We start from the raw sequence: 56376 nt of genomic DNA, 5'->3' as shown, positions 1-56376 counted from the left end.
TCATCACCCGCATCATCCCCATGTCGGCCGATCTCTCCGAGGACGATCTCGAGGGACAGATCCAGGTCGAGGCGAACCAGTACATCCCCTACCCGATCGAGGAAGTGAGCCTCGATTTCGAGGTGCTGGGGCCGGTCCGCGACAATCCCGAGATGAACAATGTGCTCCTGGCCGCCTCGCGCACGGAGAACGTGGACATGCGCATCGCCGCGCTGGACCTGGGCGGCCTCACCGCGCGGGTGATCGACGTCGAGGCGTTTGCCATGGAGAACGCCTTCAGCATGGTCGCCGACCAGCTGGCGGTGTCGCGCGATGCACTGGTGGCCGTGGTGGACATCGGCGCGACCATGACCACCCTGGCGGTGCTCAAGAACCAGCGCACGATCTACTCCCGCGAACAGGTGTTCGGCGGCAAGCAGCTGACCGACGAGATCATGCGCCGCTACGGCCTTTCCTATGAAGAAGCCGGCCGGGCGAAGCGCAAGGGCGGCCTGCCGGAGTCGTACGAGACCGAGGCGCTGGAGCCATTCAAGGAGTCGCTGGTGCAGCAGGTGAGCCGTCTGCTCCAGTTCTTCTTCGCCGGCAGCGAGTACAGCCGCGTCGACCAGGTGGTGCTGGCCGGCGGCTGCGCCGCCATCGACGGCATCACCGAGCTGCTCGAACAGCAGCTGGGCGTGCCCTGCGTGGTAGCCAACCCGCTGGCGCGCATGGCCTTGTCCAGCCGCGTCCAGGCCCAGACCCTGGCCCAGGACGCGCCCGCCATGATGATCGCCGTCGGCCTGGCCATGAGGAGCTTCGACTGATGGCACGCATTAACCTGCTCCCCTGGCGCGCCGAACGCCGCAAGCAACGTGAAAGGGAGTTCTACATCCAGCTGGGCCTGGCCTTCGGTGCCGCCCTCGTGGTGCTCATCGCCTGGTCGTTCTGGATGGATGCCCGCATCAGCAACCAGGGCGACCGGAACAGCTACCTGCAGGCCGAGATCAAGCAGCTCGACGACCGCATCGCCAAGATCAAGGACCTGGAAAAGGTTCGCGCGGACCTGCTCCAGCGCAAGCAGATCATCGAGCAGCTGCAGGCGAACCGCTCGCAGATGGTCCATCTGTTCGACGAACTGGTGAAGACGATTCCCGCCAGCGCCCGCCTTGCCGGCATGAAGCAGTCCGCCGAGTCCATGTCGCTCGATGGCGTGTCGCAGTCCAACTCCAGCGTGGCCGAGTACATGCGCAATATCGAGGCATCGCCCTGGATGGGGCATGTCGACCTGCGCAAGACGGAAAACACGCATGACGGGTCGCGCATGCCGTACACCTTCGGCCTCGACGTGAAGCTGAGCACCCCGGCCGAAACGCCGCCTGGCGGGGTTCCCGCGGGATCCGCCACCGCGCCGGCACCTGCGACGCCGGTCGCAACGGCCACCGCCGCCACCGGTGGCCCGGCGACCGCCGCCCCCGGCAAGGCGGCTACGCCATCCCCGATGCCGACGACCACCCCGGCCGCGCCGGCCCCGGCAGGAGCCAAGCCATGAAGTTCCTGGACGATCTGCGCAATCTCGATCGCCACAACGTCGGCGGCTGGCCCAACTCGATCAAGCTCTTCTTCACCGGCCTGACGTTTGCCGTGGTCCTGCTCGCGGGCTGGTATTTCCAGATCAGCAGCCAGCAGGACGACCTCGCCAACGCCGAGCAGCAGGAAGAGCGCCTGAAGTCCGAGTTTTCGCAGAAGCAGGCGAAGTCGGCCAATCTCGAGGCGCTCGAACAGCAGCTGGCCGACATGCAGGACATGCTGCGCACCCTGCTGCGCCAGCTGCCCAGCAAGACGGAAATGCCCGAACTGCTGATCGATATCTCGCAGACCGCGCTCGCGGCCGGCATCGAGAACGAGCTGTTCCAGCCGGGCCCGGAAACGCCGAAGGATTTCTACGCCGAGAAGCCGATCACCCTGCGCATGATCGGCACCTATCACCAGTTCGGCACCTTCATCAGCGGCGTGGCCTCGCTGCCGCGCGTCGTCATCCTGACCTTGCACGACGTCTCGCTCCGTCCGAAGGAAAAGGACGGCAAGGCCGGCACATCCGGCTTGCTCGTTCTCCAGGGCACGGTCAAGACCTATCGCTACCTCGATGACGACGAAACGCAGAAGCCTGCGAAGCCGGCAAAGGGGAAGAAGTGATGACACGCCACCATTCCCTGATCCGGCCCCTCGCGCTCGCGCTGTTCGGAATGCTCGCGCTCGGCGGCTGCACGCGTGGCACCTCCGACCTGCGTGAATGGGTCGACGCCGAGAAACACAAGAAGGGCGAGCCCATCCCGCCGCTGCCCGTCATCCGCACCTTCGAAACCTTTGCCTACCAGGACCAGGGCGCCCGCGATCCGTTCAGCCCGAGCACGGCCGAAATGGATACCGGGGCGACCAGTGGCCCGCGCCCGGACGAGAACCGTCCCAAGGAACCGCTGGAAATGTTTTCACTGGATAGCCTGAAGATGGTTGGCACGGTCGGTGCTGGCCGTAGCCTGGAGGCGCTCGTGAAGGACCCCGGAGGGGTGATCCATCGGGTCCACCGCAATGAATACATGGGGCAGGCGTACGGACGGATCACCGCCGTGGGCGAGGACCGGATCGATCTGGTCGAGCTGGTGCCTAACGGCTCCGGCGGTTGGATGGAGCGTCCGGCAAGCATCGCGGTCGGTGAGAAATAAGAACTCGGGGATGACGCACATGACGACCAAACTCAATCATCTGCCGGGTAGCGCGCGCCATCGGTCGCGCCGCTGGATCCTCGGCGTCACGCTGGCCTTCGCCGGTGCCTTCACCGGCACCGCCGTGGCGGCCAACGCGCTCCAGAACGTCAGCTACGACTCCCAGCCGGGTGGCCGCGTCGAGCTGACCCTCGCGTTCTCCGAGCGGGCTCCGGAACCGAGGATCTTCACCACCAGCAATCCTCCGCGCATCGCCATCGACCTGCCGGACACCACCAACACCTTCAGCACGCGCCATATCGATATCGGCAAGGGCGCCACCTCGGGCGTATCGGTGGTGTCGGCCGGCGGTCGCACCCGACTCACCCTCGAGCTGTTCCGCGATTCGGCTTACAAGACCCGCGTGGAAGGCAATAACCTCGTCGTCACCGTGAACAACGGCCCGACCGGTGCCACGACCACGACGGCCATCGTGTCCGATCCGACCAAGGCCCTGCCTTCGAGCGCCGGTACGCCGCTGAGCAACATCGATTTCCGTCGCGGCCAGAACGGCGAGGGCCGCGTGCTCGTCACCCTCGGCAATGCCGCATCCACGCCGGAGATGCATCGCGAAGGCGACCACGTGGTGATCAGCCTGCCGGGCACAACCCTGCCGGCGAAACTCAACCAGCGTCTTGACGTGCTCGACTTCGCCACGCCGGTGCAGTCGATCGAGCCCAGTTCGCGTCCGGGCGGCGCCCGCCTGGACATCCGCACGAAGGGCAGCGTCGAGGTGTCGGCCTACCAGAACGCTACCGAATACGTGGTCGAAGTCGCGCCCAAGAAGGTCGAAACGCCGAGCGCGAAGGCCGCGAAGGGTCAGGAACCGACGTATTCGGGTTCCCGGCTGACCTTCAACTTCCAGGACATCCCGGTCCGTTCCGCCCTGCAGCTGATCGCTGACGAGGCGAAGCTGAACCTGGTCGCCTCCGACAGCGTCGGCGGCAGCGTCACCCTGCGCCTGGTCAATACGCCTTGGGATCAGGCCCTCGATGTGATCCTGCGTGCCAAGGGCCTCGACAAGCGCCGCAGCGGCAACGTCATCTGGATCGCGCCGCAGGCCGAACTCGCCAGCTACGAGCAGAGCCTGGCCGATGCGCGCCAGAAGGCCCAGGACACGGCGGAACTGGTCTCCGACTACATTCCGATCAGCTACGGAAAGGCGGAAGACATCGCCAAGCTGCTGACCCAGGGCAGCCTGCAGGGCGGCGGCGGTTCGGGTGGCAATACGACCCGCGGTTTCCTCTCCCCGCGTGGCAGCGTGTCGTTCGACGACCGCACCAACACGCTGCTCATCAACGACACGCCGGACAAGATCCGCGACCTGCGTGAGCTGATCGGCACGCTCGACCGCCCGGTGCAGCAGGTGCTTATCGAGTCGCGCATCGTCGTGGCGACCGACCAGTTCACCCGCCAGCTCGGTGTGCGCTGGGGCGCGCAGGGATTCAATCACAACAACAACAACATCATCGGCACGTCGCCCGATCTAAGCAGCGGCGGCACCGGTACGACGGGTGGCGGCACCGCTGGCCTTGTCACGAGCGTCCGTAACAGCGACGTGGCCTACAACAATGCGGTCAACCAATACCTCGCCAATGGTTCGACCGGAACGTTGCCCACTCGAAACCCGTATACGCTGCCTGGCGGTTACAACGTCAACCTGCCTGTATCGAACCCGGCCGGCAGCATCGGCCTGGCGATCCTGGGTGCAAACTACCTAGTTGACCTGGAACTGTCGGCGGCGCAGACCGAAGGCCGCAGCGAAGTGATCTCCAGTCCGCGCGTCATCACCGCCAACCAGCAGGAAGCGGTGATCAAGCAGGGTACCCAGATCGGTTACGTGACCTACCAGGCTTCGAGCTCGGGCGGCGGTGCGCAGAACGCCACCGTGCAGTTCAAGGACGCGGTGCTGGAGCTGCGCGTGACCCCGACAATCACCGCCGATAGCCGCGTCTACCTGAAGATCAACGTGAAGAAGGACGCTCTCGCCGGCAACACGCCCTCGCCGGGCGGCGGCTTCGTCCCGTCGATCGACACCCGCGAGATCAATACTTCGGTGCTGGTCGACAACGGACAGACCGTGGTGCTGGGTGGCATCTACGAGATCACGAAGAGCAATACGACCGACAAGGTTCCGGGTCTCGGCGACATTCCGGGCATCGGTGTGCTGTTCCGCCGCACCAACCGCGGCAACAACAAGGCGGAGCTGCTGATCTTCGTCACCCCGCGCATCCTGAGCGATACGCTGCAGTAAGAAGACCGCCTTCGAGAGGCTTCCCGAACGCCCGCGGAAACGCGGGCGTTTTTTTCGTTCCGGCCGGGAGGCTTACCTTCGGCCCTAAACTTCCGGGCCGCTCTGTGGTCTCATCGGGCCTTCGCCTTGCCCGGGATTTCCTCGATGTCAGCCACGCCGATCGCCGCCACTCCGCTCCAGGACGCCTTCGTCCGCCTGCGCGAGGACCTGGCCCAGAGCATCATCGGCCAGCCGCACCTGGTCGAATGCCTGCTCATCGCGCTGCTGGCCGATGGCCACCTGCTGGTGGAGGGCGCCCCGGGCCTCGCCAAGACCACGGCGATCAAGGCGCTCGCCACCCGTGTGGAGGCAGACTTCCACCGGATCCAGTTCACCCCGGACCTGCTCCCGGCCGATCTCACCGGCACGGACATCTTCCGTCCGCAGACAGGCAGCTTCGAGTTCGAGCGCGGCCCGCTGTTCCACAACATCGTGCTGGCGGACGAGATCAACCGCGCCCCGGCCAAGGTGCAGTCCGCGCTCCTGGAGGCCATGGCCGAACGGCAGATCACCATCGGGCGGCGGACCTGGCCCTTGCCGGACCTGTTCATGGTGATGGCTACCCAGAATCCGATCGAGCAGGAAGGCACCTTCGCCCTGCCGGAAGCACAGCTGGACCGCTTCCTGATGCACGTGACCGTCGGTTATCCGGACGCCGACGCGGAACTGGCGATCCTCCGTCTGGCCCGGCAGCAGGCCCGCGAGGCCCTGCATCCGGCGTCGCCGCCTGCGCACCGCCTGCGTCCGGCGGACGTCTTCGCCGCACGCGACGCGGTGCTCGCGGTGCACATGGCGGAGCCCCTGGAGCTGTACATCACCCAGCTAGTCGTCGCGTCACGCGACGCCGGCCGCTACGGCCAGGAACTGGCCCGCTGGATCGCCTGGGGCGCCAGCCCGCGCGCGACCATCGCCCTCGATCGCTGCGCCCGCGCCCACGCCTGGCTCGCCGGTCGCGACTATGTCGTGCCGGAGGACATCCACGCCATCGCCCATGAGGTGCTCCGTCACCGCGTGCTGCCGAGCTACGAAGCGGAAGCCGAAGGCGTACGCATCGATACCGTGATCGCCCGCCTGCTGGACCTCGTTCCGCTGCCGTGACCGCCGCCGCTCCCAGCGCCGACGGGCGCGTCCATGTGTCGCTGCCCGAACTGATCGCACTGCGCTCGCGCGTGGCGCGCGCGCCCGCGCCGCAGGTGGCGTCCCGCGTGCAACGCAGCGGGCAGCGCCCAAGCCGACTGCACGGCCGGGGCATGGACTACGCCGAATCGCGGGTCTACCAGGCCGGCGACGACGTGCGCCGCATGGACTGGCGCCTGACCGCGCGCAGCGGCGTCGCGCACACGAAGCTGTTCCAGGAGGAGCGGGAAGGGCGCCTGCTGGTCCTGCTCGATACGAATGCGAGCATGCGCTTTGGCACGCGTACCCGCTTCAAGTCGGTACAGGCCGCTCGCGCCGCGGCCATGGCCGCGTGGTACGCGGTGCGCGGCGCCGACCGCGTCGGCGTGCTGGCCTTCGGCGGGCAGCGCCAGCTGCTGCGTCCGCAGGGCGGCGCGCGTGGAGCACTGGCGTTCGCCGGCGCCATCGCCGCCTGGGATGCCTTGCCCGCGGGAGACGACGAAACGCTCTCGGCGGCGCTGCAACGCGCGGGCCGGCTGATGCACGGTGCATCGCGCGTCCTGCTCGTCAGCGACGGCTTCTCCGTCGATTCGGCATCGCGCGGACGCATGCTCGGTCTCGTCGCCAAGGCCGAAGTGGCCGTGCTGACGGTGGCCGATCCGCTGGAACTGTCGAAGCCCCCGGCGGGCCGCTACCCCTTCGCCCATCGCGGCGTGCACTACGACGTGATGCTGCAGGGCGAGCGCCAGCGCGCGGACTTCGCGCGCAGCCTCGGCGAAGGCCATCGCCGGCTGGAAGAGCTCTGCTCCGGCCTCGGACTGCGCCATCGCTGCGTGGATACGAGCGCCGACCCGCTCGACGCCATCGTGGCCTTGCTCGGTACGGCGAGGACCCGCTGATGCCCGTCAACGGACCCGAGTTGCGTGACATCCATGTGCCGCAGGTATCCATGTGGTGGCCGCTGGCGCCGGGTTGGTGGGCGCTGCTGGCGCTGCTCGTGGCCGGCACGGCCGTGCTCGTCGTGGTCCTGCGCCGGCGCGCCGCGTGGCGCCGTTTCGTCGAGGCGTCGCTGGCCGACCTTCGCGAAGCGACGGCTCGCCACGCCGAACACGGCGACCCCCTGGCGTTCGCGGCCACTGCGAGCCAGCTCGTCCGCCGTGTGGCGCGCATGCGCGATCCCTCGAGCGTCATCCTGACCGGCACGCGGTGGCGCGACGCGCTCGCCGCGATGGCGCCGGGTCATGACGTCACCGCGCTTGCCGCACTGGACGAAGCGAAATACCGCCGCGTCGCCGAGCTCGACGTGGCCAAGGCCGCGCGCGACGTCGAGGCCTGGGTGCGCGCGGCGATGCGCGGGAGGCCTGCGCATGTCGCTACCTGAATTCGCCTGGCCATGGATGTTCCTCGCGTTGCCGCTGCCCTGGCTGCTGCGCCATGTGCTGCGTCCGCTGAAACCGGCCCAGGCCCTTAGCCTGCCGCAGCCGGGCCTCGTCCTCGTGCAATCGTCGCTGACCAGGGCTCCGTTCGCCGCGACGCTCCTGCTGGCGCTGGCCTGGCTCAGCCTGGTCGTCGCGGCGGCACGCCCGCAGCATCTCGGCCCGCCCGAACCGCAACGGCGCAGCGGCCGCGCGCTGATGATGGCGGTGGACCTTTCCGGCAGCATGTCGCTGGACGACATGCAGCTGGCTGGCCAGCAGGTCACCCGCTTCGCCGCCGTCGAGGCCATCGCCGGCGACTTCATCGACCGCCGCGCAGGCGATGAGCTCGGGCTGATCCTGTTCGGCTCGCAGGCCTACCTCGTCACCCCGCTGACCTATGACCTCGATGCCGTGCGTGCGCAATTGCATGGCGCGGTCGTCGGCCTGCCCGGACGCGAGACGGCGATCGGCGATGCGCTGGCGGTCGCCGTGAAACGCCTTGCCGACATGCCGGAAGAAGCGCGCGTCGTCGTCCTCCTCACCGACGGCGTGAACAACGCGGGTTCGATCGCGCCGCGCGAAGCGGCACGCGCGGCCAAGGCGGCCGGCGTGCGCGTGTACACGATCGGCATCGGCGCCAACGCGATGCGGGTGCCGGACTTCTTCGGCAGCCGTGTGGTGAATCCCTCAGCCGATCTCGACGTCGGCATGCTCACCGACATCGCCAACCAGACAGGCGGCCGTTTCTTCCGTGCCACCGACACGGAAGAACTGGCGAAGGCATACCGGGCCATCGATGCGCTCGAGCCCGTGCCGCAGCAAGGCGCGGCGCTGCGTCCGCGCTTCGAACTGTTCCGTTGGCCGCTGGTACTGTCGCTCATCCTCTTCGCGCTGGGCGTGCTTCCGCGTTACCTCGGCGGGAGGAACAGCGCATGAAAACCTGGTTGGCCGATTTCCACTTCCTCGAGCCGCGTTGGCTATGGCTGCTCCTGCTCCTGCCGGTGCTTGCGTGGGCCGTGGGCCGCCGGCGGCCGGGTGAGCGCATGCTCGCGCGGCTTGCCGATCCCGCGCTGCTTCCCTACCTGCTCGACGGTACGCCGTCGGCCTCGCGCGCGCCGGTCGCCGCGTTCGTCGCCGCGGCGCTGCTCGCCGTCCTCGCGCTCGCCGGGCCGACCTGGAACAGGCAGAAGCAACAGTTGTTCGCCGAGCGCGCCGCCCAGGTGGTGGTGGTGTCGATGTCGCCGCATATGCTCTCGCACGACGTCGTGCCCGACCGACTGAGCCGGGCGCGCTACAAGGTGCGCGGGCTTTACGCGGCAAATCGCGACGGCATGAACGCGCTCATCGCGTACACCGGCGAAGCCTTCACTGTAGCGCCGCTCACGACCGATGCGCACAGCGTCGACGACCTGCTCACCGCGCTCGCGCCGGACACGATGCCGGTGGATGGCGACGATCCGGGCAAGGCGATCGACCTCGCCGCCGATCTGATCCGCCGTGCCGGCCTGCGCAGCGGTTCCATCGTGCTGGTGACCGATCGCGCCAATGCCGCCGCGACGACCGCGGCGCAGCGCGCGCGTGCCGCCGGCGACCGCGTGTCCGTGCTCGGCATCGGCAGTGTGCGCGGAGGTCCCATCGCCACGGACGATGGCGGCTTCCTCAAGGATGCGCGCGGAGAGATCGTGATGGCGCAGCGCGACGATGCCTCGCTCGCCGCGGTGGCGAAAGCGGGTGGCGGCCGCTTCGTGGTAGCCGCGAACGATACGTCCGATGTGGACGCCCTGGCAGGCATCGCGCGCGGCGACGGCGGGGGCCAGGCGGTGGAAGGCGCTACGTCCGGCGAGTGGCAGGACCGTGGCCCGTGGTTGCTCCTGCCCTTGCTGCCGATCGTGGCACTCGCGTTCCGCCGCGGCTGGCTGCTCGTGTTCGCGCTCGCCGTGGTTCCGCTTTCTCCGGCTCACGCCGATGGGCTTGGTGACATCTTCCGCACGCGCGACCAGCAGGCCGCGCGCGCGTTGGCCGCGGGCGACGCGCAACGTGCCCTGGCCCTGGCGAAGGACGCCGCCGTGCGTGGCGCCGCCGCTTACCGGGCCGGCGATTACGCTGAGGCGGAGAAGGCACTCGCGCAGCGCGGCGACAGCGACTCCCAGTACAACCTCGGGAACGCGCTGGCGAAGCAGCAGCGTTACGAGGACGCCATCGCCGCTTACGACCGCGCGCTCAAGGCGAATCCGCGCAACGAAGACGCCGCGGCAAACCGCAAGGCCGTCGCGGATTTCCTGAAGAAGCAGCAGGAAGACGCGAAGAAGCAGCAGGACAAGCAGGGCGGCACGGGCGACAAGGACAAGGACCCGAAGGGCAAGTCAGGCGACAAGGGCCAGCAGCAGGGCCAGCAGGATGGCAAGGACGGAAAACAGGGCGAGAGCGGGCGGCAATCCGGTGCCGAGGGCAACGAGAATGGCAAGCAGCCGGGCACGCAGGAGTCCGCCGGCGAAGGCGAAGGCGGCGATCGCAGCAAGGACAGCGGCAAGGCGCAGGCTCCGCAAGGCGATGCCAGCGCAAAGTCGGAGCAGGAGCGCGCGCAGGCCGAACAGGCGCAGTCGGCGCTGAAGCAGAAGATGGACCAGGCCCTCGCCGGCAAGGGCGAAGCGAAGGAAGGCGACAAGGAACACGATCTCGGCGCCGTCTCCGGCGACGATGCGTCCTCGAAACTGCCGGCCGACGTGCAGCGCGCGCTGATGCGCGTGCCCGACGATCCCGGCGGCCTGTTGCGGAGGAAGTTCATGCTCGAATACCAACGCCGCCATGGCGCGGAGCCGGAAGAATGACAATGCGCGGGATCCTGCTGGCCTTCGTACTGGGGTGCCTGACGCCGCTGGCCTGGGCACAGGACGCGGCACCCGTCGCATCGCTCGATCGCAGCAAGATCGGCGTGGGCGAGACCGTCACCCTGAACATCGAGATCGGCGACCAGACGACGGATTCGCCGGACCTGTCGCCGCTGACACCGGATTTCGTCGTCCTCGGCACATCCACGAACCACACGCTCAGCATCATCAACGGGAAGCGCGAATCGAAGACGATCCTGGGCGTGGCGCTGCGCCCGCGCCGCGAGGGACACCTCACCGTTCCCGCGTTGACGATCGGTGGCCAGCAGACGCAACCGGTGTCGCTCGACGTGGCGGCGTCGAACGATACGCCCGCGGCAGCGGCGAATCGCCCCATCGTGCTGGAGGGCAAGGCCGAGCCCGCCCAGGCCTATGTAGGCCAGCAGATCGACTACACGCTGCGTCTTTACTTCGCGGTGAACCTGGCCGACGGGCAGCTGGGCGATCCCACGGCGGAAGGTGCCGAAGTACGCCGGATCGGCCAGGATGCGAATTACCAGGCGATGCGCGGCGGGCGCCGCTTCAACGTCGTGGAACGGCATTACGCGATCTTCCCGCAACATCCGGGCACGCTGGAGATCCAGCCGCCGACGTTTCAGGGCACGGCGGTGGATCCCACCGACGCGAATTCGTTTTTCGGCGCGGGCGAACCGGTCAATGCGGTGGCCGAGAAGGTACGCATCGACGTGCGGGGACGTCCGCCGTCGGCCAGCGAGGGCGCATGGATTCCCGCCCGGGACCTGAAGCTGTCGCTCGACGGTCTGCCCGCGGATGGCAAGGGACGCGTGGGACAACCGATCACGCTGACCATGCACCTGTCTGCCACCGGCATGCCGTTCGAGGCGCTCCCGGCGCTGTCGCTGCCGAAGCTCGACGGTGCCGACGTCTATCCGGACAAGGCCGTCACGGGTGGCAGTACGAGCGGAGCCTGGGTCACCGGCCGGCGCCAGCAGGGCTTCGCCGTCGTGCCCACGCGCACGGGTACGCTGCATATTCCCGCCACCACGTTGCATTGGTGGAACGTCGTCACCGACAAGCCCGAAGTCGCGACGATCCCGGCGCACGACATCGAGGTGGGCGAGGGCGGAGCGGTGGCCGCGACCGCCGCACCGGCAGCCACGGCCGCCGGGGCTCCGGGATACGCGTCTTCCGCGCCAGCCCCGGCAGCTTCCGTCGTCGCGGCGCCTTCGTCCACTGCGGCAAGCGTGCCGTGGCGTTCGCTGTTCGTCGCGGTCCTGGCGCTGTGGCTGCTGACAGTTGCCGCATGGTTCCTGGTTTCCCGTCGCCGCGGGCCGCGGGAAGGGAAGGCGCCGCCCGCCGGCGATCCGCCCACCAGGGAACGGCCGGCACATGCGCGCTTCCTCCAGGCCGCGGCAGGTAACGATCCCGCCATCATGGAGCGCAGCCTCCTGCAGTGGGCGCGTGCCATCCGGCCGTCCATCCGCACGCTGGGGGAGCTTTCCGCCGCGTTGCGCGAAGGCGCCCAACCCGACGCGATCGCAGCGTTGCAGCGCGCGCGCTTCGGGAACGGCGATGCCCCGGGAGTGGTGCTGCGCGCCGCCTTCGCGGACGGCTTCGACTGGAAGCCCTCGCCGGCGGCAAGCTCCGGCGATGGCCTGCCGCCTCTCTACCCCCGGTAACCCGCACTGTGTAGGAGCGCGCCCCGCGCGCGACATATTTTCGCGAGGCGTAGCAGGGCCTGTTGCTCACGGCCTCAAAAGCAGCAGGGCCTGTTGCTCACGGCCCCAAAAGACGTCGCGCGCAGGCGCGCTCCTACACCAGCGCGCTGTAGATGCGGGTCATCGACGCGCCGAACGTGCAGAACACGACCCGCCCGGGTGCCCAGTCGGCAGCGCGGATCGCCCGCACGGCGATCTCCGCCGCGGCGTCGGCCGGGTAGCCGTATATGCCGGCGCTGATCGCCGGAAACGCGATCGAGCCGACGCCTGCTTCGCGGGCAAGCTTGAGACAATTCGTATAGCACTCGGCCAGAAGGCCAGGTTCGCCATGGTTGCCGCCATGCCACACTGGTCCGACGGTGTGGATGACGAAGCGGGCGGGCAGAGCGAAGCCGGGCGTGATGCGGGCTTCGCCGGTGGGACAGCGAACGCCCCTGCGCACTTCCGGCAAGGCCCTGCAGGCGGCCAGCAAGGCCGGTCCGGCAGCGCGATGGATGGCGCCGTCCACGCCTCCGCCACCGAGCAATGATTCGTTCGCGGCGTTCACGATCGCATCGACCGGCAGGGTAGTGATATCGGCTTCGATCACTTCGAAAGTCATAAGAAAACTCCTTGTGACGGCCAGGGTGGCATTTGGCTACGATGTCCATGACATACCAGCGATACAATCCAAGGCCATGGCCGAACTCAAAGTCGAAGATATCTCGTTCGCATACCTCATCAACGACGTGACCTTGCTCTTCCGCAAGCACTTCGATCGACGCGCCGTGCGCTTCGGACTGACTCGTGCCCAGTGGCGGGCCCTGAAGGCCCTGCATCGCCGGCCCGGCATGCGCCAGAACGAACTGGCGGAACAGCTGGACATGGAGCCCATTGCCGTGGGCCGCGTCATCGACCGCTTGCAGGCTGCGGGCTTCGTCGAGCGTCGCGCTGATCCCAAGGACCGCCGTGCGTGGCGCCTGCACGATACCGACCAGGCCCGCGGTGTCATCGACGACATGGAGGAGATCGCCCGGGGCCTCCGCCGCGATGCCACCCAGGGTATTTCGACCGCCGACCTGCAGACCATGCTGGCCGTCCTGGACCGCATGAAGGAAAACCTCCAGGGGCTGGACGGTCCCGGCGAGGAAAGCTGAATCCCAGTCAACCGATGGTGGGCATGCGCGTTAGCTTTTACGGATAACCGTCCCTGAAACCAGTCCGCGCCTCCCCAGCGTGGCGACCGAACCCGAAGGATTCGGCCGGAGCCCCCATGCAGCGATCTCCCGGGAAGAAACTCCTCCTCATCGTCGTCCTCGTGGCGGTGGCGGCCGCCGCGTTCGGCCTGTGGCGGCACGAGGCCGGTGGAAAGGCCCAGCCACCCCCGGACAAAGGGCCGGCGGCGGGCGTTCCGGTCACCGTCGCGGTGGCCACGCGGGGCGAGATCGACCTGTCCCTGAAAGTGATCGGGCGAGCCGAGGCCTATTCCACCGTGAACGTGCGTTCGCGGGTGAACGGCCAGCTCGAATCGCTGGCCTTCATACCCGGCGCCCACGTGAAGAAAGGCGACCTCCTCGCCAAGGTGGATCGACGCCCGCTGCAAGCGGCCTACGACGAGGCCATGGGCAACGTGGCTCGCGACCAGGCACAACTGGTCAAGGCCGAGGCCGACCAGGCGCGGTACCAGAACATGCTCGGCAAGGGCTTCGTCAGCCGGGCGGATTTCGACCTGTACAAGGCCAATCTGGGCGTGGCCCGCGCCGCGCTCGAAAGCGACCGCGCCGCAGCCCGCGCGGCGAAGACCCAGCTGGACTTCACCACCATCGTCGCGCCCTTCGACGGCGTGACCGGCGCGCCGCTGGCCTACCCGGGTGCCACGCTCAGCGCCGATACGACCGACATCGTGGTATTGAACGAGGTCGATCCCATCCGCGTGGCCTTTTCCATTCCCGAGGACAGCCTGGCCGCCGTGCGCAACAGCCAGCGTCGCGGACCCCTGCCGGTGCTGGCGAAGATTCCGGGCGACGAGGGCGCGCCGCTGAAGGGCGAGCTGGAATTCATCGACAACGCAGTGGACGCCACCACCGGCACCATCGTGCTGAAGGGCCGTTTCGCGAACGCGGACGGCCGGCTGACACCGGGGCAGTTCGCCGAGGTGACCTTGCCCACCACGCGGCTGTACGACGCGGTGAGCATCCCCGTGGTGGCCCTGCAGAGCTCGACGGAGGGCACCTTCGTGTTCGTGGTGAAGGCGGACGGCACCGTGGAACAGCGTACGATCACCACAGGCGCGACCAGCGCGAACCGCGTGGTCGTCGACAAGGGCCTGCAGGCGGGCGAACGCGTCGTCACGGAAGGCCAGATGCTGCTCGTCGACGGCGCCCGCGTGCGCATCGACAAGGGTTGAGGGCCCGCGCATGAACCTGCCGGAACTCTGCATCCGCCGGCCCGTGATGACCACGCTGCTGATGTCGGCGCTGGTCATCTTCGGCATCGCGGCCTATCCGAAGCTGCCGGTCAACGAGCTGCCCAACGTCGACTTCCCGACGATCAACATCAGTGCCAGCCTGCCAGGCGCCTCGCCGGAGACGATGGCCTCCTCGGTCGCCACCCCGCTCGAGGCGCAGCTCTCGACGATCGCCGGCATCGATTCCATGACCTCGTCCAGTTCGCTGGGCTCGACGAACATCACCGTGACCTTTGCACTGGACCGCAGCATCGACGGCGCGGCGCAGGACGTACAGGCGGCGATTTCCGCGGCGACGCGGCAGCTGCCGCGCGAGATGCCGACGCCGCCGACGTACCGCAAGGTGAACCCGGCCGATGCGCCGATCCTCTACCTCACCATGCAGTCGTCGACGCTGCCGCTGTCCACGGTGGACGATTACGCGGAAACCGAACTCGCCCAGCGCCTGTCGATGGTCGACGGCGTCGCCCAGGTGAACGTCTACGGTTCGCAGAAGTACGCAGTGCGGATTGCGGTCGATCCCGACCGGCTCGCGGCCACGGGGATCGGCGTGGACCAGATGCGCGATGCCATCGCGGCGGCCAACGTGAACAAGGCTACGGGCTCGCTCAACGGCCAGCGCCAGCTGCTTTCGATCCGTTCGGACGGTCAGCTGATGCGCGCCGCGGACTACGGCCAGGTCGTGGTCGCCTATCGGAATGGCGCGCCCGTGCGGCTGTCCGACATTGCCACGCCGCGCGACAGCGTGCAGGACGACCAGAAGGCGAGCTGGTTCAATGGCGCGCGCTCGATCACCCTGGCGATCCAGCGCCAGCCGGGCGCGAACACCGTGGAAACGGTCGACAACATCCTCAGCCTGCTGCCCGGATTCACGGCGACGCTTCCGCCGTCGGTGAAGCTCAACGTTATGTACGACCGCTCCGAGTCGATCCGCGAGTCCGTGCACGACGTGCAATTCACCCTCGTGCTGGCGGGCATCCTCGTGGTGCTGGTGATCTACCTGTTCCTCGGCAATGCCTCGGCCACGCTGATTCCCGCGGTGGCGTTGCCGATCTCGGTACTCGGCACGTTCGGCGCGATGTTCGCGCTGGGCTACAGCCTGGACAACCTTTCGTTACTTGCACTCACCCTGGCCGTCGGCTTCGTGGTCGACGACGCCATCGTGATGCTCGAAAACATCATGCGCCACATCGAGGCGGGGGAGGCACCGTTCGAGGCAGCCGTGAAAGGCGCCGGCGAGATCGGCTTCACGATCTTCTCGATGACGCTGTCGCTGGTCGCCGTGTTCATCCCGGTCATGTTCATGGGCGGCATCGTGGGCCGCCTGTTCCACGAATTCGCCGTGGTCATCAGCGTGTCGATCCTGGTCTCCGGCTTCGTCTCCATCACCCTGACACCGATGCTTTGCAGCCGCTTCGTGAAGGCGCACGATCACCAGAAGCGCACCTTCGTGGTGGTCTGGTTCGATCGCGGGTTCGCCGCGGTCTCCAGTGGATACACGCGGACGCTGGCCTGGTGCATGCGCCATCCGCGGACGGTCGTCGGCGTGTTCGCGCTGAGCCTCGCGGCGACCGGCGTGCTGTTCGTCATCACGCCGAAGGACTTCATTCCCGCCGGCGACAGCGGGCAGCTGCGCGTGACCACGGAAGGTCCGACCGACATTTCCTTCGCCGCCATGTCGGCTCGCCAGCAGGCGCTGGCTGATATCGCGCAAAAGGACCCGAACGTCGAGGCGGTGATGTCCAGCGTCGGCGCCGGCGGATCGCGCTCGACGGTGAACAACGGCTCCTTGCTGCTACGCCTGAAGCCACGCGACGAACGCGGCGGCACGACGCCCGACGAGATCATCCAGGAATTGCGCCATCGGTTCGCTGAAGTTCCCGGCATCCGTACCTATATCCAGAACCCGCCGGCCATCCAGGTGGGTGGCCGCCAGTCGAAGGCGCAGTACCAGTACACGGTGCAATCGACCGATCTGCAGGCGCTGTACGACTGGTCGGGCAGGCTGGTCGCGGCGTTCCAGAAACTGCCGGGCTTCCAGGACGTCACCACCGACCTCGACCTCAACAGTCCCTCGATGGTCGTCACCGTGAACCGCGACAAGCTGGCACCGCTCGGCCTCACCATGGACCAGGTGCAGACCGCGCTGGGTACCGCGTTCGGCGAGAACCAGATCTCCACGATCTACGGCTCGGCCACGCAGTACTGGGTGATCCTGCAGGTGGAACGGCGCATGCAGGACGATCCCGCGGTGCTGTCCCGCCTGTATGTCACCTCGGACAGCGGCAAGCTCATTCCGCTCAATACCGTGGCGAGTTTCCAGCGCAAGCCGCAGGTGCTGACGGTGAACCACCAGGGCCAGCTGCCCGCGGTGACGGTGTCGTTCAACCTCGCGCCCGGCGTGTCGCTCAGCGACGCGGTGGCGAGCATCGATCGCGCCACCACGGAGATGAAACTGCCGCCGACGCTCAGCGGATCGGTGCAGGGCACGGCGCAGGCCTTCCAGGACTCGGTGAAAGGCATGGGCCTGCTGCTCCTGCTGGCCGTGTTCGTCATCTACCTGGTGCTCGGCATTCTCTACGAGAGCTTCATCCACCCGCTGACGATTCTTTCCGGCTTGCCGGCAGCCGCAGTCGGCGCGCTGCTTACCCTGGTGATCTTCAACGCGTCGCTCGACCTGTTCGCCTTCGTCGGCATCATCATGCTGGTGGGCATCGTGAAGAAGAACGCGATCATGATGATCGACTTCGCGCTGGAACGTCAGCGCGAGGAGGGCATGGCGCCGTTCGACGCGATCTACGAGGCATGCCGCGTGCGCTTCCGGCCGATCATGATGACCACGATGGCGGCCTTCGCAGGCACGCTGCCCATCGCGCTGGGTATCGGCGCGGGCGCGGAAACGCGGCGCCCGCTGGGCCTGGCCGTGGTGGGCGGCCTGGTGGTATCGCAGATCCTGACGCTCTACCTCACGCCGGTGATCTACCTCTACATGAACCGCCTGCAGGACAGGCTGGCCCCGGCGAAGAAGCTCGAAACCAACCCCGCATCATTGTAGGAGCGCGCCTGCGCGCGACATCTTTTCGGGCCAGTCCCCAAGCTGGCGCGCCAGCTTCCAAGTTCGGCCTCAACACATGCCCGGTATCATTGTAGGAGCGCGCCTGCGCGCGACATCTTTTCGGGCCAGTCCCCAAGCTGGCGCGCCAGCTTCCGGGTTCGGCCTCAAAACATGTCGCGCGCAAGGCGCGCTCCTACGGGAGGCGCGCCCTGCCGATCAGTCGTGCGCGCCGTCGTTCTTGAATGCGCCCGGTGCCGAGCCGAAATCGCCGTTCGCCTGCGCGGCCATGTATGCGAAGGTCGCGTACACCGCCACGTTCTGCGCCAGTGCCTTCGGATCGATCTTGTCGAGCGTGTCGTTGGCGGTGTGGTGGTAGTCGAAGTAGTCGGTACCGTCCTGGGTGAGCGAGAGCGCCGCCATGCCCTTCGCATGCATCTGCGAGAGGTCGGAACCGCCGCCGCCGGGCTTGGTTGCGTCGTAGGCGACGCCGATCGGCTCGATCACCTTCGCGATCTGTTCGATGGCGCCGCGTGCCGACGGCTTCACGCTCGCGGTCATGCGCCAGATGCGGCCCGCGCCGAAGTCGGACTCGGTGCCGAGCTGGAACTTCGAGACTTCCTTCGCATGGGCATCCGCATAGGCGCGGCCACCCCACAGCCCCATTTCCTCGTTCGCGAAGGCGATGACGCGGATGGTGCGATCCGGCCGCTGCGGCATGTCCTTGATCAGCTTCGCCGCGGCGGCGGCGATCGCCACGCCCGCGCCGTCATCGATCGCGCCGGTGCCGAGGTCCCATGAATCCAGGTGCCCGCCGATGGCCACGACCTGGTCCGGATGCTTGGCGCCGGTCACTTCGGCGATGACGTTCTGGCCTTCGTAGGTGCCCGCGAAGCCGACGTCGAGGTCGAGCTTCAGCGTGACCGGCTTGCCTTCCTTCAGCACCCGCTCCAACTGGTCGGCGTCGGGTAGCGAGAGGGCGGCGGCCGGAATGGCGTCCTTCGGATCCTGGAAGCCGGTGACGCCGGTATGCGGCGTGCGGCTGTGCGCGTCGGTGCCGGCGGAGCGCAGCAGGAACGCGGCGGCACCCATCTTCGCGGCAAGCACCGGACCGCCCGTGCGCGTCGCCGAGCCTTCGCGATAATCGTGGCCGTCCTTCTGCTGCTGCATGTGCGTGCTGACGTAGACGATCTTGCCCTTCACCGTCGCCGGGTCGGCCTTCTTGAATGCGTCGAGGTTGTCGAAGCCGATCACCTGCGCGCTTAGGCCGCCCTTCGGCGTACCGGCCGAGTAACCGAGCGCGGTGAGCGCCAGCGGCTGGGGGAAGGGCGAGACGATCTCGGCGTGCTCGCTGCGACGCTGCCACAGCGGATAGCTCACCTTTTCGGTATAGACCTTGTCGAAGCCCATCGCCTTGAACTTGGCGACGGTCCACGCCACGCCGCGCGCATCGGCGGCGCTGCCGGCGACGCGAGGGCCCACTTCGGTCGTCAGCTGGCTGACGAATTCGTAGCCGGTAGTGTCGTCCATTGCCCGGTCGCGCAACTCGGTGGCGGCGGCGACCGCCTTCTCCGGAATGGTGGTGGCCTTGTCGGCGGCATGGGCGGAGAAGGCAAGCGCAAGGCACGCGGCAAGCGCGTGGAGACGGAACGAATGACGCATGTGTGACCCCCGGGGACGGAAACGTCGATTATTGCGCCGGGGGCCAGCCCCGCGACTAGGCCGGAAGTCACGGGGGGTGTGTGTAGGAGCGCGCCTTGCGCGCGACAGCCTTTCGCGCCAGTCCTGAAAACCGGCGCGCCAGCTCCAAGCCCCGGCCTCAACACATGTCGCGCGCAAGGCGCGCTCCTACAGGTGCGGCGCGGCAGTCAGGGCGCGCGGTTCTGCTGCTTCAGCAGGTCGCGGATTTCGGTCAGCAGGGCCACGTCGGCGGGTGGCGCCGCGGGTTTTTCCTCTTCGCGATGCGAGAGGCGGTTGATCGCCTTGACCACGAGGAAGATCGCGAAGGCGATGATGACGAACTGGATCAGCACGTTGATGAAGACGCCGTACTGCACGGCGACCTCCGCCGTCTTGGTCGCCGGGTCGCCCGGCTTCAGCACCCACTTCCAGTCCGAGAAGTCGATGCCGCCGATGGCCCAGCCGAGCGGCGGCATGATGATGTTGTCGACCAGCGAGGTGACGATCTTGCCGAACGCGGCGCCGATCACGACACCGACGGCCAGGTCGACCACGTTACCGCGCAGTGCGAATTTCTTGAATTCCGCGACGAAACTCATCGGCCCTTCTCCTCATGGCTTGGCAGCGAACGAACGAAGCTAACGATCCCCATGTCGGTACTTCGCGAAATCAGACCACGCGACCCTCCAGCGTGGCGACACCCTCCAGGGTGGCGCGGAAGCGGTCGCCGCGCGCCAGCGCCGCCACACCGGCAGGCGTGCCGGTATAGACGATATCACCCGCCTTGAGTTCGAACAGCCGCGACAGCGCACTGAGTATTTCCGGCACGTCGAGCACCATCTCGCCGAGCGTGGCCTGCTGGCGCGTTTCGCCGTTCACTTCCAGCGCTATGCGCGTGGCTGCCGAAAGCGTGGCTTCGCTCGCGGGCACCAGCGCGGATATGGGCGCGGAATGATCGAAGGCCTTGGCGACGTCCCACGGTGCGCCCTTGGCCTTGGCCTGGGCCTGCAGGTCGCGACGGGTAAGATCCAGCCCCACGCCATAGCCCCAGACCAGCTTGCCTGCTTCCTCGACCGAGAGGTCCGAGCCGCCGGCACCGAGGGCGACGACCATCTCCACTTCGTGGTGCAGGTCGCTGGTGGCGGACGGGTAGGGCACGTCGGCTCCGTCGGTCACGAGGGCGTCGGCGGGCTTGGTGAAGAACATCGGATTGGCCTTGTCCACCGAGGCGCCCATTTCGCGGGCGTGATCGGCGTAATTGCGCCCGATGCAGAAGACGCGGCGCACGGGGAAACGTCCGGCCTGGCCGGCGACGGGGATGCTCGGCTGTGCCGGCGAAGGGATGACGGTATTCATACGCCAAGACTAGCAGGTGACACCTGTCACGGCAGATGACTGATGGCCGAAAGTGGTGCAGGGTCCCCGCGGGAACGCATGATCTTGCTGCACGAGCGGCATGGGGAACGAGGGAAGATGAATTCGAACACCGAGCTGCTCCGGCAGCTGAAGATCGACAAGTCGCACAAGGAAGCACATGGCGGCGGGGGAGGCCCGGGCGCACGTACCGTCCTGATCGCGGCCGCCATCCTGGTGCTCGTCCTGGCCCTGGCCGGAGGCGCATGGGCGTTCCTGAGCCGCCGTCCGGTGGAGGTGCATACGGCCACGGCCGTCGCCGCCAGCACCAACAGCGAGGCCGGCGCCGTGCTGCAGGCCACCGGCTATGTCACCGCGCGGCGCCAGGCGACGGTCTCGGCGCAGATCACCGGCACCCTGGTGGAAGTCCTCATCGAGGAAGGCGACCGGGTGAAGAAAGGGCAGGTACTGGCCAGGCTCGAGGACAACGCGCTGCGCGCGAGCCTCGATTCGGCCCGCGCCAACGCCGCGGCGGCGCATGCGAGCGTCATGCAGAGCGAGGCGCAGCTCCAACAGGCCCGGCGGGACGCGGACCGTCAGGAGGCGCTGGTCGGTCGCGGCCTCGTCTCGCGCCAGCTGGCCGAGCAGACGCGCACCCAGGCCAACACCTATCGCGCACAGCTCAACACGGCGCGCCGCCAGGCCGACGCCGCCGATGCGCAGGTGAGCGTGGGGCAGGTGAACCTCGATTACACGGTGGTGCGCGCGCCTTTCGACGGCGTGATCACCGACAAGGCCGCGCAGGTGGGAGAAATCGTCTCGCCGCTTTCCGCCGGCGGCGGCTTTACCCGCACGGGTGTCGGCACCATCGTGGATATGGATTCGCTGGAAATCGACGTGGACGTCAACGAGGCCTATATCGGCCGCGTACAGCCCGATATGCCGGCCGAGGCCGTGCTGGATGCGTATCCGGACTGGCGCATTCCCGCCCATGTGATCGCCATCGTACCGGCCGCGGACCGCGGCAAGGCGACGGTGAAGGTGCGCGTGGCGCTCGAGCAGAAGGATGCCCGCATCGTTCCCGACATGGGTGTGCGCGTGTCCTTCCTCGACCGGCGCGCGCCCGCGCAGGCGAGCGCGCCGAAGGGCGTGCTCGTACCCGCGGCTTCGGTGGTCCGCCGCGACGACCGTGACGTGGTCTATACCGTCGCCGAAGGCAAGGCCACGCGCCGCCCCGTGACGGCGGCGAAGCAGGCCACCGGCGACCTGCGCCTGATCACCGACGGCATCGCCGCCGGCGACACCGTGATCGTCTCGCCACCACCCGACCTCGCCGACGGCGCCGCCGTCAGCACCGCCACCACGCCCTGATATCCACGGAGACAGAACGATGGCCACCCTGATCGACATCCAGGACCTTTCCAAGGTTTACGAGCGCGGCCGGCAGAAGGTCGAGGTGCTGCACGGCGTGAACCTCAAGATCGAGGAAGGCGACTTCCTCGCGCTGATGGGCCCGTCGGGATCGGGCAAGACCACGCTGCTCAACCTCATCGGCGGGCTCGACACGCCCACCGGCGGCAGCATCGTCGTGGCCGGCGACCGCATCGACCAGCTGGGTTCCGGCGCACTGGCGAAGTGGCGCGCGGCGCACGTGGGCTTCGTCTTCCAGTTCTACAACCTCATGCCGATGCTCAGCGCGCAGCGCAACGTGGAACTGCCGCTGCTGCTGACCAGACTCTCCGGCGCGCAGCGCAGGCAGAACGCCTCGGTGGCCCTGCAGCTGGTTGGCCTTGGCGACCGCGCCACGCACAAGCCGTCGGAGCTGTCGGGCGGCCAGCAGCAGCGCGTGGCGATCGCGCGCGCCATCGTTTCCGACCCCACCCTGCTGGTCTGCGACGAACCCACGGGCGATCTCGACCGCCATTCCGCCGAGGAGATCCTCGGCCTGCTGCGCGAGCTCAACCGCGAGCACGGCAAGACCATCGTGATGGTGACCCACGATCCCAAGGCGGCCGAGTACGCCAACCATACCCTGCACCTCGACAAGGGCTCCCTCGTCGAGCAGGCCGTGGCATGACGCGGGGGATGCCGGCATGAAATACCTGCACCTCATCTGGGCCGCGCTGTTCCGGCGCAAGGCGCGCACTTTCTTCACCCTGGTGTCGATCCTCGCCGCCTTCCTGCTGTTCGGCATGCTCGATGCCACCCGCGCGGCGTTCTCGTCGGGCGGCGACAGCGTGATCGGCGTCGACCGGCTGCTCACCACCTCGCGCTATTCGATCATCCAGTCGCTTCCGGTCAGCCTGTCGACGCGCATGCAGGCGGTGCCGGGCGTCAAGAACGTGGGCTACGCCAACTGGTTCGGCGGCATCTACCAGGATCCGAAGAACTTCGTGCTCAGCTTCGCCGTGAGCGACAACTACCTCGACATCTACCACGAGATCGTCCTGCCGCCGGAACAGCGCAAGGCCTTCGAGAGCACGCGCACGGGCGCCATCGTCGGCGAAGCATTGGCCAAGCGTTTCGGCTGGAAGGTGGGCGACAAGATTCCGCTGCAGTCCACGATCTTCCCGCAGCGCAACGGCGACAAGACCTGGCCGTTCGACCTCGTCGGCATTTACACGCCGGCGAAGGGCGCGGCCAACGGCACCGACCAGCAGTTCTTCTTCCACCACAAGTATTTCGAGGACGCCAACGCCTTCCAGAACGTCGGGACCACGGTGGGTTGGTACGTCGTGCAGCTGACTTCGGCGGACAAGGCCGACGCGGTCGCGAAGGCCATCGACGCGCTCTCGGCCAACTCCGATCATGAGACGAAGACGCAGACGGAGCAGGCTTTCAACGCGTCCTTCGTGAAGCAGCTCGGCGACATCGGCCTCATCGTGTCGGCGATCATGGGCGCCGTGTTCTTCACCCTGATCCTGCTCACCGGCAACACCATGGCCCAGGCCGTGCGCGAACGGACCAACGAACTGGCCGTGCTGAAGACGATCGGTTTTTCCAGCCGCAGCGTCCTCGGCATGGTGCTGGCCGAAGGCGTGCTCCTGCTGTTGCTCGGCGGCATCCTCGGGCTTGCCGTCGCGAGCGTCGTCGTGCCGATCGTGGCGAAGGGAAGCGGCGGCATGCTGAACCTGCCACCCATCGGGATGCAGACCTGGGTGGTCGGCATCGTGCTGATGCTGGTCATCGGTGCGCTGGTTGGCGCATTGCCCGCCATCCGTGCCATGCGGCTGAACATCGTCGACGCGCTCGCCGGTCGCTGAGGAGACACTTGCATGAAATCGATGAAGAAATTCGGCACCGGCCTCCTCACCTTGCTCGTCGTGGCGGTCTTCCTCGCGATCTGGATCGTCCTGCCCTGGCCGGGCATCGTCGCCCTCGCCGTGGCGCTCGCGATCTGGATGGCCGTCACGCGCCGTGGCCGCCAGACCTGGGAGGTCACCAAGGTGGGCCTCGCCACCGTGACCCAGCGCCTGGGCTCCTCGTCGGTGGTCGTCGTGGGCATCGCCGGCGTCGTCGGCGTGCTCGTGGCGATGCTCGCCATGAGCGAAGGCTTCGCCGAGACGCTGCGTTCCACCGGCAACGATCACTCGGCCATCGTGCTGCGCGGCGGCTCGCAGGCGGAGCTCAATTCCATCCTGGATCGCGACAGTGCCAACGTGGTGGTGCAGGCCCCGGGCGTGAAAAAGGACGCGCAGGGCAAGCCGATCGCCTCCGGCGAACTGGTGGTGGTGGCCAACCTGCCGCGCAAGGGCGATCCGAACAGCGATTCGAACGTGCCGATCCGCGGCGTGAGCGAAGACGTGTGGAACCTGCGCGACCAGGTGAAGATCGTGCAAGGGCGCAAGTTCAAGCCCGGCCTGCGCGAACTGATCGTGGGCAAGGGCGCCCTGGCGCAGTTCGAAGGCCTCGACGTGGGCAAGACCATCCGTCTCGCCGGCCAGACCTGGACCGTGGTCGGTGTCTTCGCCTCGAACGACGCGCTCGAATCGGAACTCTGGGGCGACACCCAGAGCGTGGCCTCGGCCTATCGCCGCGGCAGCAGCGTGCAGTCCGTGACGGTGCTGCTCGATTCGCCGAAAGCCTTCGACACCTTCAAGGCCAGCCTCGCGGCGGACCCGCGCCTGAAGGTGGACGTGAGCACGACCCGCGAATACTTCAGCAAGCAGTCCGAAGGCCTGACCAAGGTGCTGCGCGCGGTGGGCATCACCGTCGGCATCATCATGGCGATCGGCGCCGTGTTCGGCGCGCTGAACACGATGTTCGCCGCCATCCAGGCGCGTGCGCGCGAGATCGCCACGCTGCGCGCGATCGGTTTCCGCGGCCTGCCGGTGGTGGTGTCGGTGATGCTGGAGACGATGATGCTCGCGCTATTGGGCGGCGTCATAGGCGCCGGGATCGTGTGGGTCATCTTCAACGGCTACACGGCATCCACGCTGGGGGCGAACTTCAGCCAGGTGGTGTTCCGCTTCCACGTGAGCACGGGCCTGCTATGGACCGGAATCAAGTGGGCGCTGGCCATCGGCTTCATCGGCGGATTGTTCCCCGCATTGCGCGCCGCGCGCCTCCCCGTGACGACGGCCCTGCGCGAACTGTAACGGCTTCGCGAAGGCGGCTTCGCACGCCTCGGTCGGATGAAAGCGTTGGCACGACGCGACAGCGGCGATGCCAACGCCGAGGACCGTGGTCACGCGCGCCAGCCACCCGTTGGATCGGATCCCAACCATACCCACTCCCGTGACAAGGCAGGCCAGCCTAGGGAGTCGTGAGAACAGCGGACATCGAATAATTCTGAAAATGCATCGATGTCCCGCTGTTGTGCGAACTGGGTCACATGGCCGGGGGAACGTACTCGAGCGTCAGGCCCAGGCACCAGAGCAAGCCCAGCACCAGCGGCACGTGCACGAGCAGTTGCATGAAGGTGAAGCCGACGATGTCGCGGGCCTTCAGCCCCAGCACGCCAAGCAGCGGAAGCATCCAGAAGGGGTTGACGAGGTTGGGCAGCGCCTCGGCGGCGTTGTAGACCTGCACGGCCCAGCCGAGGTGGACCTTCAGTTCGTTCGCCGCCTGCATCACGTACGGCGCCTCGATCACCCACTTGCCGCCGCCACTGGGAACGAAGAAGCCGAGTACGGCCGAGTAGACGCCCATGACCAGGGTGAAGGTCTCGGTGGATGCGACCCGGACGAAGGCTTGCGCAAGATGGTGGGCGAGCGTATCGCCGGCGCCGTTCCTGGCCTGCGTGAGCAGCGCCGCGATGCCGCCGTACAGCGGGAACTGGATGAGGACGCCGGTGGTGCCCGGCACGGCGCGCGTCACCGCGTCGAGGAAACCGCGTGGCCGCCAATGCAGGAGCAGGCCGAGCGTAAGGAACAGGAAGTTGTACGTGTTGAGGTTGGCGATGACGCCAAGCAACGGCTTCGTGGCGAACTCGCGCACGAGCCAGCCCATGCCGAGCAGGCCGACCAGCACGCTCAGCAGCGGGCTGTATTCCAGCCATTCGCCGGGCCGGCGGCGGCCGGGTGACGCCACCTGCGCCACGGCGACATCCACCTCGAGATCGGCCGCCGTGCGTACGTCGGCACGCGGTGCGGTGAGCCAGCACACGGCGAGCGACACCGCGATCAGGATCGCCGTCAGCACGATGGACTGCCACAGGAAGATCGTCTGCGCGAAGGGCAGCACGCCCGTGATCTTCAACAGCTCCGGCGGCATGCTCTTGGGATTCGCCTGCAGCTGCGCGGCCGAGGACGAGAGCCCCATGGCCCAGACGGCGCCGAGCCCGAGATAGGCCGCGGCACCGGCCGCCCGGTAATCCATGCGCAGGTCGCCGCGCCGGGCGAGCGCACGCACCAGCAGCCCGGCAAAGATCAGCGAAAAACCCCAGCTCAGCAGCGAGGCGAGCATGCTCACGAGACCCACCTGGCAGATGGCGCCGCGCCCCGTCTTCGGCAGCGCGGCCAGGCGTTCGATGAGGCGTGCGACCGGCGGCGCCGTCGCCAGCACGTAGCCGCCGATCACCACGAAGGCCATTTGCATGGTGAAGGGAATGAGGCTCCAGAAACCGTCGCCGAAGGCGGCGACGGTGTCGGCCGGCGTGGCACCCATCGTCAGTGTCGCGAGGGCCACCATCACCACGGCCAAGGCGGCGAATACCCAGGCATCGGGAAACCAGCGCTCCGCCCAGTCCGTGCAGCGAAGGGCGAGGCGGGCGAGGGTGCTGTCGGTGGGGGCGCTCATGCGGGGCTCCTTGCGATGCCCCGCATGTTAGTCGTTCCGGGTCAGGCCTTGCGCACGCGCATCATGGTGATGATGCCGACACCGACCAGGATGATCGCCATGCCGGCGAGGTCGAAGGCTCCGACGTGTTCGCCCGCGAGGGCGACGCCGAACAGCACGGCCACCGGTGGATTCACGTACGCATAGCTGGTGGCGAGCGCGGGTCGCACCGTCTTCAGCACGTAGAGGTAGGCACTGAACGCGATGATCGAGCCGAACACCACGAGGTAGGCGAGCGCGGCCGTGGCGCCCGCTTCCGGATGCGCGGGAATGGCTTCGCCATGCAGGAACGCGATGATCGCCAGCGAGATGCTCGCGCAGAGCATCTGCGCCGCCGTGTTCATCGGGCCCTTGGGCATGTCCTGCCGCTTCGACCATACGGAGCCGAAGGCCCACGACATCGCCGCCACGATCAGCGCGATCGCGCCCAGCGGCGAACCGGCAAGGCCCGCGCCGAGGTTGAGCACGATCACGCCGACGAAGCCGAGCAGCAGCCCGGCGGTCTCGTAACGCGACGGCCACTCGCCGTAGATGCCGCCGAAGACCGCCGCGAACAACGGCATGCTGGCTACCGCCACGGCGGCGATGCCCGACCCCACCGACTGCTCGGCGAAGCACACCAGGCCGTTGCCGCCGGCGAGGAGCAAGGTGCCTACGATGGCGGCATTCTTCCACTGGCGCGCGGTCGGCATCGCGTCCCCGCGCAGGCGGAGCACCGCGAACAACAGCACGCCCGCCACGGCGAAACGGAGCGCGGCCAGGGTGAAGGGCGGATAGCTCACCAGCGCGTAGCGGATGGCCAGGTAGGTGGAACCCCAGATCACGTACAGGGCAAGCAGGGAAAGCGGCAGCAGCCAACGCCGCTCGGCGGCGGCGGAAACGGGGGTACAGGCGGCGTCTGACATGGAAAGGCCCAGGCTCATTCGCATGGCCTGATGCCATGCGAATTCCGCAAGATATCGTTGTTACAGGAGATGCGGTAGCGAAACCTTTCGGGGGTCAGCCTTGAGCGGCTTTCATGGCACGTTCGGTGGCGAGCAACTGCTGCTTGATGTCCAGGCCCCAGCGCCAGCCGCCGAGGCTTCCGTCCTCGCGGATGATCCGGTGGCAGGGCACCAGCAGGGCCAGTTTGTTGCTGCCGCAGGCGCGGCCGATGGCGCGGGCAGCCTTGGGCACCCCGAGCTTCGCGGCCAGTTCGCCATAGCTCAGTGTCTCGCCGCGGGGAATGCGCGTGAGCGCATCCCATACGCGCCACTGGAAGGCCGTGGCGGCGACGTCGAGCGGCGGCATGGCCGGCGCGTCGCGGTCACTCCAACCGAGCTCGTGGGCGACGCGGCCGATTACGGCGTCGAGCCACTCTTCGCGTCCTTCATCCACCCGTTCGCGCTCTGCCAAGGGGAATTCCGCCGCGAGCCGCGCCTCGAGCCCGGCATCGTCCTCGCCCAGGGTGACCGAGCAGATGCCCCGTGCCGTGGTGGCGACGAGCAGCTGGCCCAGGGGCGTGTTCGTGGTGGTGTAACGGATCGACGCCCCCGCGCCGCCCGCCCGGTAGCTGGCCGGCGTCATGCCGAGGCGGCGGTCGCTCTCCTCGTAAACCCGGCTGCCGGAGCCGAAACCGGCTTCGTACACGGCATCGGTCACCGCGGCGCCTTCGCGCAAGGCGTCGCGCAGCTGGCCGAAGCGGCGGGCGCGGGCGTACTCGGCCGGGCTGACCCCATAGCGGCGGCGGAATGCCCGCTGCAGGTGCGTGGGACTCAGCCCCGCGACGGCGGCGAGGCTGTTGAGGTCCGTCGCCGCTTCGCCGCTGTCGAGGGCGGCGCGGACGCGTTCAAGGGCATCGGCGGCGACGGGACGCATGGCACAGGTCTGGGAATTCATGATGGCCTCCTTCATGGAGACCAGCGTAGGACGGGGCGCGGCCCGTCACCATCCGCTTCTTGCGGCTATCAGTGATGGTGGACCGGCCGGCCCTGGCGGATGACGACGAACTCGCCTTCCAGGACGTCCGGATCCTTCGGCGCGGCCCGGGCGGCGCCCGCCATGCGGCCACGCGACAGCTTCCACTGGCGTACCGCCAGGAAGACCAGGCCGCCGGCGAAAAGCACGCCGAGGACGACCACACCGAACACGAGCAGCACACCCACCACGGCAAGGCCCAGCACCAGCGACAGGGCGCGGACGAGGGGGTTGCGCGAGCGGCGGATGGGCGGGAAAACAAGGCGCATTGGTTAAAAATCCGTATGTGGCACAATGACATGCATCTACGCCCTTTACCTTGGGGCATCCGTTCCCCATAGACAAGTGCCATGACTGCCACCGAAGCCGCCCCCCTCTGCCTGCTGGCGGATATTCCCGATGGCAACGCCATCGAAGTCGAAGCCCTGGTCCACGGGGAGGTGGAGTCGCTGATGGTTTACCGGCACGGGGACGAGGCGCGGGCCTACTTCAACGTCTGTCCCCACGCGGGGCGGCGCCTGGACTATGTTCCCGGCAAGTTCCTGGTCCGTGGTGGGCAGATCATCTGCGCCGCCCACGGGGCGACCTTCACCGCCGAGAGCGGTGACTGCACGGCCGGACCGTGCCGGGGCGACCGGCTGCGTGCTGTGGCGGTTGCCGTGACTGACGGCGCTGTCCACCTGTCCTGATTTGTAGGAGCGCGCAAGGCGCGCGACGGCTTTTCGCGAAGAGCAGCAGGCCCTGTTACATCGCCGCGAGAAGCCGTCGCGCGCAAGGCGCGCTCCTACGTGATTTTTCAGCGGTACATGAAGTTGATGGTGACCAGGGTGAGCGCCAGGATCAGGATGGTCAGGGGCAGGCCCACGCGCAGGAAGTCGCGCGAGCGGTAGCCGCCGGGGCCGGCCACCATCATCAGCGCGGGATGACCGGACGGCAGCAGGAAGGTGTTGGACGACGACACCGCCACGATGAGCGCATACGCCGAGGGATTGCCGCCGGTGGTCACCGCCACGCTGATCGCGATGGGCACCATCATCACGGTGGCGCCGACGTTCGACATCACCTGCGAGAACATCAGGGTCAGCACGGCGATCGATAGCTGCAGGGTCCACTGCGGCGCGTGTCCCAGGATCTGCAATACCTCCTGCGCAATCCACGAGGCGGTGCCGGTCGAGTCCATCGACCAGCCCAGCGGAATGAGGCAGGCGGTGACGAAGATGGTTTTCCAGTTGATCGCCTTGTAGGCCTCGTCCATGTTCAGCACGCCGGTGAGCAGCATGCCCACCGCGCCGGTCATCATCGCCACCGACAGGTCGAGGTGGGTGAACAGGGCCAGGCACTTCGCCAGCACGAAGAAGCCCACGGCCTGCCAGATCTTGCCCGGGCGCTGTTCTTCCTTCGGGATATCGGTCACCACGACGATGTCGCGGTCTTCTTCCGCCAGCATGAGGTCGCGCCACTTGCTGTGCAGCACGAGGGTGTCGCCGGCGCGCAGGGTCACCGCGCGCACGTCCTCGCGGAACACCTCGTCGCCGCGGTTCACCGCCAGCACGGAAATGCCGAAGCGCTTGCGCAGGCGGAGATCGCCCACGCTCTGCTTGATGAAGCGCGAACTCGGCGGCACCACCGCCTCGGAGATACCCGCGCGCGTGGTATTGAACTGCTCGCCCAGCTGGCGCATGCGCATCGACACGCGGCACAGCTGGTTGTTGGCGAACGACATGATCGCTTCGCGCGGCGCGAGCACGCCGAGCACGGTGCCCACCCAGATCATCTGGTCCGAGGGCGGGGCCACGCGGCTTTCGTTGCCGTTCTTGATCGCGAGGATCAGCGGCGCGCCGTGGAGTTGCTCCACTTCGCCGATGCTCATGCCGACGAGCGGGCTCTCGGCGGTGACGGTCAGCTCGGCCGTTTCGCCCGCGATGCCATAGGTATCGGCGAAGTAGCTCTCGGTGCGGCCGGGCGTGACCTTGAGCCGCTCGTCCTCGCGCTCGGGCAGCAGCTTGCGGGTGAAGAGGTAGAAGAACAGCACGCCCGTCACGGCCAGCACGAGGCCGACCGGCGTGACGCTGAACAGGCCGAATTTCGGGATGGTGTGCGCACCCGGTGGCAGGTTGCTGTTCGCGCTGGCGATCAGGTCGTTGAGGACGATCAGCGGCGAGTTGGCGATCAGCGTGGTGTTGGTGGCCGTGAGGATGCAGAAGGCCATCGGCAGCAGCAGGCGCGACATCGGCACGCCGGTGCGGGCGGACAGGCGGCTGGTGACCGGAATCATCAACGCGGCCAGCGCCTGGCTCGGGATCACCGCGCTGAACAGGCTGGTGACGCTGTTGACGACCACGCCCAGGCGCGATTCCACGCCGCGGGCCATGCGCATGACGAAGGCGGCGGTGAGGTTGAGCACGCCCGCCCGGTCGAGGCCGGCGCCCATGATCATGATGGCGATGATCGCGATGACCGCGTTGCCGGCGAAGCCGTTAAACACCTGGTCGCCGGGGATCAGGCCGGTGAGGCCGATCGTGACCACGACGAGCAGGGCGACCATGTCGGCCCGGATCCACTCCAGAACGAGCATGAGCATGGTGAAGCCCACCAGGCCCAGCACGAGGATCATTTCGGGAGTGAGGGTCAGTGCCACTAGCCGGCTATCCGGATCCGGTCGGTTGGAACATGCGGTGGCATGGTGCTGCCAGGCTGTGGAGTTGCCGCAGGAGTATACGCGCTGGGCGTGGATACCGGCTGAAGCCGGGCCACGATCGCAGCGCGATCAGTCCGCGGCCGCCGTGCCCTGCCACTCGTAGAGGAAGTCCCACACGCCATGCCCGAGCCGCGTGCCGCGCCTCTCGAAGTGCGTCTCGATGCGCCACGCCGGACGCTCCGCCACCTGGCCCGGGCCGACACGGTTGCGCCAGCCGGCAGCGGCTTCCATCGTCTCGCGCATGTGCTCCGCATAGGCCTCCCAGTCCGTGGCGAGGTGGAGCAGGCCGCCCGCCGCCATCCGCGAGGCGAGCAGCTCCACGAAGGCCGGCTGGACCAGGCGGCGCTTGTTGTGGCGTTTCTTGTGCCAGGGGTCCGGAAACCAGATACGAACCTCCGACAGGCTGCCCGCCGGGATGTCGTGCTCGAGCACTTCCACGGCGTCGTGCTTGTACAGGCGCACGTTGGTCGCCTCGCGCGCGGCCAGCGCATTCATGAGGCGCCCCACGCCCGGACCGTGCACTTCCACGCCGATGTAATCGCGGGCGAGATCGTGCTCGCTGGCCCAGGCTAGCGCTTCGCCGTTACCGAAGCCGATCTCAAGCACACGCGGCGCGTAGCGGCCGAAGGTGGCGTCCAGGTCGCGCTCCTTGCCCGCGTAATCGAGCCCGAAACGCTCCCAGTGCTCATCGAACGCGCGCTGCTGCGCCGGCGTCATGCGCCCTTCGCGCAGGACGAAGCTGCGGATGCGGCGGTGGAAGGGGGCGTCCCCGCTGGTCTCGTCGTTCGCCATGTTCAGCCGACCAGCCCATCGAGAGGGCTCGAGGCCGAGGCGAAGCGCTTGCGCGGAATGCGTCCGGCACGGAACGCCGCGCGGCCCGCCTCGACGGCCAGCTTCATCGCGTGCGCCATGAGCACGGGGTCTCTGGCGCCGGCGATGGCGGTATTCATCAGTACGCCGTCGCAGCCGAGCTCCATGGCGATGGACGCATCCGACGCCGTGCCCACGCCGGCATCCACGATGACCGGGACCTTCGCGTTCTCCACGATCTCGAGCAGGTTGTAGCGGTTCTGGATGCCCAGCCCCGAGCCGATCGGCGCGGCCAGCGGCATGATCGCGGCGCAGCCGATCTCTTCCAGACGGCGGGCGAGGATGGGGTCGTCGGAGGTGTAGACCATGACGTCGAAGCCGTCGGCCACGAGCTTTTCCGCGGCCGCGAGGGTCTGCACCACGTCCGGGTACAGCGTGCGCTCGTCACCCAGCACTTCCAGCTTCACCAGGTTGTGGCCATCGAGCAGCTCGCGGGCGAGGCGGCAGGTGCGCACGGCGTCGTCGGCGGTATAGCAACCGGCCGTGTTCGGCAGCAGGGTGAAGCGGTCCGGCGGCAACGCGTCCAGCAGGTTCGGCTGGCTCGCGTCCTGGCCGATGTTCACCCGGCGGATCGCCAGGGTCACGATCTGCGCGCCGGCGGCCTCGGTGGCGCGACGGGTCTCGTCGAAATCCTTGTACTTGCCCGTGCCGGTAAGCAGGCGCGAATGGAACGTGCGGCCGGCGACGATCAAGGGATCGGTGGCGGCGGGAGCGAAGTGGTTCATGCGGTTTTCCGTCGGGGCGCGGCGTCAGCCGCCGCCAATGGCGTGGACGATCTCCACCCGGTCGCCTTCGGCGAGCAGGTGCGTCGCGTGCGCGCTGCGCGGCACGATCTCGAGGTTCACTTCCACGGCCACCCGCTTCCCGGCATAACCGGCAGCATCGAGGAGGGCGGACACGGAAGTACCGGGCGCGCAATCGCGCGCGTCACCGTTGAGCGTAATCTGCATCCGCCGATTCTACCGGCCCCATTACCCCGAGGGTAGGAGCGCCTCGGCGGCGATCACCGCCCGCGCCAGCCATCGCCACCGCGCATCGGGATGCCCGTGCCCGGCTGGTTCCCCGAGCCTATGCCGGTCCCCGGCTGCGGCGCCCGGCTGTTCGTGAACCCCGTGCCCGGCTGCACCGGCGGGTTCCCGTAGTACCCACGGTTCCAGCCCCGGTCGCGATCGCCGCGGTCCGGCCGCCGCTCCGGGGCCAGCTTGACTGGCGCGCCATTCGCCGACGTATTCCCGACGCTTCCTGCCGCAAGGCTGAGCGAGCCACCTCGGCCATCGTCGTGATCGTGGCCGCCATGCCCACCGCCGGGCCCGTCGTGGTCGTGCCCTGGCCGGCCATGATCGCGGTCGCGGTCGCGGTCGCGGCCACCGCGCCCGTCGCGATCGTTCCAGCCGTAGCCCGGCGGATAGCCACCGCCGTAGTAATAGCCGCTTTCCGCCACGGAACCGTTGTCTCCGTAGTCGACCTGGCCCTGTGAACTGCCGCCGCCCACGGCAACCTGGCCACCCACGTAGAGGCGGGCCGGTTGGGGCAGGCTGCCGGTGCTGACCGTTTCCTTGCGTACCGGCCCCGACGGCCCCGAGATATAGCTGACGCCCGGCTTGGGCATGGCGTCGGTGGCGACGGTCCGCGACTGAGCGACGACCGATCCCGCGACGACCGCGAGCCCTGCGGCCATGGTTAGCGAAAGCGCACGATGCATGTTCCGGCCCTCGTAAGGATCCCCGTAGCCGATTATGCGCGCGCCCCTTGCCGACGGCGCAGGAATTCGCCGCCATGTTCAGCCAACCGCCACCTTTGCCCCGGCCGCCGAAGTCGTATTACCATCCGAGCCCGACGCGGGTGTAGCTCAATGGTAGAGCTGTAGCTTCCCAAGCTACTGACGAGGGTTCGATTCCCTTCACCCGCTCCAGCTTCTCGCACGAACAGATGCTTTGTTGAGGGCGGCCCTATCGGCGGGCTAACGGCCCGACTGACGGGCCAAGGCACGTGACCATCCCAAGCGGTCGGACACGTTGCATTGAAGGGATTTTCCCGCGCTCAGCTTCTCCCGTTGAAAGGCATCGAACGACTCCCATCGCCGCCGGGGAACTGACATGTATTTGGGTATCGAAGACAGGCTGTTGCGGCTTGAAAAGAAAAACCGCCAGTTGACCCTGCTTTGCCTCGGTCTTTTCATGGTGTCGATGGTGCTGAGTGGAGGATGGGCCCTGGCAACAGCGCCCACGAGCGGGCAACCTGACATTCTTCATGTGCGCGGACTAGTGGTTGACGATGCACAGGGCAGGGCACGCATTGTCATGGGCGCTCCCTTCCCCGACGTCCCCAACCGCATCCGGCACGATGCCGGCTCCGTTGCCATGCTGTTCCTTGATGAGCAGGGGCACGACCGCCTCACCGTGGGGCAATCGTTCACTCCGCAAATCGAGGGGAAAGTCCCCGCGAACTTCCACCGCCTGGGCGACTCCATCGGGGTCATCATCCACAACACGGTCGGCGATGAGCGTGGTGGGATGTCGTGGCTGAGCAACGGACGTGGTGCCATCTCGTTCGACTATCCCGACCGGGACGCCATCGGCATGTATGTCGACGACAGGAACCGGTCAGCTACCTTTGTGCTCGAATATGCCGATGCCGCCATCGGCGATGTGAGCCTCTTCGAGGCGACCGCCAAAGGTCGAGGCGGACGATTTACCTTCTTCGACCCGGCGGGGAAGCCGAAGACCACGTGGGATGTTGCTGAGGGCGCCGTCTCCAGCCTCCCTTCAGCTCGTTGACTGACGGAAGAAGAGCAGAGGCTGCCTGCGGTAGACCCCCTGACGCGGTCCCGGACACCGGAGCTACCGGAGGGCCCATTCCCTACAGGAATGACCAATATCCATCCGCCCCACTGACCGGCCGACGGTTCGACGGGTAGCATGCACCACAGTCTTCTTCGTCCGGGAACCACCATGTCTTCCTCCGTTCGACCCGCCTCCGCGCCGGGTCGAGGCACGCTTTTCGCCATGGCGCTGGCGGCCGGCCTTGCCGTCGCGTCCATCTATTACAACCAGCCCATGCTGGGCGTCATGTCGTCCTCCCTGCACGACGTGCGTGTCAGCGGCTGGATCCCCACGCTGACCCAGCTGGGCTATGCGGCGGGATTGCTGCTCCTGTTGCCGCTCGGCGACATGCTCGAGCGGCGCAGGCTCATCGTCGTGCAGTTCGGGGTGCTGGCGCTGGCGCTGGTCGTGATGGCGCTTGCCCCGGGTCTTGCCGTGCTCGCCGTTGCGTCCGTCCTCGTCGGCGCAGCCGCGACCGTGGCGCAGCAAATCGTGCCGTTCGCCGCGATCCTCTCCGCGCCGGAAAAACGTGGCGCGGCCATCGGCACCGTCATGAGCGGCCTGCTCACGGGCATCCTGCTGAGCCGCACGCTCGCCGGCCTCGTCTCGAGCATCGCCGGCTGGCGGACCATGTTCTGGCTGGCCGTGCCCCTCGCGGTACTGGGGGCCGTGCTCATGGCTCGTAGCCTGCCGACGCATCGTCCGGCGAAGCAACTCCGGTACGGCGACCTGCTCGGTTCGCTCATCCATCTCTGGCGTGACGAACCGGCGCTGCGCCGTGCCGCCGTGACCCAGGCGCTGCTCTTCGCTTCCTTCTCCGCATTCTGGACGACGCTGGCGCTCCGCCTGGCCGAGCCGCCGCTGAATCTCGGCGCCGCGTCGGCGGGTCTATTCGGCATCGTCGGTGCGGTCGGCGTGGCCATGGCTCCGGTGGCCGGACGCATGGCAGACCGCCGGGGACCGGCTCCGGTTATTGCGTTGGGCGCCGCCGCCACGGTGGTGGCGTGGTTGGTGTTCGGGCTGTGGCCGAGCCTTGCGGGACTCGTCGTGGGCGTGATCGTGCTGGACTTCGGCGTGCAGATCGCGCTGGTTTCGCACCAGCACCTGATTTACGGCCTGCATCCCGAGTACAAGAGCCGGTTGAACACGTTGTTCATGACGACGATGTTCCTTGGCGGCGCGCTGGGCTCGTCGCTGGCCGCGACCGCCTGGCACCATGGCGGGTGGGCGGCGGTGTGCATGCTCGGCGGTGCGTTGCCGCTTGCCGCGCTGCTGCTCAGCTTCGTGCGGCGCCGCCTGGCCAGACCGCAGCAGGCGCACTGAGGGCATCGGCGTCGTCCGGGCGCATAAGCGCCTCGACGAACGCCGCGAACGTGCGTGCCTTGGCACTCGGCATGCGACCCGACGGGAACACTGCCCACAGTGACAGGTCTCCGAAAGACCAGTCGGGCAAGAGTTCGAGTACCTCGCCACTGGCAAGTTCCGGTTGCACCACCCACCGTGACGTCACACCGATCCCGAGTCCAGCGAGGATGGCCGCCCGCAGCCCTTCCGCGGCCGTGACATGCAGGGGGCCGGCGACAGGCACGCGTTCGCTCCGCTCGCCTTGCCTCGCGATCAATTCGCGCACCAGCCCGCCATGGCCGTACGACAGCACTGCATGCGTGGCCAGCGCCGCCGGATCGGCGGGCGCGCCGTGAGCGTCCACATAGCCGCGAGAGGCTACGAGCACGCGCCCGGTGCCGGCGAGGCGCCGGGCGGTCATCGACGAGTCGTCCAGGGCACCGATGCGCAGCGCCAGGTCCACGCCCGCTTCGAGCAGGTCGACCGGCCGGTCGTCCTGGAGCATCTCGACACGCAGCCCCGGGTGCTGCGAGAGAAAACGGGACAGGTGCGGAATGATCTGCATCCGGCTGAACGTCACCGGTGCGCTGACGCGAAGCACACCCGTCAGGGCCGCGCCTTCGCCGCGCGCGGCATGGTCGGCGTCTTCAAGGTGCCTCAGCGCCAGATGCGCATGCTCGTGGAACGCTCGTGCCGCTTCCGTTGGCGTCAGTCCGTGTGTGTTCCGCAGGAACAGCCGGACATGCAGGCCTTCCTCGAGCTGGGCAATGGCCTTGGATACGGCCGGCTGGCCGAGATTGAGCCGCCGTGCCGCCGCCGAAAACGATCCAGTCTCCAGCACGGCTTCGAAAACCTGCAGTGTGGCGAAGCGGTCCATCTCAGTGCGTCCTCATCGGCCTGCCGTTGCATCGCGCGACGCACCGTCGAAAGCAGGCATCGACCAGTCATGGAGCATCGCCCAGAAGGCGACGCCCAGAGCCAGCGGTGCCACGAGCATCGAACCGCTCGTATGGTGGAGCAGTACGAGCGACACGACGAGCATGCCGCCGATGAGCGTGGCGGCGATTGCGAGGTCTCGCAGGCATGCGCGCCACGCATTGGCCTTCTCCAGTTGTGCGAGTGCTTCCACCGCGATGACGCGCTGCGTGCGCTCGATGAAGCGCGCATCGGGTTCCGTGTCGGTGCCGGCCAGCAGTCTGCCGAGTTCATGGTTGTCGGGTGTCATCGCGGAGTATCCGATGCGGGGGTAAGGTGGCGGCGCAATATGTCGCGCGCGCGGGGAATGATGCTCTTGAGCGTGCCCAGCGGAAGCTCCAGGAGCTTCGCCGCTTCGGTGTGCGACCAGCCTTCCACGTCGCATAGCAGGATGCATGCGCGCTCGCGCGACGGCAACGTGGCCAGCGCGGCGAGGACGTCGATCCGCGTTCCCGGGTTGGGGTCGGCAGTTGTGAACGGATCGGCCGACTGCGCATGCTTGCGCCGCACATGCTGTTCGTGGCGCTCATGGTCCAGGAAGAGGCGCCAGCCGATGCGCACGAGCCACGCGGCGTAGCTGCTGTCGCTGCTTTTCCCGTCGAACTGTCTGCAGCGTTGCCAGGCGCGCACGAAGGTCTCCTGGGCCAGGTCGTCGGCGGTCGCCGCGTTCCCGCACAATTTTCGCAGGAAGCCGCGCAAGCGCGCCTCGTGCCGCGCCACCAGTGCGTCGAACGCCCTGCGGTCCCCGGCTATGACCCGCCGGTTCAGCGTGTCGTCGCTGGGTTCGGTATCACTGGCCACGGTTCGCCCGCACGGACAGCACCACCAGCATGAGGCCGGTCAGAAGCGGGAAGAGCGCCGCGCCGGCGGCCACGCGCATGGCCTCGGGCGTGCCCTGCAAGGCAATGCACCCGCCGCATGCCACACCGATCGCGATGAGGAGCAGACCGTTGCGGCGATCCATCGCGGCGCGTTCGACGGCGGGGGCCCGGCCGAGCGCGCGGTCCAGCTGTTCCACGGTCAGGGGGACGCCTGCCTGCAGGGCTTGGCGAAGGGTCCGATGCAGCATGGCCACCATGGCCAGCCGGATGAGCTGGTGCAGCACGATGAGGATGGCGAGCGCGGTAATCACGCTGCCGAGGAAATGAGCGTCGAGCATGGGAATCTCCTGGATGGGTCCTGGCATAACGGATGCGGACCGGCGATTGGATGAGCGACCGCAAACATCCAATGGCCGGTCGCGCGGCGTTTGGATGGCACCGGCGCAAAGCGCTTCCCTGGAGCATCCCATGAAACCCATCCTCGTCCTCCTCGCCGGCCTGTTGGGCACGGCGTCCACGGTCCTGCCTGCGCGGGATGTCCCGTCGGCCCTCCCGGTGCCGCCATCGACGGCACCCACACCGCAGGTGGCGCCGGGGGACGACTTCGATCTGTATGTAAATGGCGCATGGGCACACGATCATCCGGCGCCCGCCGATCGTGCTTCGATCGGCACGTGGCAGGATATCCAGGCCCAGGCCATCGAACAGGCGCGTGCGCTGGTGGAGGAGGCCGCGGTCGCGAAGGCGCCGATGGGCATCCTCTATGCGAGCTACCTGAATCAGCCGGAGCGGGACCGGCAAGGCCTTCGCCCTCTCCAGACGTGGCTTGCACGGATCGATGAGATCCGCGATCACGCCGCGCTCGCGACGGAAATCGGCCGGCTGGCACGTATCGACGTCGGAACCATCGTCGTACCGGTCATCGAAGACGACGACGGGCACCCCGGCCAGCGGATGCTGACGGTTCGCGAAGGGCGCGTCGGACTGCCCGACGCCAGCGCCTACCAGGCCGCCGAAGGCCAGGCACGCGCGCGTCGCGATGCCTATCGCACGTACCTTGTTGCAATGCTCGCTGCCACGGGCGTCGCAGCGCCGGACGCGGCCGGGCGTGTCGACGCGGTACTGGCGTTGGAGTCGCGCCTGGCAACGTCGCAACCTGGCCTCGCGGCCCAACGGGATGCAACGGCCTCCTACCATCCCCTCACGGTACGGGAACTGTCGACGCTCGTGCCGAACTTCCCGTGGCCGCAATGGTTTGCCGCGCTCGGTATCGACAAGCCGGACAGCGTGAACGTTGCGCACCCCGAAGTACTGCGGGCGCAATTGGACGTGGTGGCCGAGGCACCGCTCGGCGTGCTCCGCGACCTGCTCAGGCTCAGGCTCCTGAACACGTACAGCCGCTATGTGGACGCCCGTATCGCGGCCGTCCGCTTCGCCTATGTCGGCACGGCCTTGCGTGGCACGACCGTCGAGGCGCCGGCGTGGAAACGTGGTGTGGACCTGGTCACCAACCTGATGCCCGAGGCACTGGGCCGCGCCTATGTCGAGCAGCATTTTCCGCCCTCCGCCAAGGAGCAGGCGCGGGAGATAGCGGAGGCGGTGCGCGGCGCGCTGGCCTCGCGGGTGAACAAGGCCGCATGGCTGTCGCCATCCGCGCGCGCGGAGATTGGTCGAAAACTGAAGCGCACACGCATAAGCATCGGGTACCCCGACATCTGGCCGCCAAGCCCGCAGGTCACGCTCCGCGAGGACGACCTCGCCGGCAATGTCGCCCGGCTGACGGCATGGCGCTTCGAGCAGGCCGTCGCGGGCCTGAAGCAGCCCATCGACCGCGCGGTGTGGCATTCGCCCGTGAGCGTACCCAATGCGTATGCCAGCGCAGCGGCGAACGAGGTCATCTTTCCAGCGGCGCTGTTGCAGCCGCCGTTGTTCGATCCCGCGGCCGATCCTGCGGTCAACTATGCCCGCCTTGGGGCCACCATCGGTCACGAACTGAGTCACCTGTTCGACGACCAGGGGCGCCATTACGACGCCGACGGTCGCCTGCGCGACACGTGGAACGTAAGGGACGCGCGTCGTTTCGAAGCGAAGGCCGGCGCGCTGATCGAGCAACTCGAGGGCTACGAGCCGCTACCGGGCAACCGCGTGAACGGCCGGCTCGTCCTCGGCGAATCCCTGGCTGACCTGGCCGGCTTGCTGGCGGCGCACGATGCCTTCGTTGCGAGAGCAGCGAAAGCCGGCGCCGCCGACCGTGCCGCCGACCGGCGGTTCTTCACCGCGTGGGCGCAGTTGTGGCGCAGCAGCTATCGGCAGGAATACCTCCGTACCGTGCTGCAATCCGATGCGCACCCGCCGGGGGCCGTGAGGCTGTCCACCGTGCGGAATGTCGACGCGTGGTACGACGCCTTCGACGTGAGGCGGGGCAGTTTGTATCTCGCGCCGTCGGAGCGCGTCCGCATCTGGTAGCACTGGCGCGTGGCGTTTCGACGTCACGGTGACCGTCGCTTGGTCCATGGGCGCAGATATCGACACCCCGCATGGAACCGCCGACCGCCTCCTCGGGTCGATGGGCGGGGTGTCTAGGTGTCCACGGTCATGGTGCGCCGCTATTTCCCGACTCGCCGGATTTCTTCATTGCGACTCGAGGAGAGCCCCCGATCACTTCGAAGTGAAAAATGTAGTCCATCGAAAATGGCACGGGCTTGGCTGCCACGCGATGGGTGCTTCCATCTGGATCAGTCACCCAATCGGTAATCAGCAGCGGGTTGTAACGCCATTGGCCGACAGCCGCGACGACAGCATTGAAGAAGGAGATTGAAACGGGATCGCTGACGCTGCCAAGGTCGTCGCTGCGGACTTCGGTCACTTCACCGGTCGCGCTCACGATGACCTTGACGCGGATATCCCGTGCTGGAAGGCCCCGCTTGACCAGCTCAGGCGGATAGACCGGCGCCACGTGATCGACCGGGTTGGCCTGGGTCGCGGCCTGCTCGGGCTTCAACGTGTAACGCGCCTGTCCCATGTCGACCACGGCCTTCCATTCGACCTCACCGGTCTTTCGAGGCATGGGAGCGCAGTCGCACAGGATGGCAGCCATGACTGCCACGCAGCAGAGCTTCTTCATGTTCTTCCCTGCAAGGAGGGACGTCCCTGTCCCCTTGATACAAAGCTGCTTATGTTCCGGCGATCAGAACTTGTAGTTCGCTTCGACGTACATGGTGCGGCCGTAGATGTTGTAGTTGAACTGGTCCCACGGGCTCGTCTCGGTGCCGAGGTAGGTCCGATCCTTGGGCGGCATCTTGTTGAGCACGTTGTTCACGAGGAACGACAGCTCCAGGTCCTTGAAGCCCTTGTAGCTGACCGAGGCGTTGTACGTGATCCACGGCTTCAGCTTGCCGGCACCCTTGCTCGTGTAATCGCCCGACTGCGTGGCCGCGTAGTTCGGCGTCGAACCGTAGCGGTTGAAGTAGACGGTGGCGCCCCACTGGTCGTTCGGGCTGATCCACGACACCGAACCGTTCACCTTGGTCTTGAAGTCGGTGGACCAGTCCGGAGCGCGCAGGTAGTCGATGTAATCGTCGCCCGGCAGCGGCTGGTAGGTGTGCTTCAGCACGTTGCTGTAGCTCGTGTCGAACATGAACGTGCCCAGCCGCGTGGTCGGGAGCATATAGCTGAACTCTGCATTGAGTGCGTTCACCTTCTCGTTCGACACGTTCACCTTCGGCGTGCTGATCGTGTCGATCGTGCCGAGCAGACCGTCGATCGTCGCCGGATTGCGGGTGATCTTGGAGAAGGCGTTGATGCAGGTCGGGCTGCTCGCATTGTAGTCGCCGTTGTAGCAGTGGTACTCGTCAAGCGACAGCTTGTCAGCCGACTCCTGGGCGACCTCGTTCGAGATATCCCAGTGCAGGTAATCGACCGAGAACCTCATGCGCGCGATCGGAGACCACACGAAGCCATAGCTCCACACCTTCGCGGTGATCGGCTGGAGTGCCGGATTGCCCGACTGCTTGCCGCTGAACTGTGCGTTGCTGTAGTTGGGATCGCACTGGTCGGAGTGGGCCGGGTCGAAGCCGAGGCGTGCGCAGTTCGCGTAGTCGGTCACGCTGCTGTAATAGCCCGATTCACCCATGAACTGATCGGAAATGTTCGGGGCCTTGAACGCCGTGCCGTACTTGCCGCGCAGGAGGAGCGTGTCGAACGGGCGCACCTCGATGCCGAAGTTGTACGTGCCATGCGCGATGGTCTGGTCGGCCACCTTGTAACCGTCGTAACGGCCGGAAACGTCGAAGGTCAGCCATGACAGGACCGGTGCGCGGAACTCGGAGGTCAGAGCATAGCGGCTGCGATGACCCGCGCCCTGCACGTCCGAAGCGCCCCAGACGTTACCGTTGAGCATGTTGTACGACGGCGTATAGGCCCAGCCCTGGTTTCCGCCTTCGGCGACCATGGCGATGCCCGCGTCGCCGCCGGGCAGGGAGAACAGCTCACCGTTGGTCACCTGGAAGCGGAGCATGTTGTCCCAGGTCTTCGCCTTGGTGTGGTCGCGCGTCGTGAAGCTGGCGAAGTCGGCAGCCGTGATCGGGCGGTAGAACTGGTCGTAGTTGACGGCGTACGTCGGATACGAGCCGTCGTACGGATCGGGGCCGAGATCCGGGCCCATGAACTTGTTGACGAAGAAGTTATCCATCTTGTCGGCGAGTCGGTCGATCGACGAGCTGTTCAGATGGTCTTCGCTGTGCGTGAATCCGAGGTCCCAGTTCCACTTCTGGTCCCATACGCCGTTGCCGCCGAAGGTGACCATCAGACTGTTTTCCGTCTGCTTGTTCATGATGTTCTTGTAGCCACCGACTTCCTCGTCGGTGAAGCCGCGCTGGAGCGCGACGTAGTCGTCGAGGTTAGGGTCGTAGATCGGGCCGAAGTCCGCCTGCGAGCCCCACCACATGTAGCTCGGCCCGGAGCTCCATTTCTGCTCCCCGTGGTGGTACAGGAAATCGCCGTACAACTGCGTGTTGGGCGTGACGTCGAAGGTCGCATGCGTGTAGAAGTCGGCGTTCTTCGATTCGTTCTGCATCGTGCGGAAACCCGGGCTGTTGTACGAGCCGCAGTACGGGTTGGCCTGGCCGGCGCGATACCGCTTGCCCTCACCGCCATGCATCAGGCCGACCGTGTTGGCGCAGTCGTTCGGGTCGGCGAAGATGTAGCTGTTCCTGCTCGCAGTCAGCGAGTTCACGAGGAAGTCGCGCCCCGCGGCTGCGGGACTGTTGGGGTTGCCCGTGAAATACTGCTTGGAGAGGTCGCGCTGCGAAGCCCAGATCGGATCGACCTTCTCGAGCTGTGCGCCCACCAGGACATTGAGCTTGTCCCAATGGAAGCTGTCCGCGAACGACAGGCGATGCGACTGGCCGCCGCCTTCCGACGTCCAGCCATAGCGGTAGTCGATCGTGGGCCGGTCCATCTTCTTCTTCAGCACGATGTTGATGACGCCCGCGATGGCGTCCGAACCGTACAGCGAGGACTGGCCACCGGGAAGGATGTCGATATGGTCGACGAGGTCCGCCGGGATGCCAGAGATCGAGTTGAAGGAATCGCTGCCGTTGTAGAGGGCCGGGAAGTTGCCCATCGGCCGGCCGTCGATCAGGTACTTGGTGAAGCCGACCGGCAGGCCGAACATGGAAAGCGTCTGAGCGCCAGGAGTGAAGCCCTGGCTGAACTGGGCACCCTGCACGGAACCCGTGGCGAAAGAGGAGGCCTGCAGGACCTCGGCGATGGTGGAGAAGCCCTTGGCCTTGATCTGTTCCGCGGTAATCGTAACCGTCGGCGTGGCCGTTTCAATCTGTGTGATCGGAATCAGCGAGCCGGTGACGGTTACCGCTTCCAGCTTTTGTGCGTCCTTGCCGTCGGTGCCGGCATTGGTGGACGTGGCGTCTTGCGCAAACGTGGTGAAGCTCATCAGCGATGAGGCGATGGCGGCGACCAGGATCGAGCGACGCAGATGCTTCGAAGAATTCGACATGTATTCCTTGCCCGTGAAGTTGGTTTATTCAATGCAAGCGCATTACTCCAGACGGACTGGTCATCATGGGTCGTTCATTTCTTATCCCCCCCGGAACGATTGAACTTGCATGGGGCTCCCACACACCCATGCAGCGTCGGCCTGGCAGACGCGTCGTGCCAAATCCGAGGTCAGGTTATCAATCCCGACGATTGGAGATAAACATTACTTTTGCAAAAAGATGACAATTCGCAATATGTAGCGAATCGTGCGTAATTAATTGTGGTCGCCGAGGAAGAGCGAGGGCGTACCGACATTGCGAGGCGGTGCTCGACCTAGCGCCGGCCTGACTGCTTGTCGAGGAACGCCAGGATCCGCGTGGCGATCTCATCGCCTTGCTCTTCCCAAGGGAAATGACCGGCGTCGAGGAGGTGCACTTCCGCGTCCGGCACGTCTCGCCTGTAGGCCTCGCCGCCGGCACCGATGAACGAGGGATCGTTCTTGCCCCAGACGACGAGAGTCGGCGGCTTGTGCTTGCGCAACCAGGCTTGCCATGTCGGATAGGCCGCCACGTTGGTCCGGTAGTCGTAGAGCAGCGCCGCCTGGATCTCCCGCTGGCCGGGCTGCGACAGATGTGCGAATTCATCCGTCCAGGTATCCGGGTTGTAGCGTTCGGGATGCGAGCTGCCGAGCGTGTGACGCAGTTCGGTGGCGGAGCGCGAGACGAAGTTGTCGAAGACTTCCGGATGGGCTTGCGGATCTTTCCAGTACTCGGCGATGGCCGTCCACTTCTTGCCGAGGCCTTCCTGGTAAGCGTTCGCGTTTGACACGATCAGCGCGTCTACCCGTTCCGGGTGCGCCAGCATGATGCGGAAACCGATCGGGCCGCCGTAGTCGTGCAGGTATAGCGCGTAGTGCTTGAGCCCTAGCTTCTCCAGGAGGCCGTCGGTCGTCTTCGCCAGGTTATCGAAGGTGTAGGCGTAGTTCGAAGGAGCGGGCGCATCGCTCTGCCCGAAACCGGGGAAATCCGGTGCGACGAGGTGGTAACGGGTGGCGAGCTGGGGAATCAGGCTGTCGAACTCGCGCGATGAGGATGGGAAACCGTGCAGGAGTACGAGGGTCGGGGCGTCTTTCGGGCCCGCCTCGCGATAGAACACGCGCACCCCGTCCACGCTGGCATAGCGGTAGGTCGTCGTGGCGTTGGTCGATGGCAGCGGCGCAGCGCTCGCGCCGGTACCCAGAAGCATCGCGGTGGCAAGGAAGGCGATCGTTTTCATGGCATGGCTCTCTTCGCTTCGGGCCTGGGCCCTTCTATGCGTGCATTCGCCGCACGCGCCGGTCCGGTTACGCGACGACCGGAATCATAGTTGCATGATGCTACTTATGGCGCTACAGTTGCATGAAGAAACTTATAATTCAGGAGTCCCATGGACCGCCGGCTGCTGATGCTCGCCCTGGGCATGTTCTCGCTCGGCACCGACAGCTTCGTGGTCGCCGGAGTGCTTCCCGAACTGGCCGCGCATTTCCACGTAGGCATCGGAGCCGCGGGCCAGATGACCACCGCGTACGCGCTGTCTTACGCGATCCTCGCGCCCTTCATCGCGGCCATCGCGGCCCACGTGCCTCGCAAGCGCTTGCTGCTGGGCAGCCTGTCCATCTTCGTGGTGGCGAACCTCCTGACCGCGGTGGCACCGACATTCTGGTTCGCGATGGCCACCCGCGCCTTGGCTGGATTGGGCGCCGCCATGTTTGCCCCGACCGCCACCGGTACGGCGACCATGCTCGTTCCTCCCGAGCGGCGCGGCTTCGCGCTCTCGGTGATCATCGCGGGGCTGACCTTCGCCACGGCGCTTGGTTCTCCGATCGGTACCGTGATCGGCGGCCTCGGCGACTGGCGTTATACGATGGTCTTCGTAGCCGCCCTGGCTAGCGTCGCCGCGGTGGGCGTCGCGACGCTGCTGCACGATGTTCCGCTGCCGCCGCAGATCAGCCTGCGCGAGCGCATCGCGCCGTTGCACGACAGCCGCGTCGCACTGACCTTGCTCACCACGCTGCTCGGGCAGACCGGCAATTTCATCATCTATACCTATTTCGCCGTGGTCTTCGATCGCGTGATCGGCGGCAGCACCGGCTTCCTCGGCCTGCTGCTCGTGCTGTGGGGTTCGGCGGGGACGGCGATGAACCTGCTCGCCGGCCGTTACATCGACCGGATCGGCTCACGGAAGGTCCTGCTCTTCATGTTCACGATACTGATCGTGAACCAGGCCATGGTCCCATGGGCGACGGCATCCGTAGCGACGGGCGTCGTGTCGATCGTGGTGTTCGGCGCATGCGCCTGGGGATTCCAGGTGCCGCAGCAGCACCGGCTCGTGCACCTCGCGCCGGCCACGGCACCGGTGGTGCTGGGCCTCAACACCGCGGGCACCTATTTCGGCGTTTCAGCCGCGGGCGCCCTGGGCGCGGCAGGTCTCGCCACCGTCGGCGCGCACAATCTCGGCCTCGTGGCCTCGGGCTTCATGCTGCTGGCGCTGGTCGCCGCGGAACTGGCGCACCGGCGGATCCATGCGATCCACGATCGTACGTCGGCAGGGGTCGCGGCAGCCGCCTGAAAGGGCAGGCCTCCGGGTCAGGATCCCCCGAGCACCTTGAAGTTGCGATTCTCGATCAGCGCCCTCGTCGTCGCCGTAGCCCCGGGCCCCGGGACGAAGCGCACGTCGCGGAACGAGAGCGGCTTCCCGTCGGGGCCGTGCACCGTGATCTTCTCGATCGCGTGACCGGAGTCCGCGGTGACGAGACGGGTGGTGGGCTTGCCGTTCGGTGCGACCCAGCGGTCGCCCCATTGTTTCAGCGTGACGAGCACCGGGTAGAGTTCCTCACCCTTGCGGGTCAGGCGATAGCCGTCGGTATTGGCGCGGTTCTCCAGCGGGAACCGCTCCATGATGCCCTGCTCGATGAGCCTTTCGAGGCGGGCCGTGAGGATGTTGCGCGCGATGCCCAGCTCATTCTGGAATTCGTCGAAACGCGTGGTTCCCTGCGTGGCTTCACGGATGATGAGCAGGGTCCACCAGTCGCCCACCTGGTCGAGGGCGCGGGCGATCGTGCAGTTCATCTCGTCAAAGCGCTTCTTGCGCATGGCTGCACCTCCGGCGAGTGGCATTAGTTTCATCATACCACTGAGTGGAGTGGCTAGGGAGCCGGGGCCGTTCCGGCCACGATCCTGCCGATCTTCGCGAAGAGCGCATTCCGGTCCGTGGCATTCGCCTGCGATCCGGTCAGCAGCGCGGCCACGATCACCGTATGGCCGTTCGGCCAGGTGAGGATGCCGATATCGTTGAACGCCGCGGTTTCGCCTTCCAGCGTGGAGGAAGTTCCGCATTTGTCCGCGAAACGCACGCCGGCGGGGAGCCCTGCACGCAGCCGGTTCGGTACCGTCTGGTCATACATGAGTCCGAGCAGCCGTTTGGTCGAGGCTGCGGAAAGCAGCTGGCCGCGCCATAGCTTCCCGAGGAGATCGACCGCGGCATCGGGCGTCGTGCGGTTGCGCGGATCGGCCATGAACGCGCGGTAGCCGCGACGCCGCCGGGCCAGTTCATCGCGGACGGTTTCGTCTTCGGGAATGGTTTCGCCGTTGGATGTTCCCGCGAAGATGCTGCCCACCTCCGCCTCGCTGAGGTCCACCCGCATGCCGTCGATCCCGTGCGAACGCAGGTATGCCGTGACGGCCTGGGTTCCCCCCAGCAACCGGACCAGGGCGTCCACGGCCGTGTTGTCGCTCTCGCTCACGGCCGCAACCAGCAGCCGCTGGACGGTGAAGTACATTTGCCTGCCCTTGAAATGAGCCCCGATGGAGGGAACGGCGGCACCGCCCACGACATCCTTCCGATCGATGACCACTTCCTGGTCGAGAGCGAGCTGGCCGGCGTCGACCTGCGCGAGCACGGCGGCCGCCACGGCAACCTTGAAGACGCTCATCATCGGATACGCGCGATCGGCATTGACCCGGGCGCGCGCATGGGTGTCCAGGTCCACCACGGTCACACCGAGGACGCCCGGTGTAGCCTCGTTGGCCAGCCGTTCCAACGCCTCTTGCAGATCCGCGTTCGCGGTATCGCTCGCCACGACGGGCATGGCCAGCAACAGCGCGAAACAGAGGCCCGACGCCGCACGCAGCAGCGATCTGGATAACTTGCGCATGAATCCCCCGATCGACAAAACGGAAGCCAGATAGTCTGCCTTCCTTGGGGCGAATCAAGGGCATCGATGCGACTGGCAGGTGACGGCTGTCCGATAGAGGCATGGGCCTCCGTCAAGGAGGCCCACACCCGTCACATCACGCCGCTTCGAGCGCGGGCACCGTCCGCGGCTTCCTCTTGAGGTCGTAACGGTCCAGGTTCATCACCTTCGTCCACGCCGCCACGAAGTCCCTGACGAACTTCTCTTCGGCATCCGCTCCGGCATAAACCTCCGCCAGCGCACGCAGCACCGAGTTCGAGCCGAAGACCAGGTCGACGCGGCTCGCGATCCACTTGAGCTTGCCGGTACCGCGTTCGCTACCCTCGAACGATTCCCTGGCCGGCGAGGTCGGCTTCCACTCCGTGCGCATGTCGAGCAGGTTGCGGAAGAAATCGTTGGTGAGCTTGCCGGGGCGGTCGGTAAGCACGCCCTGACTGCTGCCGTCGACGTTCGTGCCGAGGACACGCATACCGCCGACGAGGACAGTCATCTCCGGAGCGGTCAAGGTCAACAGTTGGGCCTTGTCGATCAGCAATGCTTCGGCCGGGACGCTGTAAGCCGCCTTGAGGTAGTTGCGGAAGCCGTCGGCCACCGGTTCCAGCGGCGCGAAGGAATCGACATCGGTCTGCTCTTGCGATGCGTCGGTACGACCCGGTGCGAAGGGCACGGTGACGGGATGCCCAGCCTCGCGTGCCGCCTTTTCGATGGCCGCGCCGCCGGCCAGCACGATGAGGTCCGCGAGCGAGATTTTCTTGCCGCCGGTCTGCGCGCGGTTGAAGTCGGTGCGGATCGCTTCCAGTCCCTCGAGTACCTTCGCCAGTCGTTCCGGCTGGTTCGACTTCCAGTCCTTCTGTGGCGCGAGGCGGATGCGCGCGCCGTTCGCGCCGCCGCGCTTGTCGCCGCCGCGGAAGGTCGAAGCGGAAGCCCAGGCCGTCGAGACCAGTTCGGCGATCCCGAGGCCCGAGGCCAGCACCTTGTCCTTCAAGGCCTGGATATCCGCCTCGCTGACCAGCGGATGATCGACCTTGGGCACCGGGTCCTGCCAGATCAGTTCTTCATCCGGCACTTCCGGGCCGAGGTAGCGCGCGCGGGGGCCCATGTCGCGGTGGGTGAGCTTGAACCATGCGCGTGCGAACGCGTCGGCGAAGGCATCCGGATGCTCGAGGAAATGCCGCGAGATCTTCTCGTAGGCGGGATCCAGGCGCAGCGAGAGGTCGGTCGTGAGCATGGTGGGCCGGCGGTTCGCGCCGCCGTGCGCATCCGGAATCACGGCATCGCCATCCTTCGCCACCCACTGGTTCGCGCCGGCGGGGCTTTTCGTCAGCTCCCACTCGTGCCGGAACAGGTTCTCGAAGAAATGCTGGCTCCATTGCGCGGGTGTCTGCGTCCAGGTGACCTCGAGTCCACTGGTGATGGTATCGGCGCCCACGCCGCTGCCATGAGCATTCTTCCAGCCGAGACCCTGCTGCTCGAGTTCGCCGGCTTCCGGCTCGACGGCCACGTTCGCGGCATCGGCGGCGCCGTGAGTCTTGCCGAAGGTATGCCCTCCGGCGATGAGGGCGACGGTCTCCTCGTCGTTCATCGCCATACGCGCGAAGGTCTCGCGAATGTCGTGCGCGGCCGCCACAGGATCGGGCTTGCCCTCGGGTCCTTCCGGGTTGACGTAGATGAGGCCCATCTGCACTGCCGCCAGCGGATTCTCGAGATCGCGGCCGTGATCGGTGCGGTCTTCCTCCGTGCCATGCAGGTGGGGATCGGCGACGAGTATGCCCTCGTCGTCCGGCTGTACCTTGCCGTAGCGGTGATCGCCGCCCAGCCATTCGGTTTCCTTGCCCCAGTAGACGTCTTCGTCCGGCTCCCAGGTATCTTCGCGGCCGCCTGCGAACCCGAAGGTCTTGAAGCCCATGCTTTCGAGGGCGACGTTACCGGCGAGGATCATGAGGTCGGCCCAGGAGATGCTGCTGCCGTACTTCTGCTTGATGGGCCAGAGCAACCGGCGCGCCTTGTCGAGGCTGACATTGTCGGGCCAGCTGTTGAGCGGCGCGAAGCGCTGCTGTCCGCGCCCGCCGCCGCCGCGCCCGTCGCCGATGCGATACGTGCCAGCGCTATGCCACGCCATGCGGACGAACAGGGGGCCATAGTGGCCGAAGTCCGCGGGCCACCAGTCCTGCGAATCGGTCATGAGGGCGGCCAGGTCCCTCTTCACCGCAGCGAGGTCCAGCTTCTCGAAGGCTTCGGCGTAATCGAATTCCGGCTCGAGAGGGTTGGATCGCGCGGAATGCTGGTTGAGCAGGTCGACGCGCAAGCGCTTCGGCCACCAGTCCCGGTTGGTCGTGCCGCCACCTGCGGTGTGTTTGAACTGGCACTTTGCTTCGGTCGACATGGGCGCATCTCCTCTGGGTAGCCAGCAACGGATCGCAACTCCTCGCTCGATCATAGGCGCGTGAAGAGGATTGCAAAAATTGATTGATCCGATGGTGGCGAGAGGCGAGGCCTATCGGCACATGTTGGGGCCCAACGATGTGCGCGCCTTGCGGCGCGCACGTGGCACTCCTCAGTCGACCGCCGGGAAATCGATGTCCGTGTCGTTGATGCGGTTGAAGGTGTTGGTGAAGGTCATCATGGCGATCGCATAGGCGATGGCGACCAGTTGCGCGTCGGTGTAGCCGGCGGCGCGGATTTCGTCCACGGCGCTGGCGGGAACGGTCCCGCTCTGGCGCAGGATGCCGAGCACGAAGCGGATCAGCGCATCGCGCTTCGCGTCACCCGTGGTCTCGAGCTGCCGGATGGCGCGCACGTCGTCGTCGCCGAGCCCCGCCAGCTTGCCCAGCATGTTATGGGCGGCCACGCAGTAGTCGCAGCCGGCCTTCGCGCTGACGAGCAGCCTGATCGTTTCGAGGTCCTTGCGGGAAAGCCCCGACGACTGGAGGGCGGCGTCGGCATCGAGGTAAGCGGTGGTCAGCGACGGTGAAAGGTAACCCATGGCGGCGTACGAGTTCGGCAGCTTGCCGCCAGCGGCCTTGCGAACCCTGGCGTAGACCCCGGCGGTGTCGCCCGTGGCGGTATCGACGGCGGGGATGGTGATGCGGCTCATGGCTTGACTCCGGTTGCGAGTGATTGGAATGGGGTCATTGTGGTCGTGCGACGCGGTCTCGACGAGTCTTCAAGGGGTCGATAAGATGCTCCAAAGGGTCATCGGAGGTAACCATGTCCAGTGACATCGACTGGCTGAGCCGTTTCCTTGGCGTCGTCTCCGTGTCGGGCCGCCTGGAAGTCCGCTGCTCCTATCGCGCGCCCTGGATCGTCACCTCCGGCGTCTCCTCGCCGGGCGAGGTGCCCTATCACCTGGTCCTGCGCGGCACGGCACGGCTCGACGGACCCGAAGGCAAGGCCCTGGACCTGCGGGCAGGCGATGTCGTGCTGTTCCCCCACGGCTCGGCGCATGAATTGCGCGACGACAGTGGCCTTCCGCCGGCACGCGCGCACGACCGGCAGACGCCGAACATCCTCTTGAGCGAAAACGAGGGGCAGGGCGAGCAGCTGGACTTGCTCTGTGGCCGGTTCGCCATCGCGGCCCCGCATGACCGGTGGCTGCGCAGCTACCTGCCTTCCACGCTCGTCGTGCATACGGCCAGCGAGGCAGGCGGGCATCTTCCCGGCGCCGCAGCGAGCCACCTGGCCGGACTGGTCGAACTGATGCGTGCGGAGTCGACGGATGGTCTCCTTGGCGGATACGCGATACTCAACGCGCTGTCCGCGGCGCTCTTCGCGCTCGTGCTGCGCGTGGCCAGCCAGTCCGATGCGCCACCCCCGGGCCTGCTCGCGCTGGCGGCGCATCCGCGCCTTGCACCCGCCATCTCCGCGATGCTCGCCGATCCCGCCCGCGCCTGGACGCTGCCGGAACTCGCAGCGCTGTGCAACATGTCGCGGACGACCTTCATGCGCCACTTCCAGGAAGGCCTTGGCAAGTCGGCGACCGAGATGCTGCAGGACCTGCGCATGAGCCTGGCGGCCAACGAACTGAAGAATCCCGTGCGCTCGACCGAAGCGGTGGCGGAGGCCGTTGGCTACCAGTCCGTCGCCGCGTTCCGCCGCGTGTTCACGCAGGTGATCGGCATGACGCCGGGCGCATGGCGCCGGCAGTTCCGGCCGCCGGGATCGGAAGCGGTGGCCGCGCACGCCTAGCCGATGACGGTTGCCTCGTCACGACGCGTCGCGTTTTCTTGCGTCGCGTCATACATGCAAGACGCACAGACGCCGGTGCTTGACCCTGTCGCGCCCCTGCCAGCTAAATACCCGGCCGGACGAACGCCCGATCCCTCCTTGCCAAGCGTATCCATGAACGCCATCGCCGATACCGATCAGCTCGACAGCCGTCCCCTCGACCGGAGGGATGCGAAGACCCTCGTGCTTTCCGCACTCGGCGGCGCCCTGGAGTTCTACGACTTCGTCATCTTCGCTTACTTCGCGAAGACGCTCGGTCATCTGTTCTTCCCGCCGGGCACGTCGGACTGGGTAGCGCAGTTGCAGGCCTTCAGCATCTTCGCGGTGGGTTACCTCGCGCGCCCGCTCGGCGGCCTGGTGATGGCGCACTTCGGCGACCGCATCGGGCGCAAGCGCATGTTCACGCTCAGCGTGTTCCTCATGGCCGTGCCCACGTTGATCATCGGCGTGTTGCCTACGTACGCCAGCATTGGCGTGCTCGCACCGGTGCTGCTCACGCTCCTGCGGATCGTGCAGGGCATCGCCATCGGCGGTGAGGTTCCCGGCGCCTGGGTGTTCGTCGCCGAGCATGTGCCGCGGCATCGCGTCGGCTTGGCATGCGCAAGCCTCAGTGCGGGCCTTACCGTCGGCATCCTCATCGGTTCGCTGGTGGCCGCGGCCATGAACGCGCGGATGTCGCCGGCGGAGATGCTCGACCACGGCTGGCGCATCGCGTTCCTGCTTGGCGGTGTATTCGGTTTCTTCGCCGTGTACCTGCGCCGCTGGCTCAGCGAGACGCCCGTGTTCGCGCGCATGCGCGAACGCAAGGAGCTCACGACGGAACTCCCGGCGTGGGTCGTGCTGCGCGACCACCTGCCTTCCGTGCTGCTGTCGATGGTGGTGACCTGGGTGCTCACCGCGGCGATCGTGGTCGTGATCCTGATGACGCCCACGCTCATGCAGACGGCATTCCATGTGGAGTCGGCGCGGGCCTTCACCGCGGGCAGCCTCGCGGCGCTCGCCCTCTGCATCGGCTGCGTGCTGGGCGGACTGCTCGTGGACTGGCAGGGAAGGGCGCGTGCGATGCTGGTCGCCTCGATCGGGCTGGCTGCCAGCACCTATGCGCTGTACTTCGACCTCAGGGCCGGCGGCACGAACCTCTTCCTGTTGTATTCGCTCGCGGGGCTGTTCGCCGGCGTGGCGGGCATCGTGCCGGCCGTGCTCGTCGCGGCCTTCCCGCCCGCCATCCGCTTTTCCGGCATCTCCCTGTCATACAACATTGCCTATGCGATCTGCGGTGCGGCGACGCCGGTACTCGTCGGCTATCTCGCGAAGACCGCCGGCGGCCTGGGGCCAGCGCATTACGTGGGGCTGGTGGCGCTTATCGGCGTGGGCAGCGCCATCTTCATGTTGCGCGCCAACAGGCCGCCTGCCGGCTGAAGGCGCGCTTCCACTACAATGAGATGACATCGGGCTTCACACGTTTTTCATTGGCGTGAGGGGCAGCGGGTCATCCTTGCCATGCCAGTTGCACCGCGTCGCGGCGTTGGGCATCCTTTTCCCATCGCGGCGACTTCGCCGCGCACACCGGGTCGTTCCCCTCGATCCGCCGTCGTCCTCACACCGTCGTTCCAGACCATGACTGACGTCATCACCCTCGGCTGGCGCGAACGGCTTGCACTTCCGTCGCTCGGCGTTTCCGTCCTCAAGGCCAAGCTCGACACGGGCGCGCGAACCTCGTCGCTGCACGTCGAATGGCTCGAGGTGGAAGAGCGGCCGGAGGGTACGTGGCTGAGGTTCCAGGTCCGGACCACCCGCAAGGGCGGCCTCTCGGCGCCGTGCCTGGCGCAGGCTACCGGCCGCCGGTCGGTGACCGACTCCGGCGGACATGCGACGACGCGCTGGTTCATTCATACCGACATCGAGCTGGCCGGGCGCCGCTTCGCGGCGGAAGTGAACCTGACCGACCGGCGACACATGCTCTTCCCACTCCTGCTCGGCCGCACCGCCCTCCTTGGGCGCTTCGCGGTCGATCCTTCGCTTTCCTACTCGCAGACGCCGCGCCGCGCCGTCCGGGACCCTTCATGAAGATCGCCATCCTGTCGCGCAATGCGCGGCTGTACTCTACCCAGCGACTGGTCGAGGCGGCGCGAAAACGCAAGCACACCGTGCGCGTCATCGATCCGCTGCGCTGTTACATGAGCATCGCGCCGCAGTCGTTCGCCATCCACTTCAAGGGCAAGCCCCTCGGGCCGGTCGATTGCGTCATTCCGCGCATCGGCGCATCGAGCACCTTCTACGGCACGGCCGTGCTCCGCCAGCTCGAACTGATGGGCGTGTTCACGCCCAATCCCTCCGACGCCGTGCTGCGCGCGCGCGACAAGCTGCGCTGCCTGCAATTGCTGGCGGCTCGCGGCGTCGACATGCCAGTGACCGCCTTTGGCGACAACCCGGACGACACGTCCGACCTGATGGCCATGCTCGGCGACCCGCCCCACGTCATCAAGCTGAACGAAGGTACGCAGGGCGCGGGCGTGGTGCTGGCGGAAAAGCGCTCGGCTTCACAGAGCGTCATCGAAGCCTTCCGCGGCCTTTACGCCAACTTCCTGGTCCAGGAGTTCATCCGCGAGGCCAATGGCCAGGACCTGCGCTGCTTCGTGGTCGGCGACCGGGTGGTGGCGTCCATGCAGCGCTCCTCGGCGCCCGGCGAATTCCGGGCCAACCTGCACCGTGGCGGTACGGCCGCGGCGGTCGAACTCTCCGAGGACGAGCGCCGGGTGGCGGTCGAGGCCGCTTCGGCCCTGGGGCTGGAAGTGGCAGGCGTCGACCTCCTGCGCTCCTCGCGCGGGCCGTTGCTCCTCGAGGTGAACGCTTCGCCCGGGCTTGAAGGCATCGAGGGGAGCACCGGAGTGGACGTGGCCGATGCCATCGTGGCCCATTGCGAAGCCCGGGTCGGCGTCCGTCCCGTCGTCCCGAAGGCCCGCAAGGCGCGGCCGGCGAAGGGGTTAACAGCGATTTAAAGGACCCTCCCCTATAAAGGGCTCACTGTGATTCCGCGACGCGGGGTGACGGTATCGGGGCAGTAGTTCTTTCGGCCCGGGCGGGTTCTCCCGCCCGGGCCTCTCTTTTACTGCTGTCCGCTTCACCAATTCCCCGTTAAGCTTGCAGTCGCAATACTCATAAGACTCAAAGCGACCGCACAACGGAGTGCCGCATGCGCGTTCTGGTCATCGAAGACAACACTGACATCGCGACCAACATCGGGGACTACCTCGAGGATCGCGGCCACGTGGTCGATTTCGCCGGCGACGGTGTCACCGGCCTGCACCTGGCCGTGGTGCACGATTTCGACGTGATCGTGCTCGACCTCACCCTCCCGGGCATGGACGGCCTGGACGTGGCGAAAAAGCTCCGCCATGAGGCGCACAAGCAGACCCCCGTGTTGATGCTGACCGCACGCGACTCGCTGGAGCACAAGCTCACCGGCTTCGAGTCCGGCGCAGACGACTACATGACC

The 56376-nt window shown here is 66.9% G+C and carries 52 protein-coding genes and 1 tRNA gene (2 of these 53 running past the window's edge); 29 read left to right on the top strand and 24 right to left on the bottom strand.

The window, feature by feature from the left end; genetic code table 11:
• From ACR9ZH_RS04610 to ACR9ZH_RS04560, 11 genes are all read left to right on the top strand, one after another.
• On the top strand, positions 1–803 hold the 3' portion of the coding sequence (locus tag ACR9ZH_RS04610; protein ID WP_481289576.1) for a pilus assembly protein PilM. Its footprint begins 256 nt before the window's first position; only the last 803 of its 1059 coding nucleotides appear in the window; the start codon falls outside the window, past its left edge; its stop codon occupies positions 801–803.
• Positions 803–1528, top strand: a complete 726-nt coding sequence (locus tag ACR9ZH_RS04605) for a PilN domain-containing protein (protein WP_481289575.1) — start codon at positions 803–805, stop codon at positions 1526–1528. Before ACR9ZH_RS04610 ends, ACR9ZH_RS04605 begins: the two co-directional genes overlap by 1 nt.
• A complete protein-coding gene (locus ACR9ZH_RS04600) occupies positions 1525–2172 on the top strand; it encodes a type IV pilus inner membrane component PilO (protein ID WP_481289574.1) in 648 nt (215 codons plus the stop codon). Before ACR9ZH_RS04605 ends, ACR9ZH_RS04600 begins: the two co-directional genes overlap by 4 nt.
• Positions 2172–2699 carry a pilus assembly protein PilP gene (locus ACR9ZH_RS04595; RefSeq protein WP_481289573.1) on the top strand — a complete coding sequence of 176 codons (528 nt, stop codon included), beginning with the start codon at positions 2172–2174 and terminating at the stop codon, positions 2697–2699. Before ACR9ZH_RS04600 ends, ACR9ZH_RS04595 begins: the two co-directional genes overlap by 1 nt.
• Before the next feature lie 19 nt (positions 2700–2718).
• Positions 2719–4992: a type IV pilus secretin PilQ gene (locus ACR9ZH_RS04590; RefSeq protein WP_481289572.1), complete on the top strand. Its 2274-nt coding sequence runs from the start codon at positions 2719–2721 to the stop codon at positions 4990–4992.
• Between the two features lie 144 nt (positions 4993–5136).
• Positions 5137–6129 carry an AAA family ATPase gene (locus ACR9ZH_RS04585; protein ID WP_481289571.1) on the top strand — a complete coding sequence of 331 codons (993 nt, stop codon included), beginning with the start codon at positions 5137–5139 and terminating at the stop codon, positions 6127–6129.
• The gene (locus tag ACR9ZH_RS04580) at positions 6126–7046 is read left to right on the top strand and encodes a DUF58 domain-containing protein (RefSeq protein WP_481289570.1); all 921 of its coding nucleotides are present in this window, start codon (positions 6126–6128) and stop codon (positions 7044–7046) included. The genes ACR9ZH_RS04585 and ACR9ZH_RS04580 overlap by 4 nt, the downstream gene beginning before the upstream one ends.
• Positions 7046–7528, top strand: a complete 483-nt coding sequence (locus tag ACR9ZH_RS04575) for a DUF4381 domain-containing protein (RefSeq protein ID WP_481289569.1) — start codon at positions 7046–7048, stop codon at positions 7526–7528. Before ACR9ZH_RS04580 ends, ACR9ZH_RS04575 begins: the two co-directional genes overlap by 1 nt.
• Complete coding sequence (locus ACR9ZH_RS04570) at positions 7515–8501, top strand: VWA domain-containing protein (RefSeq protein ID WP_481289568.1); 987 nt, start codon at positions 7515–7517, stop codon at positions 8499–8501. Before ACR9ZH_RS04575 ends, ACR9ZH_RS04570 begins: the two co-directional genes overlap by 14 nt.
• On the top strand, positions 8498–10393 hold the full coding sequence (locus ACR9ZH_RS04565) for a tetratricopeptide repeat protein (RefSeq protein WP_481289567.1): 1896 nt from the start codon (positions 8498–8500) through the stop codon (positions 10391–10393). The genes ACR9ZH_RS04570 and ACR9ZH_RS04565 overlap by 4 nt, the downstream gene beginning before the upstream one ends.
• A gap of 2 nt (positions 10394–10395) precedes the next feature.
• Positions 10396–12093, top strand: a complete 1698-nt coding sequence (locus ACR9ZH_RS04560) for a BatD family protein (protein WP_481289566.1) — start codon at positions 10396–10398, stop codon at positions 12091–12093.
• A 133-nt stretch (positions 12094–12226) separates the two neighbouring features.
• On the opposite strand, the gene ACR9ZH_RS04555 is transcribed toward ACR9ZH_RS04560, so the two are convergent.
• Positions 12227–12733 (bottom strand): O-acetyl-ADP-ribose deacetylase, encoded by a 507-nt coding sequence (locus tag ACR9ZH_RS04555; RefSeq protein WP_481289565.1) that lies wholly within the window; start codon positions 12731–12733, stop codon positions 12227–12229.
• A 76-nt stretch (positions 12734–12809) separates the two neighbouring features.
• On the opposite strand from ACR9ZH_RS04555, the gene ACR9ZH_RS04550 reads away from it, so the two are divergent.
• The 3 genes from ACR9ZH_RS04550 to ACR9ZH_RS04540 all read left to right on the top strand — a co-directional run bounded on the left by ACR9ZH_RS04550 (position 12810) and on the right by ACR9ZH_RS04540 (position 17633).
• Complete coding sequence (locus tag ACR9ZH_RS04550; protein WP_481289564.1) at positions 12810–13268, top strand: MarR family winged helix-turn-helix transcriptional regulator; 459 nt, start codon at positions 12810–12812, stop codon at positions 13266–13268.
• Positions 13269–13384: 116 nt separating this feature from the next.
• Positions 13385–14518 (top strand): efflux RND transporter periplasmic adaptor subunit, encoded by a 1134-nt coding sequence (locus tag ACR9ZH_RS04545; RefSeq protein WP_481289563.1) that lies wholly within the window; start codon positions 13385–13387, stop codon positions 14516–14518.
• Between the two features lie 10 nt (positions 14519–14528).
• The gene (locus ACR9ZH_RS04540; RefSeq protein WP_481289562.1) at positions 14529–17633 is read left to right on the top strand and encodes an efflux RND transporter permease subunit; all 3105 of its coding nucleotides are present in this window, start codon (positions 14529–14531) and stop codon (positions 17631–17633) included.
• Between the two features lie 216 nt (positions 17634–17849).
• Here the strand turns inward: ACR9ZH_RS04540 and ACR9ZH_RS04535 are convergent, their stop codons facing one another.
• The 3 genes from ACR9ZH_RS04535 to ACR9ZH_RS04525 all read right to left on the bottom strand — a co-directional run bounded on the left by ACR9ZH_RS04535 (position 17850) and on the right by ACR9ZH_RS04525 (position 20666).
• Entirely contained in the window at positions 17850–19292 is a 1443-nt protein-coding gene (locus tag ACR9ZH_RS04535) for a M20/M25/M40 family metallo-hydrolase (protein WP_481289561.1), read from the bottom strand.
• A gap of 206 nt (positions 19293–19498) precedes the next feature.
• Positions 19499–19909 carry a large-conductance mechanosensitive channel protein MscL gene (mscL, locus tag ACR9ZH_RS04530; RefSeq protein WP_481289560.1) on the bottom strand — a complete coding sequence of 137 codons (411 nt, stop codon included), beginning with the start codon at positions 19907–19909 and terminating at the stop codon, positions 19499–19501.
• Between the two features lie 70 nt (positions 19910–19979).
• Positions 19980–20666 (bottom strand): fumarylacetoacetate hydrolase family protein, encoded by a 687-nt coding sequence (locus ACR9ZH_RS04525; RefSeq protein WP_481289559.1) that lies wholly within the window; start codon positions 20664–20666, stop codon positions 19980–19982.
• Positions 20667–20783: 117 nt separating this feature from the next.
• Here ACR9ZH_RS04525 and ACR9ZH_RS04520 point away from each other — a divergent pair, with 117 nt between their 5' ends.
• The 4 genes from ACR9ZH_RS04520 to ACR9ZH_RS04505 are packed head-to-tail and all read left to right on the top strand — an operon-like array spanning position 20784 to position 25261.
• Positions 20784–22034 (top strand): efflux RND transporter periplasmic adaptor subunit, encoded by a 1251-nt coding sequence (locus tag ACR9ZH_RS04520; protein ID WP_481289558.1) that lies wholly within the window; start codon positions 20784–20786, stop codon positions 22032–22034.
• 19 nt (positions 22035–22053) lie between these two features.
• Entirely contained in the window at positions 22054–22740 is a 687-nt protein-coding gene (locus tag ACR9ZH_RS04515; RefSeq protein WP_481289557.1) for an ABC transporter ATP-binding protein, read from the top strand.
• Positions 22741–22756: 16 nt separating this feature from the next.
• Entirely contained in the window at positions 22757–23926 is a 1170-nt protein-coding gene (locus tag ACR9ZH_RS04510) for an ABC transporter permease (RefSeq protein WP_481289556.1), read from the top strand.
• Between the two features lie 12 nt (positions 23927–23938).
• On the top strand, positions 23939–25261 hold the full coding sequence (locus ACR9ZH_RS04505; protein ID WP_481289555.1) for an ABC transporter permease: 1323 nt from the start codon (positions 23939–23941) through the stop codon (positions 25259–25261).
• 232 nt (positions 25262–25493) lie between these two features.
• On the opposite strand, the gene ACR9ZH_RS04500 is transcribed toward ACR9ZH_RS04505, so the two are convergent.
• The 4 genes from ACR9ZH_RS04500 to ACR9ZH_RS04485 form a co-directional block, all read right to left on the bottom strand.
• Positions 25494–26903 carry a short-chain fatty acid transporter gene (locus tag ACR9ZH_RS04500; protein WP_481289554.1) on the bottom strand — a complete coding sequence of 470 codons (1410 nt, stop codon included), beginning with the start codon at positions 26901–26903 and terminating at the stop codon, positions 25494–25496.
• Between the two features lie 41 nt (positions 26904–26944).
• Positions 26945–27847 carry a drug/metabolite exporter YedA gene (gene yedA / locus ACR9ZH_RS04495; RefSeq protein WP_481289553.1) on the bottom strand — a complete coding sequence of 301 codons (903 nt, stop codon included), beginning with the start codon at positions 27845–27847 and terminating at the stop codon, positions 26945–26947.
• A gap of 94 nt (positions 27848–27941) precedes the next feature.
• Entirely contained in the window at positions 27942–28820 is an 879-nt protein-coding gene (locus ACR9ZH_RS04490; RefSeq protein WP_481289552.1) for a methylated-DNA--[protein]-cysteine S-methyltransferase, read from the bottom strand.
• 68 nt (positions 28821–28888) lie between these two features.
• Complete coding sequence (locus tag ACR9ZH_RS04485; protein ID WP_481289551.1) at positions 28889–29167, bottom strand: hypothetical protein; 279 nt, start codon at positions 29165–29167, stop codon at positions 28889–28891.
• An 81-nt stretch (positions 29168–29248) separates the two neighbouring features.
• Here ACR9ZH_RS04485 and ACR9ZH_RS04480 point away from each other — a divergent pair, with 81 nt between their 5' ends.
• On the top strand, positions 29249–29587 hold the full coding sequence (locus tag ACR9ZH_RS04480; protein ID WP_481289550.1) for a Rieske (2Fe-2S) protein: 339 nt from the start codon (positions 29249–29251) through the stop codon (positions 29585–29587).
• Positions 29588–29694: 107 nt separating this feature from the next.
• On the opposite strand, the gene ACR9ZH_RS04475 is transcribed toward ACR9ZH_RS04480, so the two are convergent.
• The 5 genes from ACR9ZH_RS04475 to ACR9ZH_RS04455 form a co-directional block, all read right to left on the bottom strand.
• Positions 29695–31512, bottom strand: coding sequence for an SLC13 family permease (locus ACR9ZH_RS04475; protein WP_481289581.1), 1818 nt, complete (start codon positions 31510–31512; stop codon positions 29695–29697).
• Between the two features lie 153 nt (positions 31513–31665).
• Positions 31666–32388, bottom strand: a complete 723-nt coding sequence (gene trmB, locus ACR9ZH_RS04470; protein ID WP_481289549.1) for a tRNA (guanosine(46)-N7)-methyltransferase TrmB — start codon at positions 32386–32388, stop codon at positions 31666–31668.
• 2 nt (positions 32389–32390) lie between these two features.
• The gene (locus ACR9ZH_RS04465; RefSeq protein WP_481289548.1) at positions 32391–33191 is read right to left on the bottom strand and encodes a thiazole synthase; all 801 of its coding nucleotides are present in this window, start codon (positions 33189–33191) and stop codon (positions 32391–32393) included.
• A 24-nt stretch (positions 33192–33215) separates the two neighbouring features.
• Entirely contained in the window at positions 33216–33416 is a 201-nt protein-coding gene (thiS, locus tag ACR9ZH_RS04460; RefSeq protein ID WP_481289547.1) for a sulfur carrier protein ThiS, read from the bottom strand.
• A 53-nt stretch (positions 33417–33469) separates the two neighbouring features.
• On the bottom strand, positions 33470–34168 hold the full coding sequence (locus ACR9ZH_RS04455; protein ID WP_481289546.1) for a hypothetical protein: 699 nt from the start codon (positions 34166–34168) through the stop codon (positions 33470–33472).
• Between the two features lie 136 nt (positions 34169–34304).
• Here ACR9ZH_RS04455 and ACR9ZH_RS04450 point away from each other — a divergent pair.
• The 3 genes from ACR9ZH_RS04450 (at position 34305) to ACR9ZH_RS04440 (ending at position 36611) form a co-directional block, all read left to right on the top strand.
• A tRNA-Gly gene (locus ACR9ZH_RS04450) sits at positions 34305–34378 on the top strand.
• 184 nt (positions 34379–34562) lie between these two features.
• Positions 34563–35243, top strand: coding sequence for a hypothetical protein (locus ACR9ZH_RS04445; protein ID WP_481289545.1), 681 nt, complete (start codon positions 34563–34565; stop codon positions 35241–35243).
• A gap of 174 nt (positions 35244–35417) precedes the next feature.
• Positions 35418–36611: an MFS transporter gene (locus tag ACR9ZH_RS04440; protein ID WP_481289544.1), complete on the top strand. Its 1194-nt coding sequence runs from the start codon at positions 35418–35420 to the stop codon at positions 36609–36611.
• Here the strand turns inward: ACR9ZH_RS04440 and ACR9ZH_RS04435 are convergent.
• Genes ACR9ZH_RS04435 through ACR9ZH_RS04420 form a run of 4 tightly spaced genes read right to left on the bottom strand, consistent with a single transcriptional unit; the run spans position 36565 to position 38766 of the window.
• Positions 36565–37509 (bottom strand): LysR family transcriptional regulator, encoded by a 945-nt coding sequence (locus ACR9ZH_RS04435; protein ID WP_481289543.1) that lies wholly within the window; start codon positions 37507–37509, stop codon positions 36565–36567. The two genes, ACR9ZH_RS04440 and ACR9ZH_RS04435, sit on opposite strands and share 47 nt — an antisense overlap.
• A gap of 12 nt (positions 37510–37521) precedes the next feature.
• Positions 37522–37857, bottom strand: coding sequence for a hypothetical protein (locus ACR9ZH_RS04430; protein ID WP_481289542.1), 336 nt, complete (start codon positions 37855–37857; stop codon positions 37522–37524).
• A complete protein-coding gene (locus ACR9ZH_RS04425; protein WP_481289541.1) occupies positions 37854–38408 on the bottom strand; it encodes an RNA polymerase sigma factor in 555 nt (184 codons plus the stop codon). The genes ACR9ZH_RS04430 and ACR9ZH_RS04425 overlap by 4 nt, the downstream gene beginning before the upstream one ends.
• Positions 38398–38766: a hypothetical protein gene (locus tag ACR9ZH_RS04420; protein ID WP_481289540.1), complete on the bottom strand. Its 369-nt coding sequence runs from the start codon at positions 38764–38766 to the stop codon at positions 38398–38400. Before ACR9ZH_RS04420 ends, ACR9ZH_RS04425 begins: the two co-directional genes overlap by 11 nt.
• Positions 38767–38896: 130 nt before the next feature.
• On the opposite strand from ACR9ZH_RS04420, the gene ACR9ZH_RS04415 reads away from it, so the two are divergent.
• On the top strand, positions 38897–40894 hold the full coding sequence (locus ACR9ZH_RS04415; RefSeq protein ID WP_481289539.1) for a M13-type metalloendopeptidase: 1998 nt from the start codon (positions 38897–38899) through the stop codon (positions 40892–40894).
• Positions 40895–41021: 127 nt separating this feature from the next.
• On the opposite strand, the gene ACR9ZH_RS04410 is transcribed toward ACR9ZH_RS04415, so the two are convergent.
• From ACR9ZH_RS04410 to ACR9ZH_RS04400, 3 genes are all read right to left on the bottom strand, one after another.
• The gene (locus tag ACR9ZH_RS04410; RefSeq protein WP_481289538.1) at positions 41022–41552 is read right to left on the bottom strand and encodes an energy transducer TonB; all 531 of its coding nucleotides are present in this window, start codon (positions 41550–41552) and stop codon (positions 41022–41024) included.
• A gap of 63 nt (positions 41553–41615) precedes the next feature.
• Positions 41616–44444: a TonB-dependent receptor plug domain-containing protein gene (locus tag ACR9ZH_RS04405; protein WP_481289537.1), complete on the bottom strand. Its 2829-nt coding sequence runs from the start codon at positions 44442–44444 to the stop codon at positions 41616–41618.
• Between the two features lie 314 nt (positions 44445–44758).
• On the bottom strand, positions 44759–45700 hold the full coding sequence (locus tag ACR9ZH_RS04400; RefSeq protein WP_481289536.1) for an alpha/beta fold hydrolase: 942 nt from the start codon (positions 45698–45700) through the stop codon (positions 44759–44761).
• Between the two features lie 150 nt (positions 45701–45850).
• Here ACR9ZH_RS04400 and ACR9ZH_RS04395 point away from each other — a divergent pair, with 150 nt between their 5' ends.
• Positions 45851–47032 carry an MFS transporter gene (locus ACR9ZH_RS04395; protein WP_481289535.1) on the top strand — a complete coding sequence of 394 codons (1182 nt, stop codon included), beginning with the start codon at positions 45851–45853 and terminating at the stop codon, positions 47030–47032.
• A 17-nt stretch (positions 47033–47049) separates the two neighbouring features.
• On the opposite strand, the gene ACR9ZH_RS04390 is transcribed toward ACR9ZH_RS04395, so the two are convergent.
• From ACR9ZH_RS04390 to ACR9ZH_RS04375, 4 genes are all read right to left on the bottom strand, one after another.
• On the bottom strand, positions 47050–47556 hold the full coding sequence (locus ACR9ZH_RS04390) for a winged helix-turn-helix transcriptional regulator (protein WP_481289534.1): 507 nt from the start codon (positions 47554–47556) through the stop codon (positions 47050–47052).
• 53 nt (positions 47557–47609) lie between these two features.
• Entirely contained in the window at positions 47610–48617 is a 1008-nt protein-coding gene (gene bla / locus ACR9ZH_RS04385; protein WP_481289533.1) for a class A beta-lactamase, read from the bottom strand.
• Between the two features lie 136 nt (positions 48618–48753).
• Entirely contained in the window at positions 48754–51039 is a 2286-nt protein-coding gene (gene katG, locus ACR9ZH_RS04380) for a catalase/peroxidase HPI (RefSeq protein ID WP_481289532.1), read from the bottom strand.
• 171 nt (positions 51040–51210) lie between these two features.
• Positions 51211–51750 (bottom strand): carboxymuconolactone decarboxylase family protein, encoded by a 540-nt coding sequence (locus tag ACR9ZH_RS04375; protein WP_481289531.1) that lies wholly within the window; start codon positions 51748–51750, stop codon positions 51211–51213.
• A gap of 113 nt (positions 51751–51863) precedes the next feature.
• Between ACR9ZH_RS04375 and ACR9ZH_RS04370 the strand changes: the two genes are divergently transcribed.
• The 5 genes from ACR9ZH_RS04370 to ACR9ZH_RS04350 form a co-directional block, all read left to right on the top strand.
• Positions 51864–52841: a cupin domain-containing protein gene (locus ACR9ZH_RS04370; RefSeq protein WP_481289530.1), complete on the top strand. Its 978-nt coding sequence runs from the start codon at positions 51864–51866 to the stop codon at positions 52839–52841.
• 153 nt (positions 52842–52994) lie between these two features.
• Positions 52995–54299, top strand: coding sequence for an MFS transporter (locus ACR9ZH_RS04365; RefSeq protein WP_481289529.1), 1305 nt, complete (start codon positions 52995–52997; stop codon positions 54297–54299).
• A 198-nt stretch (positions 54300–54497) separates the two neighbouring features.
• Positions 54498–54947, top strand: coding sequence for an ATP-dependent zinc protease family protein (locus ACR9ZH_RS04360; RefSeq protein WP_481289528.1), 450 nt, complete (start codon positions 54498–54500; stop codon positions 54945–54947).
• Positions 54944–55879: a 30S ribosomal protein S6--L-glutamate ligase gene (rimK, locus tag ACR9ZH_RS04355; protein ID WP_481289527.1), complete on the top strand. Its 936-nt coding sequence runs from the start codon at positions 54944–54946 to the stop codon at positions 55877–55879. The genes ACR9ZH_RS04360 and rimK overlap by 4 nt, the downstream gene beginning before the upstream one ends.
• 194 nt (positions 55880–56073) lie before the next feature.
• Positions 56074–56376 carry the 5' end (the start) of a response regulator transcription factor gene (locus ACR9ZH_RS04350; RefSeq protein WP_166699672.1) on the top strand. It continues 384 nt past the right edge of the window, so the window shows 303 of its 687 coding nt (coding positions 1–303); it begins with the start codon at positions 56074–56076; the stop codon falls past the right edge of the window.

The sequence above is a fragment of the Luteibacter sp. SVR4-7G genome, from assembly GCF_056755555.1.
The sequence above is the reverse complement of the archived record's forward strand: the minus strand, read 5'-3'. Positions and strand labels throughout refer to the sequence as shown.

Coding starts and splice junctions, on each gene's coding strand:
- ACR9ZH_RS04505 (WP_481289555.1), top strand. CDS start 23,939: ATGAAATCGATGAAGAAATTCGGCACCGGCCTCCTCACCTTGCTCGTC.
- ACR9ZH_RS04515 (WP_481289557.1), top strand. CDS start 22,054: ATGGCCACCCTGATCGACATCCAGGACCTTTCCAAGGTTTACGAGCGC.
- ACR9ZH_RS04395 (WP_481289535.1), top strand. CDS start 45,851: ATGGACCGCCGGCTGCTGATGCTCGCCCTGGGCATGTTCTCGCTCGGC.
- ACR9ZH_RS04405 (WP_481289537.1), bottom strand. CDS start 44,444: ATGTCGAATTCTTCGAAGCATCTGCGTCGCTCGATCCTGGTCGCCGCC.
- rimK (WP_481289527.1), top strand. CDS start 54,944: ATGAAGATCGCCATCCTGTCGCGCAATGCGCGGCTGTACTCTACCCAG.
- ACR9ZH_RS04570 (WP_481289568.1), top strand. CDS start 7,515: ATGTCGCTACCTGAATTCGCCTGGCCATGGATGTTCCTCGCGTTGCCG.
- ACR9ZH_RS04590 (WP_481289572.1), top strand. CDS start 2,719: ATGACGACCAAACTCAATCATCTGCCGGGTAGCGCGCGCCATCGGTCG.
- ACR9ZH_RS04365 (WP_481289529.1), top strand. CDS start 52,995: ATGAACGCCATCGCCGATACCGATCAGCTCGACAGCCGTCCCCTCGAC.
- ACR9ZH_RS04525 (WP_481289559.1), bottom strand. CDS start 20,666: ATGAATACCGTCATCCCTTCGCCGGCACAGCCGAGCATCCCCGTCGCC.
- thiS (WP_481289547.1), bottom strand. CDS start 33,416: ATGCAGATTACGCTCAACGGTGACGCGCGCGATTGCGCGCCCGGTACT.
- ACR9ZH_RS04550 (WP_481289564.1), top strand. CDS start 12,810: ATGGCCGAACTCAAAGTCGAAGATATCTCGTTCGCATACCTCATCAAC.
- ACR9ZH_RS04535 (WP_481289561.1), bottom strand. CDS start 19,292: ATGCGTCATTCGTTCCGTCTCCACGCGCTTGCCGCGTGCCTTGCGCTT.
- ACR9ZH_RS04560 (WP_481289566.1), top strand. CDS start 10,396: ATGCGCGGGATCCTGCTGGCCTTCGTACTGGGGTGCCTGACGCCGCTG.
- ACR9ZH_RS04415 (WP_481289539.1), top strand. CDS start 38,897: ATGAAACCCATCCTCGTCCTCCTCGCCGGCCTGTTGGGCACGGCGTCC.
- ACR9ZH_RS04605 (WP_481289575.1), top strand. CDS start 803: ATGGCACGCATTAACCTGCTCCCCTGGCGCGCCGAACGCCGCAAGCAA.
- ACR9ZH_RS04370 (WP_481289530.1), top strand. CDS start 51,864: ATGTCCAGTGACATCGACTGGCTGAGCCGTTTCCTTGGCGTCGTCTCC.
- ACR9ZH_RS04585 (WP_481289571.1), top strand. CDS start 5,137: ATGTCAGCCACGCCGATCGCCGCCACTCCGCTCCAGGACGCCTTCGTC.
- ACR9ZH_RS04545 (WP_481289563.1), top strand. CDS start 13,385: ATGCAGCGATCTCCCGGGAAGAAACTCCTCCTCATCGTCGTCCTCGTG.
- ACR9ZH_RS04555 (WP_481289565.1), bottom strand. CDS start 12,733: ATGACTTTCGAAGTGATCGAAGCCGATATCACTACCCTGCCGGTCGAT.
- ACR9ZH_RS04520 (WP_481289558.1), top strand. CDS start 20,784: ATGAATTCGAACACCGAGCTGCTCCGGCAGCTGAAGATCGACAAGTCG.
- ACR9ZH_RS04575 (WP_481289569.1), top strand. CDS start 7,046: ATGCCCGTCAACGGACCCGAGTTGCGTGACATCCATGTGCCGCAGGTA.
- ACR9ZH_RS04465 (WP_481289548.1), bottom strand. CDS start 33,191: ATGAACCACTTCGCTCCCGCCGCCACCGATCCCTTGATCGTCGCCGGC.
- ACR9ZH_RS04600 (WP_481289574.1), top strand. CDS start 1,525: ATGAAGTTCCTGGACGATCTGCGCAATCTCGATCGCCACAACGTCGGC.
- ACR9ZH_RS04375 (WP_481289531.1), bottom strand. CDS start 51,750: ATGAGCCGCATCACCATCCCCGCCGTCGATACCGCCACGGGCGACACC.
- ACR9ZH_RS04400 (WP_481289536.1), bottom strand. CDS start 45,700: ATGAAAACGATCGCCTTCCTTGCCACCGCGATGCTTCTGGGTACCGGC.
- ACR9ZH_RS04435 (WP_481289543.1), bottom strand. CDS start 37,509: ATGGACCGCTTCGCCACACTGCAGGTTTTCGAAGCCGTGCTGGAGACT.
- ACR9ZH_RS04440 (WP_481289544.1), top strand. CDS start 35,418: ATGTCTTCCTCCGTTCGACCCGCCTCCGCGCCGGGTCGAGGCACGCTT.
- ACR9ZH_RS04485 (WP_481289551.1), bottom strand. CDS start 29,167: ATGCGCCTTGTTTTCCCGCCCATCCGCCGCTCGCGCAACCCCCTCGTC.
- trmB (WP_481289549.1), bottom strand. CDS start 32,388: ATGGCGAACGACGAGACCAGCGGGGACGCCCCCTTCCACCGCCGCATC.
- ACR9ZH_RS04595 (WP_481289573.1), top strand. CDS start 2,172: ATGACACGCCACCATTCCCTGATCCGGCCCCTCGCGCTCGCGCTGTTC.
- mscL (WP_481289560.1), bottom strand. CDS start 19,909: ATGAGTTTCGTCGCGGAATTCAAGAAATTCGCACTGCGCGGTAACGTG.
- ACR9ZH_RS04565 (WP_481289567.1), top strand. CDS start 8,498: ATGAAAACCTGGTTGGCCGATTTCCACTTCCTCGAGCCGCGTTGGCTA.
- ACR9ZH_RS04360 (WP_481289528.1), top strand. CDS start 54,498: ATGACTGACGTCATCACCCTCGGCTGGCGCGAACGGCTTGCACTTCCG.
- ACR9ZH_RS04420 (WP_481289540.1), bottom strand. CDS start 38,766: ATGCTCGACGCTCATTTCCTCGGCAGCGTGATTACCGCGCTCGCCATC.
- ACR9ZH_RS04390 (WP_481289534.1), bottom strand. CDS start 47,556: ATGCGCAAGAAGCGCTTTGACGAGATGAACTGCACGATCGCCCGCGCC.
- ACR9ZH_RS04475 (WP_481289581.1), bottom strand. CDS start 31,512: ATGATCCTCGTGCTGGGCCTGGTGGGCTTCACCATGCTCATGCTCGTT.
- katG (WP_481289532.1), bottom strand. CDS start 51,039: ATGTCGACCGAAGCAAAGTGCCAGTTCAAACACACCGCAGGTGGCGGC.
- ACR9ZH_RS04430 (WP_481289542.1), bottom strand. CDS start 37,857: ATGACACCCGACAACCATGAACTCGGCAGACTGCTGGCCGGCACCGAC.
- ACR9ZH_RS04490 (WP_481289552.1), bottom strand. CDS start 28,820: ATGAATTCCCAGACCTGTGCCATGCGTCCCGTCGCCGCCGATGCCCTT.
- ACR9ZH_RS04480 (WP_481289550.1), top strand. CDS start 29,249: ATGACTGCCACCGAAGCCGCCCCCCTCTGCCTGCTGGCGGATATTCCC.
- ACR9ZH_RS04455 (WP_481289546.1), bottom strand. CDS start 34,168: ATGCATCGTGCGCTTTCGCTAACCATGGCCGCAGGGCTCGCGGTCGTC.
- bla (WP_481289533.1), bottom strand. CDS start 48,617: ATGCGCAAGTTATCCAGATCGCTGCTGCGTGCGGCGTCGGGCCTCTGT.
- yedA (WP_481289553.1), bottom strand. CDS start 27,847: ATGTCAGACGCCGCCTGTACCCCCGTTTCCGCCGCCGCCGAGCGGCGT.
- ACR9ZH_RS04510 (WP_481289556.1), top strand. CDS start 22,757: ATGAAATACCTGCACCTCATCTGGGCCGCGCTGTTCCGGCGCAAGGCG.
- ACR9ZH_RS04445 (WP_481289545.1), top strand. CDS start 34,563: ATGTATTTGGGTATCGAAGACAGGCTGTTGCGGCTTGAAAAGAAAAAC.
- ACR9ZH_RS04410 (WP_481289538.1), bottom strand. CDS start 41,552: ATGAAGAAGCTCTGCTGCGTGGCAGTCATGGCTGCCATCCTGTGCGAC.
- ACR9ZH_RS04500 (WP_481289554.1), bottom strand. CDS start 26,903: ATGAGCGCCCCCACCGACAGCACCCTCGCCCGCCTCGCCCTTCGCTGC.
- ACR9ZH_RS04540 (WP_481289562.1), top strand. CDS start 14,529: ATGAACCTGCCGGAACTCTGCATCCGCCGGCCCGTGATGACCACGCTG.